Source organism: Paenibacillus sp. 01T424 (assembly GCF_056398745.1).
On record NZ_JBFTPZ010000027.1, the window covers coordinates 115,344 to 173,014 of the forward strand.

Sequence of the window (57,671 nt, forward strand, 5' to 3'; positions counted from 1 at the left end):
CCGTTTGCCCGGAGGCGCTGTTGCGCCGCCAATGAAGCCGACAACTGGTTTTTTCATGTTTGCTTTAATCCACTCAGCAGCTTCTTCCTCTGCTGTACCGCCGATTTCACCAATCATGATAACCGCGTAGGTATCTGGATCTTCATTGAAAAGATTCAAGATATCGATAAACTCAGAGCCCTTAACCGGGTCGCCGCCGATTCCTACTGCAGAAGATTGTCCAATTCCACGAGTCGTCAATTGATGAACCGCTTCATAAGTCAATGTTCCTGAGCGAGAAATTACGCCAACATGTCCAGCTGTATGAATGTAACCAGGCATAATGCCGATTTTGCATTCATCCGGCGTAATTACGCCTGGGCAGTTAGGTCCGATAAGAACGGTTTTGCTGCCGTCCATGTAACGTTTAACTTTTACCATATCCAGCACGGGAATGCCTTCTGTAATACAGATAACAAGATCAAGCTCAGCGTCAACCGCTTCCATGATTGCATCTGCAGCAAATGCAGGTGGTACATAGATAACTGAAGCATTAGCGCCAGTAGCAGCTTTTGCTTGAGCAACCGTGTTGAAAACAGGCAATGATACGAGCGTGCCGTTATCAAGTGTAATATCAACGTTTGTGCCACCTTTACCAGGTGTTACGCCGCCGACCATTTGCGTACCGTATTCCAATCCGCCTTTGGTATGGAACAAGCCAGTTGCTCCTGTAATACCTTGGGTAATGACTTTTGTATCTTTATTAACCAAAATGCTCACTCTTAACTCACATCCCCTGAATGAATTCGTATGCGGCCTATGCCACACAGCAAGTTATCTTATTTCACGAGAGCGACAATCTTCTGCGCGCCGTCCGCCATGGAATCCGCAGCCACGATGTTCAATCCCGATTCTTTCAAAATAGTTTTGCCGAGGTCTACGTTAGTACCTTCTAGACGAACAACGAGCGGACGGTCAAGACCGACTTGCTTCGCTGCTTCGACAACGCCATTTGCAATTACGTCACAACGCATAATGCCGCCGAAAATGTTAACGAAAATACCTTTAACTTTTTCATCAGACAAAATGATTTTGAACGCTTCTGTTACCTTCTCAGCTGTAGCACCGCCCCCTACGTCTAGGAAGTTGGCAGGGTCGCCGCCGTAATATTTGATAATATCCATTGTTGCCATCGCTAGGCCTGCACCGTTGACCAAGCAACCGATGTTGCCGTCAAGAGCGATGTAGCTAAGGTCGTATTTGGACGCTTCAATTTCTTTTGCGTCTTCTTCTTCCAAATCGCGAAGCTCAACGATATCTTTGTGACGATAAAGAGCGTTTGAGTCGAAGTTCAATTTAGCATCAAGAGCAATAACTTGTCCGTCGCCAGTTACAACAAGCGGATTGATTTCTGCAATGGATGCATCTTTCTCAACAAAAGCAGTGTAAAGAGAAATCATGAACTTAACTGCTTTGTTAACAAGCTCATTAGGAATGTTGATTGCATAAGCTAGTTTGCGCGCTTGGAACGCTTGCAAGCCAACAGCAGGATCAACGATCTCCTTAATGATTTTCTCCGGGGAGTGTTCAGCAACTTCTTCAATCTCAGTGCCGCCCTCTTCCGAAGCCATCATAACGACACGACCTGTACCACGGTCTAATACTACGCCGATATAATATTCTTTCTTAATGTCGCAGCCTTCTTCGATCAGAAGACGTTTGACTTCCTTACCTTCTGGACCTGTTTGATGCGTAACAAGCACCTTACCTAGAATCTCACTAGCATAAGCGCGCACTTCATCAAGATTTTTTGCTACTTTAACTCCGCCCGCTTTACCACGGCCGCCAGCGTGAATTTGTGCTTTCACGACAACAACCTTTGTTCCGAGCGATTTAGCCGCTTCAACAGCTTCGTCTACAGTGAAGGCTACTTTACCTTCAGGTACGACGACACCATACTGTTTAAGGACCGCTTTCCCTTGATATTCATGGATATTCATTGTTGAAATCCTCCATTTCACAGACTGAAATCAGTCATATGTACACAAACCTCTATTATTGTAGCACCTTTCCCCGCCAGTTACCTTACTTTCACACATAATTAATACGGCTTTTTTGATATGGGTTTCATCTCAAAATGAGATTAAAGCGATAAAACCAGCTGAAATGCTCGTTTTATAAGGGAAAATACCACGCCATTTAGTATGACCCAATCCTAAAAATCATACCCGAAACATTTTAAATATTGACAATGCGAAGATAACTAAATTATGATATTGGCAAATTCATAACGATGGAACGGAATCGTAAGGAAGCACCTTCATTCATACATATGGGGGTGCTTTTTGTCGTGTTTAGTTTAATTCAGAGCGCAAGCGTTTATGGAGTAGATGGTAAAAGCATCTCGGTTGAGGTTGATATTTCCAGTGGCCTACCCCAAATCAACGTAGTAGGTTTGCCTGATCCTGCTGTTCGCGAATCTGTTGAACGTGTTCGAGCCGCTCTAAAAAATAGTGGTTTTACTTTTCCTATGGACAGAATTACGGTTAATCTAGCTCCTGCCGACTTGCGCAAGGAAGGCACATCCTTTGATTTAGCCATTGCGGCGGGCATCTTAACTGCAAGCGGACAAATTAGCGTTGCCCCTTTTGAGAATACGCTTCTTCTTGGAGAGCTCTCACTTAACGGCAATGTCCGTCCGGTAGCCGGTGTACTTGCCATGATTGAACAAGCGAAACGACTTGGCTTTACGCGTGTCTTACTGCCTGTAGCGAACGTCAAGGAAGCCATCTGGATTTCTGATATGGAATTGTTTGCGTTAAGCCACCTGAAAGAGCTTGATTTAATCAAAAAGAAACAATCCGACTGGAACGATATTCGTGTCGATCATAGAAACGATTCCAGCTTTAGCCAAATTGAAAACAAAGCATATCTAGATAAGCAAGATGAAATTGGTGATTATGGAGATGTTATCGGTCAGCATCAAGCCAAACGAGCTATGCTTATAGCCGCGGCTGGCAAACACAATATTTTGCTCAGCGGACCTCCAGGCACGGGTAAAACGATGATGATTCGGCGTCTACCGGGGATATTGCCCTTATTGACTGAACAAGAAGCGCTGGAGGTTACGAAAATATATAGTGTAGCTGGCAAGCTGCTGGATAGCTCCCACGGCCTTATTACTCATCCACCATTTCGCGCTCCGCATCATACCATATCGTCCGGCGGACTGATCGGCGGCGGCTCTATCCCTAAGCCGGGAGAAGTTACACTCGCTCATCGCGGCGTGTTGTTTCTTGATGAATTGCCAGAATTTCCGAGACAGGTGCTTGAGGTTTTGAGACAGCCGCTGGAGGATCGTATAGTCACCATTTCCCGCTCCAAAGCCGTGTTCCAGTTTCCAGCAAGCATTATGCTGGCTGCCTCCTTTAATCCATGTCCATGCGGCTATTATGGGCATGAGTATGGCGACAAACGCTGCACTTGCAGCGCTACACTCATTAGCCGTTATCGATCTAAGATATCAGGGCCATTGCTTGATCGAATAGATTTACAGCTAGAAGTGCCAAGACCTATTTCTCTAGAGCATGCTTCAACTGGCCCATCACTTAATACTGCCCAAATGAAGCAGCTAGTGCTGGGTGCATATGCCTTTAAACAAGATCGCACAGCAGGCATCAGTCTCAATCCTATTGGATCATTAAACGGCGCTGCCCTTCGAAGGTCTGTAAATATAAAGCCAGAAGCCGCAAGCCTGCTGGAAAGTGCTTTTGAAGCGCTTGGAATCAGTATGCGGGCATACGATAGAATGCTGAAGCTGGCACGCACCATAGCCGATCTTGAAGCAAGCGACGCAGTCGATACAATGCATATCGCGGAAGCTATTCAATATCGCGGGCTTGATAAGCCGTTTTCATAATAAAAAAACTTTCTCTGTAGGTTAGCTCCCGTCAGAGAAAGTCCAATTTGTTACTTTTTTAGAACGCTGCCTCAAAATGCTTTAAAGAAGTGACGATCTCATCTGCACGGCTCAACGTTATCGCAACAACATCAAAGCGAATGGATGCATCTGAGCGCCCGACACTGCGTAAATAAACTTGAGCCGCGTCCCTAACCTTCTGTTGCTTGCGATAATCCACCGACTCCGCGGCTGTGCCGTATTTGCCGCCTTCTTTTCTCGTACGCACCTCTACAAATACAAATCTATCAGAATGTTCAGCAATAATATCAATTTCTCCTATTCTACATCGCCAATTCCGCGTGAGAATATTATAATTCGCTTCTATTAAATACAAACAAGCTGCTTCCTCGCCAAGCTGACCCGTAGCTTTCCTATTATCTAGTTTCCGCGTCCCATTCGCTCTTCCCTCATCATCACCCATCTATCATTTCCCTCGCTTTTCGGTCAGAACGATAAACAAAGCTTAAAATTTCTGCGACGAGCGTATACAGCTCACCCGGGATTTCTTGATCGATATCAAGCTTAGAGAGCACTTCTACTAATGAGGAATCCTCTTGAACAGGAATGCCATTTTCCTTCGCTTTCTCAAGGATGAGATCCGCTAAATGCCCTTTCCCTTTAGCAACCATAACCGGAGCAGTGCGCTCGCCTGGCTCGTATTTTAAAGCGACTGCTTTCCTGACTTTCGTTTGTGGCTGATTTTCACTCTGATCGCTGCTCATATACGATAATCGACTCCTTTGTAACGATTGGCTGCAAAGGCGCTCATATCCGTCATTTGCTGGTTCTTAACTGCTGCTGATGCTGCTTCCACCTTTGATTCCCCCGCTTTGGGAAGCGGCGTTGTTCGCAGTGAAAGCAGCTGATAGCCTGCTTGCTGAAGGCTGGCAGCAATTTCATTTCGAGATTCTTCAGCAAGCGATGAGATTGCAGGATGATCATTCCACAAGTTTAAACTCACAATTTTGTCCATCACATTTACGTCAACCATCGTATCGCCCAGCGTGTTCATCGACAAATTAAAGAGCAATCTGCAATTCGAAGCGTCAAGCTCTCCTTTTCGCCCTCTTCTTGTCTGAATGTGAACCGATGCGGTTTGTTTGCCGTCTGCGTTATTGATTGGAATAAACATCGTCACATGTGTGAGAACCGAGCTGTTCCGCTCAGGAGTAAGCAAAAGCTGCTGGCCTGTTATTTGCTGTACAAGCTGCTGCGCTGTCTCTTTGAGAGCAGGAGGTGTATGATCCGATGAAACAAGAGCTAGCAAGGCACTTTTCAATGATTCCTGCTGAGCAGGCGGAGAAGAATCTGTCATTGGAATGCTGTCTGCAACGGTCGAAAGAACCGCTAAGGCTGCTCGTTCAACCATATGCTTTTGATCCGGCAGCCTTGCTTGCTGAGAATCAGCGGTTTCAAACTCTGCTGGTTTTGCCAGCATAACGGTTGGAGCAGCTTCTTTGCTGTTAGCCTCGACGATAGGATTCTGCAGCGGTGGTGCTGAAGCATACGTTACAGTCGCCGGCTTCGCAGCAGTTTCCGTTGTTGCTGGCTGACTCAATTGAGTATCCGCTGTAAAAACTTTGGCAAGCTGAAGCTCATGATCGACGCCCATCCATTTCATCATCTGTCCCAGCCAGTTGGGCTGACTTGACTGACTGGCTAATGCTCTAGCCGCTTGAGGATTAGCTTGTTGATCCGGAGCTTCGTCCTCAGACATAGCGACAGGTGCTGCTGTTGCCTGCGGCAAGTCCGTTTTGACGATTTGCGCGTTTAATTGCTTTGCAGTCGGTATGTCCTTTGTAACGGCTTCTCCTGATCTTGCTGCACCAGACTCAGCCGTCACTCCACGAAGCAGCTCGAGCCCTTCCGTCAGAAGCGCTTGCACACGTGCAGCTGCTTGAGTTGCGGCTTTTGTTTCAGCTGTCCCTTCATCCGAAACGCTCGTGAATGAAGTAATTTGCTGCTGCAACGTCTCGAGCAGCTCATGCGTGCTGCGCCCGAACATAACCTGCTGCATCGCACCTACAGTAGCACCCGTCATAGGCAGCCCTCTTTTAAAGGTTGCGGCAGCGGACTGCATCCATTGCTCCGCATCTCCACCAGCCGGCATCGCGGATGCAGCCTGTTGAAAGGCTTGCGCAACGTCGCGGTTTAGAATAACGCCTTCCTTCCGCAAATCCTTTACAATCTGCGCTGCCCATTTCTGCTCTGGCAACGCCAGCTGTTTAGCCCATTCCTTGAACGTATCATCAGGCAATCCCACTTGACCAGGTTCAACCTGTTTAAGCATTACAAGCGCTCCGCTTGATTGAGGCTGCACTTGGAGCATTGCTGATTGTCCCACTTGAAGCGGCAGCTCTAGCTTCGCACGCACTTGTACACCGTTAATTTGTACGAGCGCTTCGTTATTTTCCATCACCTGCAAGATGACGCCTCTTACCACTTGTCCAACTTTAAGCTCCACAGCTCGTGTATCCGCACTAGAAGCCTCTCCTAAGAAGCTTCGCATCATTTGACTTATATTCATTTGTTCATTCGCCTCCGTTGCTCCAGCGCCATTCTATGCGTTTGCTCTTTGCACTTAAGCGAGCTCTTTACATAAGCATGTACGACTTCATTAAACCTATAAGCCTTATATCGGTCAAAATGAGCAAAGCTTGTAGCCGTTCACCCCAAAAAACAGCACAAAAACAAAATAACGCCCGATAATTACACTAGGCATCTTTTGCCTCGCACAATCAATCGAGCGTCATATAATATGTGCTGCGAGATGCAGCTAGAAGAGAAGCAGCTGCTCCTCTGTAAATAAATTGCCGAGAAACGATCTGCGATGCAGAGGACTTGGTCCATTAGCTAGCAATCGCTCCCGATGAAGCTTCGTTGCATATCCCTTGTGTATAGCAATGCCATAAGCTGGATATTCCTGCTCCCATTCGGTCACACAAAGCCTATCGCGCGTAACCTTGGCAACGATAGAGGCTGCAGCGATCGATTGGCTTGTAGCATCCCCTTTAATGATCGAGAGCTGCGGCAGACTAACATCGACCTTCTCCGCATCAACAAGCAAATAGTCAGAAGGAACCTGTAACGATTCCACTGCAATTTTCATTGCAAGCCTAGCTGCCTGCTTAATATTGATTCGATCAACCGTTTCAGCATCAACACGAGCAGCCGACCACGCTACACATTCCTGCAAAATAATATCATACAGCTGGTCACGCTTTTTCTCGGAAAGCTTCTTGGAGTCGTTAACCCCTTCAATCACAAGCCCTGGCGGTAAAATAACGGCAGCTGCCACGACGTCTCCGAACAAGCAGCCTCGGCCAACCTCATCTACACCAGCAATCGCTTTAAATCCTTCTTCCCATAACGACTGTTCATATTGCAGCACGTTACGTTCCCCCGTTTCACATCAATAAGGTGGCGCTTCGAGCGTAATTCTTCCTAGCTTGCCTGAGCGCAAATCACGCAAAATGATTCCGGATGTTTTCTCCAAATTGACATGTCCACCGCTAACAAGGCAGCCTCTCCGACGTCCGATATCTTCCATCACACGCACGATTTCATCTGAATCCTTAGCATCCTTAGGTGGCGTTTCAAGCTCATACCGCTCTTTCATGTTAGGCCAGTAACGATCTACCAGCTCACGCATCGCAAAAAACGCGATATCGTCAACATTCAAAATTTGCTCTCTAATTGCACCTGTCATAGCAAGCCTGTATCCGACGAGCTCGTCTTCAAACTTTGGCCACAATATGCCCGGTGTATCGAGTAATTCCATTTCAGTTCCAATCTTAATCCATTGTTGTCCCTTCGTAACGCCAGGACGGTCGCCGGTTAAAGCAATAGCGCGTCCAGCGAGCTTGTTGATCAACGTGGATTTCCCGACATTCGGTATACCTACAATAAGTCCGCGAATTGCACGAGGATTTATGCCTTTTGCAATTTGACGTGCAATTTTCTCATGCAAAATTTGCTTTGCCTTGAGCGGAACCTCATTTACCTTCGTGCCTGTTGAGGAATCAATTGCGATCGATTCATGGCCTTCATTACGGAAATAAGCCATCCATTGCTCTGTCGTTTTTGGATCAGCCAAGTCGGATTTGTTTAATACGATCAATCTTGGCTTGCCGTTCAAAATTTCCTCAATCATCGGATTACGGCTAGATAGCGGAACCCGTGCATCCAATAGTTCGATGGCAAGATCGATTAGTTTGAGCTTGTCTTGTATTTGCCGTTTCGCCCGCGTCATATGACCCGGAAACCATTGAATGGTCATTTACTCACCTCATTTAGTCCAGTGCTTTATAAACTCTAGTTTGTTCAGCGGCCAAAAAATAATATCGGCACGTCCAACAACCTCTTTATCCGATACAAATCCGATAACCCTGCTATCTGTACTATCGCTGCGATTGTCGCCAAGTGCAAAAATCGTGTCCTCAGGAACAGTGATTTCAGATACATCGGAATTTATTCCTTTTTCGTTGTACAGCTTGCCTTCGGCATGTGCTGCCGCAACAGCTTCTTTTAAATAAGGCTCGTCTATTTTTTTATCATTAATATAAAGGTCATCGCCTTCGAGTCGAATTTTATCACCCGGTACGCCAATCACTCGTTTTATAAATTTTCGGCCTTGCTCTGGAACATCAAACACTACGACCTCACCAAATTTCGGCTCGCGTATCGTATACAAAATTTTATTTACTATTAACCGTTCGCCGGTCTCGAAATTAGGCTTCATGGAAGGTCCGTCGACGATGAATGGTGAAAACAAAAATTGACGAATGAGAAATACGAGAACGACCGCAATGACTAAAGCCTTGATCCATTCTACGACTTCTTTATAAGCTCCGCCCTGTTTTCCTGAGCCGGATGCATGGGCTGCTGCACGGTTTGGTAAATTCTGCTCAATGTCCGCATGTTCCTGCGTATTTTTCATTTCATGATCATTGCCATTGTCCAGCCCGTCATTTCGCTGCTGTGAGTCCATTCAGTCCGCCTTCTTCCCATATGCTGTAATATGTAAATGACCTTTGAGAAAAAACGAAAAGGAGCTTGTTTGCGCAAGCCCCTCTTGTCGTTTGTTCTTAACGAATTTCTTTAATACGAGCAGCTTTTCCGCGAAGACTACGTAGGTAGTACAATTTCGCGCGACGTACTTTACCACGGCGAGCCACTTCGATTTTTTCGATTTTAGGCGAGTTAAGCGGGAAAGTTCTTTCCACACCAACACCGTAGGAAATTTTACGCACTGTAAAAGTTTCGCTGATTCCACCGCCGCGACGTTTGATTACAACGCCTTCGAACAATTGGATACGCTCACGAGTTCCCTCGATAACTTTTACATGAACTTTTAGCGTGTCACCTGGACGAAAGTTCGGTAGACCTTGGCGCAGATTTTCTTGCGCGATTGTTTGCAAAAGATTCATTTGATTCACTCCTTCCACCATAGACGTTCTTATAAGCTCACCGGATTCCTCTGAATCGGTTCATCGCTGATAGCGGACCGTCCGACTTTACGAACAACATTAGAAATTTTACCATAGCTAGCCCAATAATACAACACGATTTTTTTATTCATAAATCATGTATACTAAATGATGACAAACACCGACATGAAGAGGTGACAAAATTGCACCATATTAAACAATCTTTTTGTAACAAAACAAAAGGGGGAATCGCATCTGTACTATTAATATTAACCATTTCTGCACCATTGCAAACCTCTGCTGAATCCTTGGCTTTTAAAGATACGAATGGACACTGGGCTGGCTCCTATATCTCTTGGGCTGTTGATCAGAAATTAGCTCAAGGTTATGGGGATAATTCCTTCAAGCCAAACAAGGGTGTTAATGAAGCTGAGTTTCTTGCTATGCTATTGAGAGCCTATGGATTAGTCACAACATCTTCTTCCAGCGCCAGCAATTGGACCAAGCCTTATTACGATTATGCGAATAATTTGGGCTGGCCTATCAATAACGCTTCACAAAATGTCGAATTCCGACGTGGACAAGCTGCGTTGCTTCTAGCTTCCGCGGCAAATGGAAAGGAATTTACAGAGCAAAGCGCAATTCAGTGGCTGCTTGATGAGAAAATATCGAACGGACGCACCTCTGCCACCGTTAGCGGCTTCATACCAGATGGAAAGCTTACACGCGCTGAGGCGCTTACCTTCTTCTATAACCTCAAACTTCACTCAAAAGCGTTGTCCGATGCTAAAATTATTAACACCGTTGATCGCCTTCATGAAATAACGTTAAACGATTCGCTGCAAAAGCTTCAACAAACGCTCGGAAAACCGTCAAGAATTGATCCAAGCGAATATGGTTTCTCCTGGTACGTTTATAATAGCAGCTATACCAACTACATGATGTTCGGCATCCAAAATGATCGGGTAATCGCACTTTTCTCCAACGGCAAAGATAGCTGGGCGATGAAGTCGGGCATCCAGATCGGTCAAACGATTGGTAATGCCAAAAAGCTGGTTGGCGAAGCAACCAATGTCGAGACAAATAACGATTATTATGCTTACACTACAAAAAACGTACATACCGTTCTCTTCATTGACCGACGTGATGGAAACAAAATAGCTGGTGTCATGCAAATGGATCAATCCGTTTTCAAATCCACAGCGTTAAAATCAGCCAATACATCCAAGCTGGCAGACGCATATGAACAACAGCTCTTTGATCTTACTAACGCTGAGCGCGCTGTTCGCAAAATACCTCTGCTGCAATGGGACAAGCTCGCTGCTGCCTCTGCGCATGGTCACAGCAACGATATGAGTACACGTAAATTTTTTGACCATACAAATCCAGATGGCTCGTCTCCCTTTGACCGAATGAAAGCAAAAGGCGTTAAGTATCACTCAGCTGCCGAAAACATAGCTGCCGGATACAAAAATAGCATATTTGCTCACTATGGCTGGGTCAATTCAACAGAAGGCCATCGTGAAGCACTATTAAACAGCAAGCTTGAGCGACTAGGTACAGGTGTTGCATTAGGCGGAACCTATAACGTCTACTATACCCAAAATTTTTACACGCCATAATCATCGAATACTTCTAAATAAACAAAGCCGCAACGAAATTCGTTGCGGCTTTGTTTATTAGCTAGGGTTGTACTATTTGCCTGTCTTATTAGGCTCCTGCTTTAACTGTGAAGCCACCCATTTGCGTTCCTTGTCCGTAAGCGGGGCGCTCTTCAGAAGGTCAGGACGGCGCTGCAGCGTCCGCAGCAGCGACTGCTCACGACGCCACACCTCAATATTCGCATGATGACCAGATATAAGAACATCCGGGACATCCCAGCCGCGGAACGACGCAGGCCGAGTGTAATGGGGATGCTCAAGCAAACCTGTGCTATATGAATCTGTAACGGCAGAAGTTTCATTGCCAAGCACTCCTGGCAGTAATCTAACAACGCTATCGATGAGCACCATTGCAGGTATTTCTCCACCCGTAAGCACGTAATCACCAATCGACAGCTCGTCTGTTACAAGATGCTCGCGTATACGCTCATCATAACCTTCATAGTGACCGCAAATAAGAACCAAATGCTGTTCCTTTGCAAGCTCTTCAGCCTTCTTCTGCGTAAACTGTGCTCCTTGCGGGCATAGAAGAATAACACGCGGCTTTATATTGTCATCCAGCTTTAGATCCTCTACTGCAGCAAAGACCGGATCTGGCTTCAAGACCATGCCGCCACCGCCGCCGTATGGATAATCATCAACCGTGTTATGCTTATTGCCTGAATAAGCACGGAAGTTGATTGCTTGAGGGGATACGATCCCCTTCTCTTTCGCTTTTCCTAAAATGCTCGAATTGAACACGCCGTCGAACATTTCGGGAAACAGCGTCAGCACATCTATTTTCATCGGTTAAATCAATCCTTCCATCAAATGGACCGTCACGATTTTCTCTTTTGTGTCGACATTGACTAAGACATCATCAATAACAGGCAAAAGCAATTGCTTCCCCGAGCCTTTCGGACGATCCACCACCCATACGTCATTTGCTCCTGGGCTTAGAATTTCCGAAATCGTGCCCAGCTCCTCGCCTTCCTCGGTAACGACGCGGCAGCCTATAATTTCGTGATAATAATATTCACCTTCTTCAAGCTCAAGCTGCTGGTCGGCTGAAATTTTCAATACCCAGCCTTTATATTTCTCAACCGCATTAATATCAGTGAAGCCTTCCAGCTTCAATATGTATACGTTTTTGTTCGCGCGTGAGCTGATTACTTTAACTTCCAGTGAAGCTCCGCTTTCCTCGTTCACCATAAGAAGCTTGTTTCCAGAAGCAAATCTATCCTCTGCAAAATCCGTTTGCGAAAGAATTTTCAACTCTCCGCGGATACCGTGCGTATTTACGACTTTCCCGACTGTAAACCATTTTTCGTTCATTAGAACCAGCCCTTCATATGTGTATAGCCTTATTATACATGCAAAAACGGCTTCGTTCCATGTTGAAGAACGAAGCCGTAATGATTAACGACATCCATGGATAAGTGTACATATTGAAAAGAAGGTTAGGACATTCATCCCAACCTTCTCTTCATACGTACATCATGACATAATGTCGACGATGACACGCTTTTGCGATTTCACGGAAGCAGAAGTCACTACCGTGCGAATCGCTTTCGCTATGCGTCCCTGTTTACCGATGATTTTACCGATATCCTCGGGGTGAACCGAAAGCTCGTATATCGTGCCACGGTCATCATCCTTCACATTGATTTGCACCTGTTCAGGATGATCAACCAATGCCTTCGCTATGACAAGAATCAATTCTTTCATCTCAAGGCCCTCCGCTATTCAACAGTTATTTCTGTTGCTTAAGCTCATGGAACTTTTTAAGAACACCAGCTTTGGAAAGCAAGTCACGAACGGTATCAGAAGCTTGCGCTCCAGTTTGCAACCATTTTAGCGCTTTCTCTTCATCAATCTTAACTTGAGCCGGTTGTGCAACCGGGTTATAAGTACCGATTTCTTCGATAAAACGACCATCACGCGGCGAACGGGAATCCGAAACTACTACGCGGTAGAAAGGAGCTTTGTGAGCACCAATTCTTTTCAAACGAATACGTACTGCCATTAAAAATTCACCTCCTTCAAAGAGTAAACAACCATTAAAACGGGAACTTCATATTTTTGCCGAGCATACCTTTCAGGCCCTTCTTGCCGCCCTTAGGTCCTTTCGGTCCCATCATCGATGAGAATTGCTTCATCATTTTTTTCATATCGTCAAACTGCTTAATGAGGCGGTTTACCTCAACGATCGTTGTTCCGCTACCTGCAGCAACACGCTTGCGGCGACTGTGATTAAGCAGCTCTGGCTTTTGCTTCTCCTCTTTCGTCATGGAGCGGACAATCGCCTCGACGCGGCCGATTTGTTTCTCATCGACCTTCATATCCTTCATGCCCTTCATCTTGTTCATGCCGGGCAGCATATCCATAATTTGATCAAGCGGCCCCAAATTGCGAACCTGCTCCATCTGCTCAAGAAAATCGTCGAACGTAAACTCTGCTGTACGCATTTTACGTTCCATTTCCTTCGCTTTATCTGCATCAATGTTCGACTGCGCCTTCTCAATAAGAGATAGCATATCGCCCATGCCGAGAATACGTGAAGCCATACGCTCTGGATGGAACGGCTCCAAGGAGTCGATCTTCTCACCCATTGCTGCGAATTTAATCGGACAGCCTGTAACTGCTTTTACCGATAGCGCCGCGCCACCGCGAGTATCGCCATCGAGCTTCGTTAGTACAACGCCTGTTAAAGCGAGCTGTTCATGAAAGCTTTGTGCAACGTTTACAGCATCTTGTCCTGTCATTGCATCAACAACGAGGAGAACCTCATCCGGCTTTGTAACCTGATGAATTTGCTTAAGCTCTTCCATCAGCTCTTCGTCGATATGTAAACGACCGGCGGTATCAATAATGACATAGTCATTGCCGTTGTCTTTGGCATGCTGTAGTCCAGCACGCGCAATCTCTACAGGTGATGTCTGATCACCCAAGGAGAAGACCGGCGCATTGATTTGTTCACCAAGCACTTGAAGCTGCTTAATGGCAGCAGGACGATAAATATCACAAGCGATAAGAAGCGGCTTATTGTTGCTCTTCTGAAGCAATTTTGCCAGCTTGCCTGAAGTTGTTGTCTTACCCGCACCTTGCAAACCCGCCATCATAATGACTGTCGGAGGCTTATTAGCCTTAACCAGCTTGCTCTGCGTGCCGCCCATCAGCTCGGTCAGCTCTTTATTTACGATATCGATGACGACCATGCCGGGCGTGAAGCTCTTGGATACATCGAGGCCAATAGCCCGTTCCTTCACCTTCGCAATAAAGTCCTTCACGACTTTAAAGTTAACGTCTGCCTCTAGAAGCGCCAAACGCACTTCACGCATTGCTTCACTAACATCATCCTCGGAAACCTTGCCTTTGCCCCTCAGCTTGCTGAACACATTTTGAAGCCGACTCGATAAGCTCTCAAATGCTGCCATGTACCGTCACCTCCATTCTTCATGTTTTATTCGGCTAATTTAAATTGTGCAATGACACTCATAAGCGCCTGCTTGTCCTGCTCTGCAATGGAAAGCTCGTTAACGCTGTTTACAAGCTGCACAGTTAATTGTTGAAAGGATTCATGTCTTACAAGCAAGCCTAGCTTGCCTTCATAACTTTCTAGCACTTGTTCTGCACGCTTGATGTGCTCATATACCGCTTGTCTGCTAATTCCAAACTCGCCAGCAATTTCCCCAAGTGTGAAGTCGTCGTGAAAATAATATTTGAGAAACGTCCGCTGCTTCTCTGTCAAGAGCGGCTCGTAAAAGTCGAACAACAAGTTTATTCGGGTTGTCTTGGACAAGGCATCTGGTTCATTTGCTTTCATCCCCTCAGCCCCTCCTGTTATTTGCTTGTTCTGCCGACAAGGTAAATACCTTTACACCAGCAACGTCTTTTATAATACATGACACTATAGGCTGCTGTCAAGTATTTTCCCTTGTCACCTTTACGAGCTGTTTTAACTGCTCCAAACCATCGTTAATCGCCGCTTACTCCGACGTTTTTTCAGCTTCAGAATCATCTTCACGCTGGATTAATCCAGCAAACAATGCATGAATAAATTGCTCTGAATCGAATTGCTGCAAATCACCCATTTTTTCGCCAAGACCTACAAGCTTAACCGGGAGGCTTAGCTCATTACGAATAGCAATTACGATTCCGCCTTTAGCTGTGCCATCAAGCTTTGTCAGCACGAGACCGGTTACGCCGCTTTTCTCGCCAAATAATTTTGCTTGGCTAAGTGCGTTTTGGCCAGTCGTTGCATCAAGCACAAGAAGAACCTCATGAGGAGCGTCAGGAAGCTCGCGCTGAATCACGCGGAAAATCTTGTTCAGCTCTTCCATCAAATTTGTTTTGTTTTGCAGCCTGCCAGCCGTATCGCATAACAGAACGTCTACGCCGCGCTGCTTTGCAGCTTGCACCGCATCGAACATCACTGCTGCAGGGTCAGCTCCTGATTGCTGCTTAATGACATCGACACCAACACGCTGTCCCCATACCTCCAGCTGCTCAATAGCTCCTGCGCGGAACGTATCGCCAGCTGCCATAAGCACACTCTTGCCTTCGCTCTTAAATTTATGAGCAAGCTTGCCAATGGTCGTCGTCTTGCCAACGCCATTTACGCCAACGAACAAAATAACAGTGATGCCGCTTGGCGCCATCCGCAAGCCGGAATGATCGTCACCCTTCATGAGCTGAATCAGCTTCTCAGATAGGATTGGCTGCAAATCCGAAGCATCCTCGATCTTCCGTTTTTTCACTTCAACCCGCAGATCGTCAATAAGCTGCATAACGGTATTCACACCAACATCGGCGCCAATTAATATTTCCTCTAGTTCTTCATAAAACTGCTCATCGATTTTTTTGCGGCGTGTGATAAGCTCTTCTACCTTCTCAACAAAAGCCGTACGCGTCTTCGATAAGCCTTCTTTGAAAATATTTGTCACCGCTTCTGTCTTTGTAGCGATACTTTCCTTCAGCTTCTTAAAAAAACTCATCGTTCCAACTCCCCATCCTCACGTTGCCGTTTTTTCTATAAGTTATGCGGATACCGGCTCTTCATCCTCTAAGCGTACAGAAACGAGCTTCGATACGCCGCCTTCCTCCATCGTAACACCATATAGCACATCCGCTTCCTCCATCGTGCCTTTACGATGAGTAACGACGATAAACTGCGTAAGCTCTGAAAACTCACGCAAATATTGAGCAAAGCGTGATACGTTTGCCTCATCAAGCGCAGCTTCAACCTCATCAAGCACGCAGAACGGAACGGGTTTCACCTGTAAAATCGCAAATAACAAAGCGATTGCGGTCAAAGCTCTTTCTCCACCAGAGAGCAGCTGTAGATTTTGAAGTTTTTTGCCTGGCGGCTGAGCGACAATGTCGATTCCTGTATCAAGAACACGATCTGGCTCAACGAGCACAAGATCAGCTCGGCCACCACCGAACAGCTTCGCGAATACGATAACAAAATGACTGCGAATCGCTTCAAACGTCGCTTTGAATCGTTTGGACATCTCATCGTCCATCTCGCGAATGACCTGGTACAACGTCGTTTTTGCGTCGATCAAATCATCCTTCTGCTCGGACAAAAACTCAAAACGTTCGCTGACACGCTCATACTCCTCGATCGCACCTAAGTTCACTTCGCCTAGAGCGGTTATCTGACGTTTAACGTCTCTAACCTCATTTTGTGTACCGAGAACATCCTCAGGTATAGGGTACTGCTCCTTAGCGAGCTCATAGCTAAGCTCATATTCCTCACTGAGCTTCCGAAGCAAGTTATCAAGCTCAACGTCTAGACGGTTAGCCGCAATTTCGGTCTGCCTCATCTGCTCTTCAACCGTCCGAAGTTGTCCGCGCTGCTCCTTCGTTTCACTTTCGCCCAAATCGAGCTCAGCAATACGCTTAGCGCGTGCTGATCGTTTGAAATCCGTTTGCTCTGCACATTCCTGCTTCTTCAAACGCAGGTGATTGAGCTGTTCAATCTGCTGTACCGTTTCATCGGCATGCCTTGCGATTTCTTCCTCTTGCTGAACGGACAAGGAGCGCAAGCTTCCAAGCTCTTGCTTCGCTCGACCAATTTCCGCTCGTACTCTCGCTGATTGATCTTCGAACGATAATTTTTCTTGATCAGTCTTCGCGGCAGCGATCTTAATATCGGTAAGCTGGCCTTGCAGCTCTTCCTTCGCAAATTCGCTAGCTTTACGCCGCTCTTCTGCCATACGAATCGCTTCCTGCAGCCTCGCTTCATCTACAACCAGCTGTTCTAAACGGAGCTCTGCAGCTTTGGCTGCTGCCTGAACATCTTTCTGCTCGGACAAATGAGTGTTCCGATCTGCTGAATACAGCTGACGCTGCTCGTCGAGATGCTTCGCCTCATTGTGAAGCTGCTGAAGCTCAGCTCTTATTTGCTGCTCTTCAATGCGGCTTTTCTCGCCTTCTGCACGCAGCTCCTCAATATTGTGGGTGCGAATAGAATGTTCTTTGCGCAAATCGCTTAGCTTATTACGAAGCTGCTCTACCATCTTGCGAGCATCTGCAATCTCTTGATCAAGCGAGTCGATTTGTCGTTGACGACCAAGCAGGCTAGCGCCTTTCTTCTGCAAGCTGCCCCCCGTCATTGAACCGCCAGCATTAACAATATCACCTTCAAGCGTGACGACGCGGTATCGATATTGACATTTCGATGCAATCCGGTTGGCTTGCTCCAGCGTTTCGGCTAGCAAAACATTGCCAAGCAAACTGTTCACAATCGCTGAATAGCGGTCATCCGAGCTTACCAAATCAGCAGCAACGCCTACGAAGCCCTCAATGGATTCGGCTATACGTTTGTCATGCTCAGGAACTTGTCTGCCACGTATGACATCGAGCGGCAGGAAGGTAGCTCGTCCTAGCTGACGCTGCTTCAAGAATGCGATAGCTGCGCGAGCCGTTTTCTCATCCTCCATGACCACATGCTGCAAGGCCCCGCCCAGTGCAGTCTCAACGGCAGTCTCAATGCGTTCAGGAACACGAACAAGCTCCGCAACCGCGCCATGAACACCGCTGATTCCACTATTGCCGCGTCTGGAAGCTTTGAGAACTTCCTTTACGCCCTGCATAAAGCCATCAAGCGCATCCTGCATTTCTTTCATGGTATCGCGCCTAGAAACATGGCTGTCGAGCTTCTGCTCCCACTTTCGCATAGCTAAAGTGATCTCTTCCAAACTTTGAGAAATCTTTCTCGTTTGTTCAGATTCCGTAAGCGTTTTGTTTCTTGCCTGTTCTAGTCGCGCCAGTGTTGATTCAAGCGCAGCCGCAAGTGCAGAGCGTCTCTCGTCCAATTTTTCCTGCTGCTCCAACCATTTGCTCTCATCCTCGCTAATTCGCTCCATCCGCCGCTGCAATGCTTCTTGCTGCTGCGAAGCATAACGAATTTCGTTGCGGTGCTGCGCCATCGAGCTGAGCACTTCCAATAGCTCGCTTTTGAGTGTTTCTTCCGCATCAACGACTGCTCCGCCTGCAACGCCTACGAGACGCGCTTCTTCATCGGCTATTTTTGAGCGCAGATCTGCTAGCTGCAGCTGCAACGCAGCTGCGCGGCTGCGAAATTCCGCTTCTTCCTGCGTCATTGTGACAATGCGAGCGTCCTGTGCAGCGATTGACTCTTCAAGCTGACGTTTATTTTGCTCCAAGTTGCGCTTGCGTTCCTTCAGTACCTCGCCGTATCCTTCACATTTCTCGAAATCCTCACTAATTTGCAGCATCGCTTCATGAAGCTGATCAAGCTCAAGCTCAAGCTCCCGTAGCTGCTGACGATCCTTCTCCAAATGTGCATCATGTTTGCTGACAACCGTAGATAGCTGAAGCTGCTCCTGCTGCAAACGCTCAAGCTTGCCGTTTGCCTCCGTCCATGAACCATGAATCTGTTCGATGTTATGTACGTACATAGAGATTTCCTTCGTTTTCAGCTGTTCCTTGAGCGCTTTGAAGTGAATGGCTTTCTCCGATTGCTTGCGAAGCGGGCCAACCTGATCTTCAAGCTCTGTCACCAGATCATGAATGCGAAGCAGATTTTGCTCGGTTTCATCAAGCTTTCTCTGCGCTTCGCGCTTACGCGACTTGTATTTGACGATGCCGGAGGCTTCTTCAAATATTCCGCGACGATCCTCCGAGCGCGTGCTTAAAATTTCTTCAATTCGGCCTTGTCCAATGATGGAATAAGCTTCTTTACCGATACCGGTATCCATGAATAGCTCGGTAATATCTTTTAGCCTGCATGGCTGCTTGTTTATTAAATATTCGCTATCTCCGCTGCGATGTACACGCCGTGTCACTGTTACCTCGTTATACTCGAGCGGCAATGCCCCATCCGAGTTATCAAGAGTAAGGGATACCTCGCTGTAGTTGACAGCTTTCCTAGCATCGCTTCCGGCAAAAATAATATCTTCCATCTTGCCGCCGCGGAGGCTCTTTGCGCTTTGCTCACCGAGCACCCAGCGTATGCCGTCCGAGATGTTGCTTTTTCCGCTGCCGTTCGGCCCTACAACCGCAGTAATACCGGTTACAAACTCCATTTCGGTCCGATCAGCGAAAGACTTAAAGCCTGATAATTCAATCCGTTTCAGAAACATGTCTTGGTTTTCACCTCACCCCTCATTGTACCACATCTTATGGGCCTTGATAACCATTTAAGCTACTAAAAGCAACCAAATGCTGCGTTTATCACCTTATTTCAGCTGGTTAAACCGCTCTTCCTTTTTATCAGGGCTACATAATAAACGTTCATAAAAAAAGAGAGCGCCCGGCAGGTCAGAAGACCTTCCGGAAACTCTCTATGCTGATTAGCCTTGTTCCTGCGATAGCGTGCGCCATGCTTCAGCTGCAGCACGCTGCTCCGCTTCCTTCTTCGTCCTCCCGCTGCCGACGCCAAAACGCTCTTCACCGAGATATACTTCAACGACAAATTCACGGTCATGCGCAGGTCCACGTTCTTCAATGATTCGGTATTCCACTGCACCAAGCCCATGATGCTGCGATCGTTCCTGCAGCTTCGACTTGGAGTCTTTAACAAGAAGACCATAGTCGTTTGACTCAACAAAAGGAAACATATGCTCATTAAGAAAAGCTCTCGTTTCCTCAATTCCTGCGTCAAGGAAAATGGCACCGACAAACGACTCGAACAAATCAGCTAGCAAAGCTTGCCTTTGCCGACCGCCTAGCTGCTCTTCACCGCGTCCGAGAAGCACATGCGAACCGAGCTCCAAGCGTTCAGCAAATTGGGCTAAAGATGGCTCGCAGACGATTGATGCACGCATTCTCGTGAGCTCGCCCTCAGGCCGCTGCGGATACGTTGCGAACAAATACTCAGAAACGAGTAATTGAAGCACCGCATCTCCCAAAAATTCCAAACGCTCATTATCCTGAGCTGACCCGCGCTTGTGTTCATTTACATAAGAAGTATGAGTGAAAGCTTGCCTCAGCAGCTTTGTCCGCTTAAAACTGAGCTGCAGCCGCTGCTGCAGCTCATAGAAGGAATCACGCTTCATAAACTTTCATCACGATCGATGCGTTGTGACCGCCGAAGCCAAATGAGTTGGACAATGCTATCCTTACATTCGCTTCACGCGGTTTATTAGGTACATAATCAAGATCGCACTCCGGGTCTTGATTGTCTAAATTAATAGTCGGAGCGATGATGCCGCTTTTGATAGTCAAGCCGAGAATTACGGCTTCAACGCCGCCAGCAGCACCTAGTAAATGACCTGTCATCGATTTCGTTGAGCTGACCGCTACTTTATAAGCATGGTCGCCGAGCGCTTTTTTGATCGCTTTTGTCTCTGAGCGATCACCGACAGGTGTCGAAGTGCCGTGCGCATTGATATAGTCGATCTCAGAAGGATCAATTCCAGCATCCTTGAATGCTTTCACCATGCAGCGAGCTGCACCATCTGGATCTGGCTCAGTCATGTGATGAGCGTCACCGCTCATACCGTAGCCAATAACCTCAGCATAAATTTTTGCACCGCGTGCCTGCGCATGCTCAAGGGATTCAAGCACGAGTACACCAGCGCCTTCGCCCATTACGAAACCATCACGGTCAACATCGAACGGACGACTTGCTTTTTCAGGCTCTTCATTGCGAACGGACATCGCACGCATCGAGCAGAAGCCTGCCATGCCAGTCGGTCTGATCGTCGCTTCTGCTCCGCCAGCAATCATCACGTCAGCGTCGCCGCGTTGAATCAATTTGAAAGAATCGCCGATGGAATGAGTGCCCGTAGCACAAGCGGTTACTGCCGTACTATTTGGACCTTTCGCACCAGTAAGCATGGATACTTGTCCAGAAGCCATGTTCGCGATCATCATCGGAATAAAGAAAGGGCTGACGCGCTTAGGGCCTTTCTCCAGCAAAATATTGTGCTGGTCTTCCCAAGTGCCTAGTCCACCGATACCGGAACCGACCATAACGCCAACACGCTCAGGGTCTGCATTCGTACCAATTTGCAAATCAGCATCTTTAACTGCCAATTGACTAGCTACAGCAGCAAATTGTACGAAACGATCCATTCTGCGTGCTTCTTTTTTATCTAAACCGTAATCTTCGGGATTGAAATTTTTAACTTCTGCGGCAATGCGCGTCGGATACTCAGAGAAATCGAAAGCTTCAACAACCGATACACCTGATTTTCCATCCAGCAAGTTACCCCAGAACTCTTCCAAATCGGAACCGAGTGAGGTAATAACCCCCATACCCGTAACAACAACTCTTTGTTTCATTCGATTCACCTCTATGTCCAGCAAATTTGATGCGCAAGCTGCGTCACCTTTGTTAATCGGTCAATGTTGCTATATTGCGTATACCCTGCTTATATTTCTCCGTAAATACAAGCCTAGCCGTACCAAACGGCGAAACCTTTACGCTTGAAATATAAGGAGGTATAAATGAGATGCACATAAAGCCATTCACGCTTCTTTATATAAAAGCTGCCTTGCTTGCTTAAGTGTAATGCATGAAACTGCCTAGATGGAGAGAAGTCCCGTTTATTAAAAACGGGACTTGTCCTTCTTACGTATGAGATTGTATGTATTTAACTACTTCTCCCACAGTGGTGATAGTCTCAGCATCTTCATCAGAAATTTCCATATCAAACTCGTCTTCTAGCTCCATGACCAATTCAACGACATCAAGAGAGTCAGCGCCGAGGTCATCTTTAAATGAAGCTTCAAGTGTAACTTCCGCTTCGTCTACGCCTAGTCGGTCGATGACGATACGTTTTACGCGATCTACTACTTCGGACATCCGGTTCACCTCCTCCATGGTATTATACGAGAATTAAAGATAAAATGCCATACGTAACCGTTTTAATTCATTATTGCTGAATTATCTGGTGTTACATATACATGCCGCCGTCCACATGAATCGTCTGTCCAGTCATATAGGCTGAAGCATCCGAAGCAAGAAAACGGACTGCGTTTGCGATGTCGCTCGGATCTCCGAGACGGGCAAGCGGAATTTGGCCAGATAAAGATTGGCGCATTTCTTCCGGCAGCTTGTCCGTCATTTCGGTTTGAATAAATCCTGGGGCTACACAGTTAACTGTAATGCCGCGTGACGCAAGCTCGCGGGCACTAGCCTTAGTAAGACCAATGACACCAGCTTTGGCTGCGACATAGTTAGCCTGCCCAGGGTTTCCGAGCACACCAACAACAGAAGAAATGTTGATGATTCGGCCGGAGCGTTGTTTCATCATAGAGCGAGTGACCGCTTTAATGCCATTGAAAACCCCTTTTAAGTTGGTTTCAATGACTTGGTCAAACTCGTCTTCCTTCATACGCATGATTAAATTATCTCTTGTAATGCCCGCATTATTCACTAATATGTCAACCGCTCCGAATTGCTCGATGACTTCCTTGACCATCGCTTCAAATTCATCTACTTTGCCAACATTAGCTTTTATTACAATAGCGCGTCTACCGAGTGCTTCTACAGCTTGCGCCGTTTCAGCTGCTGCCGCTTCGCTGCCTGAGTAGTTAATGGCAACATCCGCGCCTGCCTCGGCGAGGGCAATAGCAATCGATCTGCCAATGCCCCGCGATGCGCCTGTTACGAGTGCTTTTTTTCCTTCCAAGCTAGCAAACATCGAATCCCCTCCATCCTATTGTTCATTCACCTGCAGCGCTTCAAGCGCACTGATGCTGTTAATCGAGATGACGCGTAGATTTTTGTCGACTTTTTTGATGAGGCCGGCAAGCACCGTTCCCGACCCGATTTCCACAAATGTATCAACGCCTTGCTCGACTAAATAACGTACGCTATCTTCCCAAAGGACAGGTGAGCACACCTGTTCTACGAGCAGACCACGTATCTCATCCGCCGATGTTACCGCATTGGCAGTGACATTCGCCACAACAGGAACTTTAGCATCCTTCATCGCTATATCAGCTAATGTCGCTTGAAGATTTACAGCTGCAGGCTTCATTAGGGATGAATGGAATGGACCGCTTACTTCAAGAGGAATAACCCGTTTTGCTCCAGCCTCTTCTTTGCCGCGCTGGACAACAGCATCAACACCTGCTGCAGTACCTGACACCACAATTTGACCCGGACAATTCACATTTGCAAGCTCAACAGCCGAGCCTTCAGCTGTAATTGCCGCACAAAGCGCTGCGAGCGTATCGCGTTCAGCGCCGAGCACTGCTGCCATTGCGCCTTGGCCGCTAGGAACAGCTTGCTCCATAAATTGACCGCGAGCACGGACAGTACGAACAGCATCATCAAAGGATAGGACTCCAGCAGCGACAAGCGCGCTATACTCCCCAAGACTGTGCCCAGCAACATAATCCGGCTTCAGCCCCCGGCCTTCCAACGCTTCCAATAGCGCAACGCTAACGGTAAGCAGTGCTGGCTGTGTATTCGCTGTTTGTTTAAGCGTATCTTCTGGTCCTTCAAAAATAATCTGGCTTAATGAGAAGCCCAATGCCTCATCCGCTTGTTCAAAAATCGCACGGGAACGATCAAACGCATCATAGGCGTCCTTGCCCATTCCGACAGCTTGTGCGCCTTGCCCCGGAAAAACAAATGCTATTTTACTCATAACGTTTCCCCCTTACACACGTATACGGCTCGAACTGCATCAAACAGTATAGCTCGTTTCGCGGTGATATGTAAGCTCGTCATAAGAGGAAAACTTATAACGTCTTATTTTTTCAAAAAGCTGCAACGCTCATACTACCATACCAGAACGGAAGCTCCCCATGTCAAGCCGCCGCCGAAACCTACAAGTACAAGGCGGTCTCCTTCACTGACACGACCCTGCTCAACGGCTTCAGCCAGTGCAACTGGAATGGATGCCGATGACATATTACCGTATTTGTCCAAATTGACCATCGCTTTATCTTCCGACAAGCTTAGTCTGTTTAAAGCGGACTGGATAATCCGAATATTCGCTTGATGAGGAATAAGAAGATCAATATCTTCTTTGTTTAGGCCAGCTTTCTGCAAAGCCTCTTCAGCCACGCTGCCCATAATTCTAACCGCAAACTTGAATACATCATTGCCAGCCATATGAATGAAATGCTGCTTCGACTGGATACTTTCTTCCGATGCTGGAACGCGTGATCCGCCTCCATGAACCTTCAGCAAGTCTCCACCGCTTCCGTCTGCGCCAAGCACAAACGATTGGAAGCCGCGGCCTTCTTCAACCGGTCCAAGTACAACTGCTCCTGCACCGTCACCGAACAAAATGCATGTGTTGCGATCCGTGTAATCAGTAATTCGCGATAGCGTCTCAGCGCCTACAACAAGCACATGCTTGTACATGCCGCTGGCGATCATACTCGTTCCTGTCGCTAGTCCATATATAAACCCGGAGCAAGCAGCCGACAAGTCGAACGCAGCCGCTTGCTTTGCTCCCAGCTTATCTTGAAGCAAGCAGGCAGTCGAAGGAAAAAACATATCAGGCGTAATTGTAGCAACTATAATGAGATCGATATCTTCTGCCGTAAGTCCAGCAGCAGCAATCGCTTCACGCGATGCATGCAGTGCAAGATCGGATGTTGCTTCTTCTGCTGATGCTAGGCGGCGTTCTTTAATGCCTGTGCGAGTAACAATCCATTCATCATTTGTTTCAACCATTGCTTCTAGCTCTTTGTTCGATAAAATACGTTCTGGCACGTATTTACCAGTACCAATTATTCCGACAGGATGTAAACCCATTTCGCACACTCACTTCCCGTTGATTTCTGATGCGATTGTTTCAATTAATTGTCCTTGAATGGCGCTGCGAGCCTGTCTTACGGCATTTTTCACAGCGAGGGCATCCGAGGAGCCGTGGCATTTTACTACAAGGCCATTCAGTCCAAGCAAAGGTGCACCGCCATGCTCCTTATAGTCCATTCTCTTCTTAAGCACACGCAGCTTAGGAAGCATGATTGCCGCAGCAAGCTTCGTTAACAGCGTTTGACCGAAAGCGTCCTTAAGCGAATCAAAAATCGTACCCGCGGCGCCTTCCATGGCTTTCAGCATAATATTGCCGGCAAAACCGTCGCAAACAAGGACATCGCAATTTCGATTTAGAACATCCCTTGCTTCAACGTTGCCGATAAAATTCACTGGAGCTTGCTCAAGCAAAGCGTAAGCCGCTTTAGCCATTTCATTTCCCTTCATCGCTTCAGTTCCCACGTTCAGAAGCCCAACTCTCGGCTTCTCCAGTCCGTGAACCTTTGCACGATAAATGCTTCCCATAATTGCATATTGCAGCAGATGCTCCGGCTTTGCATCCATATTCGCTCCCAAATCAAGCGTAAGAATGCCGACATCATCCATCGTAGGCATCATAGGAGCGAGCGCGGGCCGTTCGATTCCATCCATTCGACCGACGACAAGAAGTCCAGTCGCCATCAAAGCACCAGTATTGCCTGCTGACAGCATAGCATCTGCCTGCTTTTCACGAACGAGCTGTCCAGCAACGACCATGGATGCTCCTTTTTTGCGGCGTACCGCTTTAACAGGCTCATCATCTGGACCAATGACCTCATCAGCATGGCAAATGGTTATATTAGCGGGCTTCTGCCCTTTCATGAGCGGTTCAATAACAGACGTTTCACCAACGAGCAGCAGCTCTGTATCGGGCCACTGCGCCGCCGCGTCAAGCGCTCCTTGCACAATTAAGCCAGGGGCGTTGTCTCCCCCCATAGCATCAATAGCGATCCGCACGTACGTCTCCTCCTTCAGCATCTGTGTCTCCCGCGGACCGATAAATAACAAAGTTACCCTGGAACACCATTTCGTCTCCGACATATGTGAACAGCTCTACCTTCGCCTTGCTTCGCTCGCCCGAAATGGAACGAACATAAGCCTTGGCAATACATTTCTCCCCAAGCTTAACAGGTCGAATGAATCTAATGTCCGCTGTTACGGTAAGTGCAATTTCATCATCTATAATAGCAACGGCAAGTGAATTTGCTTGTGCAAATACGTGATGACCGCGTGCAATGCCCGTTCTGGAGAATACATGTTCTTCACGAATCTCGAATACCGAGATGCCGTTCTTGTCCAATTCCAAATCGACAATATCACCAATCACCTCGTGCAATGCGAGCGAGCGAACGGAGTCGTATGAACGTTCTGCCATCAGCTTCAGACGTTCTCTAAGCTCTGGTATACCAAGCTCCATCCGGTCAAGGCGTATCGTCTGGATGCTTACTTTGAGCAACCTAGTCAGTTCCCGATCCGTTATAAAAGGATTTTCATCAATGTGTCGGGCAAGCTGCTGATGCCGCTGCCGTTTGGGCATTCGTTCGATGTTCGGCACCACCTTTTACCAAATAGTGAATGATAGACAATCTTATATCTGTTCCGCGGCCTTGTGAGGCATCAGTACGATTAGTATATGTATGTTGCTTGATATTATCACCTGGTACTAATTAAGTATATAAAAAAATACGCTCGAGCGCAATGTTGCATAAAAATATAACTGCTTTTTCATCCATTCCCTAGCGTTACACGAATCGATATGAGCAAAAAAATAGCACTTCATCACATGGATGAAGTGCTATCCCAGACATCATTTCTTATTGAGAAATGATCTCTTTTGTTTTGTAATATCCACAAACTTTGCATACGTGGTGAGCCAATTTCAGCTCGCCGCATTGCTCACACTTCACCATGCCCGGTACTGCAAGTTTGAAATGCGTACGACGTTTATCACGGCGAGTCTTGGATGTTCTACGCTGAGGTACTGCCATATTTAACACCTCCTTCAAAAATTCAATCAGCACTACTCTTATTCCTTAAATAGATCCTTTAGCGCTGCAAAACGGATATCAACCTTCTCCGTGGAGCAGCTGCATTTGTGCTCATTTAAGTTCTGTCCGCAAGTCTGACAGAGACCTTTACAATCATTGCTGCAAAGCGGTGCAAAAGGCATGAACAGTTGAAGTGCTTCTTCCACATAAGGCTTCAAGTTCAGTCTGTCCGCATTTACTTCAATGAAATCACTCTCTTCCTCTTCCATATCCTCATCACGGTCTTCGTCAGACGTAGCCCGCTTAAATACTTCAGAGAATCGAATAACCGTATGATCCTTTACCGGTTCAAGGCAGCGTGAGCAGGCAAGCTCGAGATCGATGGCAAGCTTGCCATCCACTTCGATAAACTCTTCGTGCCCAGTTACCTGAAGCGATACATGGAGAGGTCCCGTACGATAAACATCTTGGCGTCCTTTAAAAAGGTCACTAACATCGAGCTGTTCGTCGATTGTAGTTTTCAACCCTTTGGACATTGTTTCTTGAATATGAAACTGCATCAGATCACCCCAAACAAACAAAGATTATTATATCTATCAGACTACTGTTTTGTCAACATTTTCACACGGTTTTTCAATAACACTTGATGCAGACCGTGATTGTGCTCCCTCTCTATGCTATAGTGAAACAACCAACATTTAACAGAGAGAGGATCAAGCGAATGCGCACCGTCGGGCTCATTGTCGAGTATAATCCATTTCACAACGGACATTTGTATCATTTGCAACAATCGCGCAAAATAACGCAATCTGACGCCGTCGTTGCCGTCATGAGCGGCCATTTTCTGCAACGCGGCGAGCCTGCCCTGCTGGATAAATGGGCTAGAACACGTATGGCGCTTGAAGGCGGCTGCGATCTTGTCATTGAATTGCCGGTTGCTTACGCAACACAAGCCGCAGAGTGGTTCGCCTATGGCGCTGTGTCCTTATTAGAGGCGACAGGCGTCGTTGACAGCTTCTGCTTTGGAACGGAAAACGGTGAGCTTGAGCCGCTGCTACAGGCAGCAGAGCTCATTACAAACGAGCCGCCAGCCTTTAAAGCCTTATTGAAGCAGCTGCTTCAAACGGGAATTAGTTATCCGAACGCGTACAGCAGCGCCATCACCACCTACTTATCGGATCAGGGCTATTCCTCTGCCGCTAATTTTCCATTCGCGCTTCCTAATCATACATTAGCGCTCCATTATTTGCTTGCGCTGAAACGGCTAGGCGGCAAAATGGAGCCGCACACTATCACTCGTGAGAAAGCGCAGTACAATCAAGAAACCGCAACCGACAGCCAAATCGCAAGCGCGACCGCAATCCGCAAGCTGCTGCTCGAGAAACGATCTCTTGAGGAAGCGCGCGCTTATGTACCGGAATCCACAACGCGAATCTTGCAGCAGGAATGGGCTAGCGGACGTTGCCCGATCAGCTGGGAGCCTTTTACGAATGCGCTGCTTCACGCGATTGTAACTCGCTCGTCATATGAACTTTCGAACCTGCATGAGATGACAGAAGGATTGGAGCATCGCATTTTGAATGCCCTTCCCAAGCTGCCCTCCCGCCAGTTCGATGACCTGCTAGAAGCTTTAAAAACGAAGCGCTATACGAGAACGAAGCTGCAGCGTTCACTTCTTGCTATTCTGCTTGGACATCAGAAATCTGATTTCACACCGGATAAGCTTGCTTCGGGTGTTGAATATATAAGAGTGCTTGGTTTTACGGAAAAAGGCAAGCTTTTATTACGACGCATGCGAAATTGTGCCAAATTGCCTGTGCTGCAAAGCGCAGCAAGAGCACCAAAGCCCTTCCGTTATTTGGAGCTTGATACACAAGCGAGCAGTGTCTATTCACTAGGCGTACCGGGCATTCATGCCCCGCAATCGTTATTCCGTGATTTTACGGAAAGACCCGTAACCATCGATTCCTAATCGAAATAAATAAAAGTTACCTTTCGTTCCCAGCGAGATAAACTTTTACTTGCTCCACAGCTTCCTTCAGCGTACTTACGCTGACCACTTTCATCGAGGCGTTAAGCGCTTTTGCTTTCGCCTCGGCATCCTTATAGTTATCAGAAGGAACAAGAAACAGCTCCGCGCCTTCCTCGCTTGCAATGACAACTTTTTGCTTTATTCCACCGATAGCTCCGACCTCTCCGAGTGGAGTAATCGTGCCTGTCGCCGCAATGCGATGACCTCCCGACAAATCACCGTTCGTTAGCAGATCAAGGGATTGCAAAGCAAAAACGAGACCGGCCGATGGCCCCCCAATATCGCCTACTTTTATACTGATGCGGTTATTGTGATCCGATGGGTCCAAGCCGCGTTGTTCCGTCAAGTTTACGATGCCCAGAACACTCAAGAGCTGCTCGTTAGTCGAGACAGATTTTAATGTATCCGATGAGTAAGAGACCTGTAGTTGCTGCCCTTTGCGCTCCACATCAAATAAAACGTTTTGCTGCTTATCATACCCTCTCAGCGTCTCAAACAAATCTGCCAAGCTGTTCGGCGGTTTTTCGCCATGAATGCCTAAAAGCTTATCTCCTGCTTTGAATGAACTTTTCAAAGGGTGATCGATAGGATTTACTTCCGTAATAACAACGCTGTTCAGCTTGCTTGCATAGGGTAATTCTGCATAATGATATGCAGCTTCAATCGCATTGTTTTGCGAGCCCTGCATGATGATGCTTAGCCTTTGTGCATACTCTTCTTTTGTGTATCCTTGCAGCACATCTCGTTTGAGATGAACATCCATATTCGAATTCCACATCGATTGAATAGTCCGCAAGAAATTAGGCTCCGTCATTTTCACTGCTGTCAGCAAAAAGTCGCCTTTTCCTAAAGCATCTCCCTTTTCAATCGTTACCATCGGTTTAACAGGTACAGCTATCCCCGGCTCATAAACAACATAGGGCGTTGGAGCATATAACAATACCCACATCAAAGCCGCTGTCGATACAGCGATCGATGCTATTCTGCGAAAATCTGATCGTTGTTTTTGCAATCGCACACCCCGTTCAAACTTCCAATTTGCCAGTCAAATATAGCATTAACTATTCTGAGGCAGACAAGCTACTCCAAATGGTCTATCCATGACTTTATACGCGTACTATTTAACGTATATGATTGTCCATCTCATGATGCCCTAGCCCTGCCTTTCGGCGTGTCGCATCATTTCTATTTTTGCAGAAAATTAAAGGAGTGGAGTAGCATTGGCTAAAACAGTTATGTTAGCGTTCCTGTCCATATTGCTCGTTGTTGCCATCATCATTCAGCCAGATGCTGCGTTTCAAGCTTCGCTTCAAGGACTCACCGTCTGGTGGAATATTGTATTCCCTGGTTTATTGCCGTTTCTCGTATTGTCTGAGCTTATTGCAGCCTTTGGGCTCACACATGCGCTAGGCTCTCTGCTCCAGCCGCTGATGAGCAGACTGTTTAAACTGCCAGGTGAAGCCGCGCTTACGATAGTTCTTGGTTGGATGGGTGGTTATCCCGCGGGAGCAGAAGCGACAGCTTCCTTACGCAAAAGAAACGTCGTGACAAAACAACAGGGCCAGCGGCTGCTAGCCCTCGCTCATATGCCAAACCCATTATTTATGCTTGTCGTTATTGGCGCAGGCTTTCTGCACAAGCCCATTGTAGGTGCCATTATTGCTGCAGCCGTATGGATATCCGCGCTATGGGTCATGTTTATAATGACGCTGTTCAGCCGTAAAGAGAAGCCAGGTCAGGAGCGGTCAGGTCAGGAGCGGTCAGATCAGGAACAGCCTGGTCATCAACTAGGTCAGAAACTATCAGCCACAGCCAATGACGTGGAGCATCGCAGCACTATCCTTCATCGTGCAGCAGAGGCATTTCGCCTCGGAAGAGAGCAGGATGGCCGCAGCTTCGGCAAAGCGCTTGGCGATTCTGTTGCAGCAAGCGTTCAGAAGCTTATGATGATCGGCGGATTTATGATTTTTGCAGCTGTGCTTGCAAAATTATCAGAGCCGCTGCTCTCTCCTTGGCTGGATAAGGCTGGGCTAAACTTTATTAGCCAGGCTTTTTTTGAAGGTCATATGGGTGCTTATGCGGCTGCGATCTGGGATGCTCCCGGAGCCGGTATGCTCGGAAATGCTGCCGCTATCGCAACTGTGCTTGCATGGAGCGGACTAAGCGGCATTTTACAAGCTGGATACTCCATTACGGGGACGGACCTTAAGCTGCTCCCATTCGCATTATGGAGAATCATTCATGCTCTCCATGCCTGTGTATTTATGATCATTCTGTGGAAGCCGCTCACTTCAATGCTTCGTCCGATACTCGCACCTGGAGCAACGCCAACGTTGGCGCCATCTGATCCTTACTCTATGCAACACACTGTCGCTGCAATCATAAACGCAAATGATTTACCATTTTTATGGCAGTTCTCCATATCAGCCTGCATCCTACTTACTTTTTTGGGACTGCTTGTATCCCTCATACTTCTGCCATTCCGGAGAACAGGTAAATCGATATAATCCAAAATAAGATAAACAATGGCTTTTTCAAACATTTATTTAAATTTTCGAGTTATATTTCTCTCTTAGCTGCTTCTCCACAATTGGCGGTACCAGCTCATGCACTGCGCCGTGAAATTGTGCGATCTCTTTGACGATGCTCGAGCTTAAGTAGGAATACTTCGGATTCGTCATCATAAACATCGTATCTATTTCATCATCAAGCAAATGATTAGTTGAAGCGAGCTGCAGCTCGTATTCAAAATCAGTTACCGATCGAATGCCTCTAATAATGACATTTGCTTGCCGTGTTTTCATAAATCGAACGAGCAAATCCCGGAAACTGTCAATTTCCACATTTGGAATATCGCGCGTCACTTCTGTAAGCAGCGCCTTGCGCTCCTCCACGCTGAACAAAGGATTTTTACTCGAATTGTTCAATACAGCAACGATTAACCGATCAAATTGCTTGGCAGACCTTCGAATAATATCCAAATGGCCATAAGTTACAGGGTCAAACGTGCCTGGATATACAGCAACGCGCTCTTGTTTATTCATTAACATCGGATTCACTCCCGTCTTGATGACTGTCATCGCTGTAATATTGATATATAGAAACGGCAATATCCCCGTATTTCGCATGCTTCAGTTGGTCAAAATATTTCAGCTTCTCCGGGTAACGGTGAGCTGCATCATGCTCGACTACGATAATCGCATCAGGCTCAAGCATCTGATTTTGGGCAAGCTGCGTCATAAGACTATCCATCGTAATCATTTTGTATGGCGGATCAAGAAAAACAAGCCGGAACTTTTGCTCCCGCTTCGCTAGCGCTTTCAATGCGCGCTCCGCATCATTTTTATAAATTTCAGCAGCGCTTCCCATCTTCGCCGTTTCAACATTTTGACGAATCGTATCAATGCTTATTCTTTCCCGATCAACAAAAACAGTATGTTCTATGCCTCTGCTCCAAGCCTCGATACCTAATCCACCTGTACCTGCGAACAGATCCAGCGCTATTCCTCCGTCAAAGTAAGGTCCGATCATGCTAAAAATAGCTTCCTTAACCTTATCCGTTGTCGGTCTCGTATTCATACCAGGCACAGCCTTAAGCGTGCGGCCCTTGGCCTCGCCCGCAATGACTCTCACTTGCAATTGCCCCCTTCTATCTCATTCCCGCCTATCGTACCATAGAATCCCGTTCATAATAAAGCAGTTGCATCTCGAAAATTGTGGACGCCGCTGACCTATATCTGTACGCCGATATTTTTTTCATTTTGAACAAGTATATTTACAAGTAATAAGGACAAAATAAATTTATCGGCGTCGCAAGATGTCGTAGACAACCGCGGAGAAGACTTACGTTTCCCCATAAGCTCTTCGTCCGGTTTCTCCTCTCCCATGAAAAGGGCGCTCCGAAAGGGGCGCCCGATTTTTTTGTTTAAATCCTTGTTATATCAAGGTTTATTTGAGTTAAATTGAATGCAATCTATATTCCTGTCCACCAATTGTCCACCAAAATTATTGTTGAGATACATTTCACTACTATCTAACAAAATAAGTCGCTTTCTGTCTGGAATACTCCATTTTTTATAACCTTACTTACTATACGTTTTCGAATCCCTTCCGGGACACCATTAAGAACTACCTCGATCATTTTAATGATTTACATAAACCCGTTAAAGTCTTGAATAACAAGGATACACTTTTTTACACCCTTGTTTATTGTACATAAAGATAAGAAAAAGCCCTTATTATTTATAAGGGCTTTTCGGCTTCTTCTATATAATTAACTGCCTGCCGACTATAACTTCATTATATCCATCTACGGAACTTTAATCACATTCCCATGATTTACTACATAAGCCGACTTTGTTCGCGAGTCCATCTTTGTTATTTTTCCAATCACAGGTCGATCCCAGTTCCAAACGATTAGCTTTATCTGCAATTCTTCTTGTTAAGCTTCGATCACAAGCTCACCCTCACTCCAATGAGAACACCTCTCCACCCCATTTTATTTATTGATGTTGCTTCAAATTTCTTACAATGTATCACGAAAATAGGACTTTCGATGTAAAATTTCGAACTCTTCTAATCAGTTTTTCTGCTTCCAACGCCATAAGTATTTACATTAATTTGCTGTAGATACAGTTTCGATTCCAGTAAGATAAACTGTAACAGCTTCTAACTCATCTATGCACTCAACCTTACCAGAAAGAAGTATAATGTTGTTAATGGTTTACCCATGTCGTTCATCTTTGTTCATCTCTCATGATTTTCAATATTCAAATCGGAACTAATAATAAATCATTTCGTATTTGTCATTAAGGGAGTTGGTATAATGTTCATATTAATTCTTGGTATTGCTATTTTAACACTCGGGATATATTCGATAAAAAAACCTAATTCTTGGTTATTTAGGCGGATTGGTGACGATTCTGAAACGAGTGACAGCCAACAGACTTTTAACCGAGACCGCGGTTTAGTAATTTTGATTATGGGAGTTATATTTCTCGTAGGTGGCCTTCTTAACGTAATTAATTATCCCGTATAACCTCAACAAGTTATTCTGTTTTCATGCGGTACTATTTAAAGTTGGTACTCACTCCTTACTAAAAATTTCTGTATCATGGGATCAAAAGGAGTGATCCATGATGCAGAAAGTAATGAAAGTAATAATAATCATATTAGGAGTATTTATCGTTCTTTTTTACGCATACTTATTTGGATTATGGTATATCATTCGTAACGTTTCATTTGCTCCTTAAAAGTTTTTATGTGAAACCTCTTCATGATCCTCGATATTCAAACGGTTAATTGAAACCAAATTAAAATCCGTGTTACACTAAACGTAATATAATCCATGAAATGAAGGGATAACGCCATGTTATTTTACAAATTACAGCCAGCATTTAAATTAATCGCTTTAGGACTTACTGCCTTCGGATGTTACATTATTTATAATTTGTTATTCTAATGGTTTTCAATGTTCATTCTTGATTATTAAAATCTTCCTCGTCATCTTTAATCATGATAGGATTCTACTCCGATCCGTAAGCCGCACAAACCAAATCATCACCTACTCGTTAAAACGATATCCCAAATCGTAATATCTTTTTGCTGGATGCATGCAATACCTCCTCATGACCCTCGCCTTTTTAAACACTTCATACACATAGCCTACCTTTATCATTCACATTAAAGCGTTATTCACCATTTTATTAAGATCCATTGTCATTTAAATACACTCTCCTCATTTTTGGTTTAAAACAGATCATTATTGTGCCACCCACCTATGGCATGCGCCGAGGTGAGATAGCTGGCTTAGGATGGTCTAAAATCAACCTTGAGCTAGCCCATATTTATATTACGCTAACCATACCACAAATAAAAAACAGCTCACCAGTCTGAACTGTGACCCATAAGAGGGCACTTTTTTCAAAGTGTCCTTCTTATGGGTCACAGTTCAACTTGGTTGCTGGGCTATTTTCTATTTAGATGCTCTTAGCGCTACGGCCAGCTTGCGCCAGCCTTCTGCTTTGAAATTAAGAAAATTTTTTATACTACCATGGCATTACGAATAAATAGAACAAATGAGAAAAACCTTGCCTTATTTCGTACCATTTCGGACATGTGAAAGGTCTGAATAATCTTATTTTATATTCTTTATAGGCTACTCGCTATCTAACCGAAAGGGGAAGATCTCCTCTTCCATGAAAAGGGGGCCCTATTTTTTGTATAAAGCCCCATGATCCCAATTCCAAATAATTAATATCAGTTCTAACTCATCCTGTTGAGATTCAACTTTCCTCTTTCATTTTTAACCCATCTCTCGTTGGCCGTTGTGATCCTTTTGCCAACCTCTTCTCTTCCAGTTAAATGGTAACTAGTCAATATTAATGATATAACCATGCCTAGCAATGCTTTGATTTTAAAATAATAAAGAAGAATCTTAAATAAGAGAGAGAAATAAATAAATTAGGTGTACAATACTAATAGACTCCTGTTAAGGAGTAAAATTAGATATGAGGTGTTCCCTTGATTCCAGAAGGTATTAATTGTTCCGTGTTTTTTGATGAAATTAAACAAAAACCAAAAAGTAACTCCACATTATTAATAAAAGGGATTGTCAGTTCGGGGTTTAAAATTAAAATGAACTTGGAGTACTCAGGGGTAGAGCTTATCGATAACAGTAACGCCATGATGCCGGATGAAATTTTGAATTTATTGAATGAAGATTTAAATGAAATTTTCGGAAATGGACCATTTGATAAGAAAGTATTAAAACAAGAAATTAAAAACCTGAATATGCTGTATTATGTAAGATATAATGGTAAAGCATATCGAAGCGATGAATGGGATGCTATGCAGCCAGAAGACTTTGCACAAATGTAATAAACGCCATCATTTATAACGATATCGAAAATCCAAAGCACATGCAAAAACAGGAAAAAAGCCTCCCTACTATTATGGAGACTTCTCCCTGTTTGTGAGACAAGAATCGCAACCAGTTGTCGAAATCCTGTCGGTTTTAGCTCTCTGCCTATGGCTTTTCATTGACTACAAATTAGGGTCTCGACCAACTGTGTATTATCAATTCCGTTTAGTTATATCTGCAGATCCTTCAGCACCATCCCCCTTGTCATATCGATACGCCTCTCAAAATAAGAAAACCCAATTAAAAAAAAGATACAAGGATTTTTAAAATAATGAAATATCCAGGAAATGCTTTTTTTCTTATTTAGGGTAAGGCTCACCATAATGGGTCTAACGGCGAATAATTCGCGCGATTCCCCTTAAGCAGTACTCGAATTGTTCAATGAACTTTTAACATTTTATAATTTTTAAAGTATTCAAGAAAGACCAGTAGAATATAAGCAAGAAACTTTTATAAAGGCTGCTGAGTCCTTTAGTTAATTAGATCCAAGCAATGAAATAAATCCTCCTCTGAATAGCTTTCGAGGGGGATTTTCTAAATCTCATTATTTATTTTAAAGATGTAAAAAGAGGAACCAATTGTTAGGCACGCCAAATGTGTTTGAAATCAATCCAGCCGAGCGAATTGATCCGAACTCCTTTTAAAGAAGGATGGTAGTCGGTATAAAATTTACTATGAAGCAAGAATAAGACCTGGTACTCCTCTCGAATTCTCTCTTCAATTTCTGTGTAAATAGCCATTCGGTCTGGCGAATTCCTGCAAGCAAGCGCTTCATCAAATCGATCAAGTGTCCAAACCGACAGCTCTGGCGCCATCAGTCTCTTCAAGAAGCTGTCTTCCTGTTCACAGCTCTCGATCAAACTAACCTCATCCTCAGGAAATACGAGCGAATACAGCGTCATATCAACCTCGTCCAGCACATTCTCCGGTGACTCAACACGAACTTGCATCTTAATGCCATAGTCGGTACACTGCTTCTGAATCCATCGGGCATCAGCCTCATTACTCGTATGCGAACATAACGTAATCGGCGATTGATCGAATCCGTATCGGATAATCTGCTTGCGCAGCTCCTCATCACAACCTGTTTCCCTTATTCCTTCAAAAGGTTCTGATTTAGGGAAAAAACCTTTGGCCGGCATATACCGGTAGCCTCCAAGTTCGCGAATCATTCGATTCCGGTCAAGCAGCTGATCTAAAATAGTGCGGAACATCTGCGACTGCTGAAGCCCTGCTCTCTGCATGTTAAAGCTCAGCATACTCGTACAGACATTCTTGGATTCAAGCTTGATCCAGCCGTCCTCTTCCATCACAGCCTGCTGCTTCGGATCACAGATCAGCTGCTTCCAACTTGCCACATTGGCCTTAAGAGCTTCATGCTGCGGTACATGTACGATTTCGACCTGGTCCAAATGAGGACGTGATTGAAAATATTGTACATTTGCTTCAAGCAGCAGCCTTCCACTGTTCCACTCTTCAATCTGGAAAGGGCCTGTGCCAATGGGACGCTTCCAGAACATCTCTTCGCTTTGCCCCAGCAGCCCTGAAGGCAATATTGACATTACAACGGAGCAGGCATATTTGAGAAATAACCAGTTGGGTTTATGCAATTGAATGCGTACAATCCGTTCTGATATGGCTTCGACTCTGTCCAGCGACCGCATAATCCAGCTATTCAGTTTTCCGCTTCTCAGACGTTCTATCGTAAAAACAACATCAGCTGCAGTAAGTTCAGTTCCGTCATGGAATAATACGCTTTTCCTCAGATGAAAAGTCCATACTGTAGCATCCTCATTGCATTCCCACTCATGGGCGATACCGGGCAATATCCGGCCCGTATTCTCCTCCAGCACAACAAGTCTGTCACAAATCTGCTGAATGATATGCGCATCAAATGAAAAGATACATTCTGCCGGATCCAAAGTCATGATCGTCCTTGTAATAGGAAGGCGCAGCACATCGGCCAGTTTCCCCTGCTGTTTGTGGAAGCCAAAGCTGCCTCTCATCCACTCCATAAATTTCTCATTGGCCGCCGTTCCTTCCCCAAAGTTCTGGAGAAGATGAAAAGCCTTATTATAATCACCGTCTTCGGCATATTGTCGTGACAGATCCAGAAGCAGCTTCTCCCGGTCTTTCCGGAAAGTAATCTGTGATCGGTTGCCCCTGCCTCTTCCTGCCTTCCACTCGATGAAGCCTTCCTCTGACAGTTTGCGGAGGACAAGCTTGGCATTTCGTTCCGTACAATACAGCGCCTCAGCTATTTTCTCAAGTGATGCCTCCGCCGCTGCCCCAGCTCCAAGCTCACTCGCAAACCGCCCGTACAGCGTTAAATAACGTTCAATCGTTAACATCGTAATTCCTCACCTCACTTAAAAGAGGAAATCTATTGAGCATATTCTACACTCTTTACACCTTTCTTTCACCTGTATAATGAAATTAACAAGCGAGGTACCCTAAACAAATTTCGATTTTACGTTTTGCTATGTCGAACAAATAAAAGGCAATATTTAATTAATGATATAGTACTATCTCCCTTGAACGAAATATATTATGTAATCGTTTTAAAAGCTTACCATAACCAACTAAACTTAATTTACTTAAGAATTTGACGTTTTTAATACCTGTTTACAGTGACTGATTCGCAAATTCGCAGGAAAACATCCTGACGGCTCTTTTTTCTGATTTACTTTTAATTTTATACTACTTATCAATCTATCATTTCAATGTATCTCAAAAAAAGGCATCATTTAAGTCACAATCTATCATCCTCCAGCATTTGATATAGAGTCTAGTGAAAGCGAGGTGATAGATATGTCTTCTGTAGGTATTCCTTTAGAACCTGATTTAGTATTAGTATCCTGGACAAGAAACCCGCTTATCCCCGGTTCTGCTCGCAAAATTACTGCTTCCCGTGTCATCGGCAGTGCTAAACCTTGTGAAAGCAAACTAACTTCAGGCTCGCTCCTTATCCCTGCAATAAAATGCTTGAAGAAGAACGGCTTTATTGTAGTTGTTAGCAAGAGAACAACAGCTGTATCCGGCTATTTACTGTTACAACGCGGATAGCATGATTTTTATTTATGATTTGATTTATGAATTGGCTCTTCATCAGGGCCCTTTTTTTAGTTTTTGCTCATTCCGGTTCTAACGATGTAACACTTTAGATGAAGTCTCAATTTCTGACTCTACATCAATCCAATAATATCAGCTTATTTTTTGCTCAAATTGTGTATTCATACTTTGTTTGGTATGTTAAAATTTAGTGGAATTATCAAAGAATTTGTCGAGAGAAGGCATTGTTATGAGTAGAAATAGAAATAGAAGTAGAAATTCCTACATATGTCCCCTACCACACGAATCACACGAATCTTGATCACGAACACATGAAAGAGCCTACAGATTTATCCGAAGGCTTTTCATCTTCACTTATTTCATTGCCATTGCGTTTCAACACTTTAGCTCTTAGGTGTCTTGAAGTGGATTGTTTTGAGAAGCCATAGCAGCAGCTTGTGCTTGTTGTAGTAATTGTTGTGCTGCTTGAATATCTTGTTGTTCTTGTTTCACTTGTTGTTGAGCCTGCAAAACATGTTGAATTTCCGTTTGCAGGAGCTGTTCCGCTTCTAGTAATTCTTGACTCTCTACTTGCATCAATTGATGCGCCACCTGAACCTCTTGCTGTGCTTGCTGCAATTGTTGATTTTCTAGAAAATCAGCAGCATCCTTTTTCACGCTCATTGAATAAACCTCCAATAATTATTGTTATAGTCCTTTATTGCCCAATAATTATAGTGCTCATATTTACATTTTTTATGCTGAAAATGATTTCGGTTTAGGTAATACCTGTCTTTAATAAGGACCAGTACATTGATTTATAAAATTAATCTAAGGATGTGATCACTCATGGACTCAGGTCTCTTGATCATATTCAGAGTTACTGTTGTTACTCTTAATTGGAACTGTAATTACTAAAATGATATTAAACAAACAATTACCTAGCAATAACTACACGCCTTTTAATTACATAATGGCTCAATCACCTGTGGAGTTTTAATAAGAAAAGCAAGAAAAAATAGTGAACGATACTTATGGTGATGATTAAGGTTAGTTCTTCAATACCCGATAATGTAGTAACCGTCAGCAAAAAATCTTCGTTACGCAACCAAAACAAAGAGGGCTTGCTCAGAAGTAGATCTATCTACGTTTGGAACAGCCCTTACTTTGTTTGGTTGATTTGTTTGGTTGATAAGGCTTTTCTTTGATTTCACTGCTTCCAACAATGCTCTCTCCTACTAGACCTATAGCTAACGAACCTAGCAGCTCTTATTTAACCCATTTATAAGGGATTAAAATTTTAACGAACTCCCGAGACGTTATTTCGAGAAAAATAACGCTTAACACCCTCTTTAGCAAGCTATAACGTCTGTACAGTTCGTTAAAACTTCAGAAAGGCAGTTTTATGCTTAATAAGCAGTATACAGTTCGTTAGAGATAGATGTGAGCTTAGGAAGTTATGCGATTTCGGTGAGATCAGTGAGACGAATGAGCGAAATGAATCCGAACGTGATTGCCGTCAGGTTTGGATAAAAGGGTTAGATAAAGAATAACCAACGGTGCAGGCAGAGTTCAGTTCCTGCTTCGCAGTTTGCAAAAGTAAATCTAAGACTGATGCGGCCTTCGCTTGCACATATTCCACTTATACAAGCAGCTATATACCACAATAGGAAATAGCGGTGCAGGCATAACCGCCAGCACCGCTATTTTTTAATGTTATCCAGCTTTTTTGTTCAAATCAAGCTATGGCAACAGCGAACATAACTACTTATGAAACGTCCTCTTTTCATTTATTGTTGAACATTAAACAACTGTTCAACTTTTTTAATTGCTTTATTCAGCAAAATAGAAATTAAATTGGAGGAGTAGCCAAATAAAAATAACATCACGTTTGTACTGCTCAAATCCAAGTTTTGAGTCTCGCCTGGCGTAAATAGTACTCCTAAAAACAACACAGGTATAAACATCGCTACGAGTATTCTAGTCATGCTTTTACTGTAAACGACCATGGAATCCGTTATGAAGTATAATAGCGCACCCATAACGCTAACGAGAAAATATTTTAAATAATTTGTTACATAAACATTTATATTTTGCATAGGATCAGCACTATTATAGGAATCGATAAATACAAAAAGACCCGAGTATATTAGTATACAGAAAACTAATAATATGTAGGTTACATTTAAGTTTAAACGTGTAGATAAGCTGCCGTATGCTAGGTTTTTCCCACTTTTGTGATCTGCTAAAATAATGTCCATTTTATCAAGATTGAATTTAAACAAGGTTAGTTTTCGTTCTAGCTTTGCAGAATCCGTTTCTTTAATCTTATCAAACTCCTCGTACAGCGATTGGCATTTACTTATGATCAAGATGCCAATATTATCGTACTCTTTTGCTCTCTCCGATATTAAATTAATTCTTTCCGCAAGTGATTCCTTTGTAATTCTCAATCTTTATCCCCCTGTATCTACTGTAGATCTCATCGGTTTTTAAAAATAGTATGTTATACCCAATTTATTACTTATATGCATGTCAAACGAATCGAATAATGATACAGGGCTTTAGCCCACTCCATGCACTAAGCATCTGCATATGATGGGTTAGAACCTATATTTAAGGAGTGGATAATTTGTATCAACCAAGCAACGTCAGTCCAGTTCAGAGTAATCCTGTTCAAATCCAAACCGTATCGGCCATTGATCCTTATGTAGTAGAAGCCCTCATGCGCTTAACTGGTCGCTGCGTATTACTCGAAACAACGAGGGGAGCAATCGAAGGATCTATCATTGACGTAAAACCAGACCATGTGCTCCTGCAATTACACAGCCGTCAGGCTTGCGTTCGAATCGCTGAAATTGTATGGACAATGCCATTATAAATCGAACAAAAGGGGTGCTCCCCTAGTAGGCAAACCTACTTGGCGAGCACCCCTTTTTCTTATGAATGCTGTTACTTTATTTTGTTAGACTGTGCATCGAGCATTCTCAAAAAAACCTATAATCATCCACTATTCAAATGGTATAATCCCAATAATTAGGTAAAGAAGGTGATGCTCCTGTTTTTCTCCAGCGAATTCAATCCATGGACGGCTTTGCTTCATTTATTCATTTCGTTGTTTGATACTACGCTAGCAAAATATCTTTTCTTCGGGCTCATGCTCCTTGTATTTGTATTACTCTCCTTAAAGAAACGATCCTATGGAGAAGAATCTCCCAAGATGAAAGAAGCAGAACAGGTCGCAGAGAAAATTACAAAATATACAGGTCGACTATTAATGTTTGGCGCAGCAGCATTTGTTGTATTTCAATTAACAAGGATATACATTATTGATTAGCTCGTGCAACAGCTTTAGCTGCTCCAAACTGCAGGCGATATATAACGATTGCAACAACAATTACAATACTTAGTACAACAAAAATATTACTGTACACATACGCTGTTGGATTCGTCACAACCGGATTTAAGTGAAAGGAAGATGAACCTTTATCAAGCAATTTGCCAATTAAGCTCATCGCAATGGCACCAGAGATAAAGTTGATCATCGACAACAATCCCATGCCTACACCCGTCTCTTCTTTCGGTAACGTCCGAGATATCGTATTCGACATCGCAATTTGCATGAAGGTTTGTCCAACATTGCCCGCTATGAGAATGAGCGCTATCACGTACGGAGACACTCCAATAAATGTAGATAAAAGCACGAAGCATGAGAAAATTAACAAAGCTGCGATAGAAACGAGTGTAAAGTTGCCGCGTTCGTCAGCCAATTTGCCGCCCCTGCGTCCCATGATTGCGGAAGCAATCGCTGCTGGAAACAGGACAAAACCAATGCTGCTAGGCGATAAATGATTTAATGCTGTTAAAAATTGCGGTGACATAAATGTTAAACTAAAGCTCATCGCTGTCGTTATGAAAGCTATAAACAACCCTATAGAGTAATTTTTGTTGCGGAATAGCCTTGGCTGAATAAAGGGATTATCCGTAGTTCTTATTCGGATAATAAAGAAAACGAGCAGTACAATCCCTGCTGCGAAGAGTAAGCCGCTGCTCTGCGTAATCGCAAGCAAGAAGAGCGCAACCGCCGCAGCAAGCAAGCCACCGCCAATAAAATCTATTTTCCCCGCAGTGCCTTTCGAATGATCCAAATATTTACGAAAGAAAGGAAGTGTGAGTAACGGAAGCAGCGATATGACAAACAAGAGCCTCCAGTTTCCTACACTTGTAATTAATCCTGCTACTACTGGCCCCATAGCACTTCCTAATGCAAGCCCAATTGCTGAGGTTCCTAGTGCCCTCCCCCTGTTTTCAGGCGAGAAATATCGAATGGGTATAATCATAGCCGTAGCTGGAAGCACCGAGGCGCCAGCTGCTTGCAGAATGCGACCGGCAATAATCATCCAATACTCGGTAGCAAGCAAGCCGATGAGCGAGCCGAGAGCAAACACGATTAGTCCATACGTCAGCAAATCCTTTAAACGATATTTGTCCGCTAGTTTTCCAAACACGATTGATCCAATCGCATATAACACCATATACGACGTCATAATCCAGCTCACTTGTGAAGGAATCAGATTAAACTCCTCACCGATTGCCGGAAGAGCCACATTAAACATCGTGCCGTTCATTACTGAGAATATTAAAGTAACAACGAGTACTCGCAGCAGCTTGTCCCCATTTTTAAATTCCGAACCAACCATACCATTCCCTCCAATAATTATCATTTTGATCCTATTAAAAATTGCCCTTCATTTTAGTGAGTATCCTCACTATAATATATTACTGAGGATACACACTAATATGAGAGGTGTCAAGATATGAAATACTGATATAGCTGGTATTAGCTAATAACGTATGCGAAGTTTTGCAACTTGAAAACAATCAGCTAAAATAGAAAATAAACAGCTCGGCGATACCGATTATACGTCGAACAAGGAGGCACTTATGTTTACGCACTCGGACAATCCCGTACCTATAGACATCATTCATGTATTAATGAGGACAACACACTATATTCAAAGAGAATTTGAAACACAATTATCCGCGCTTAACATGCCTTATCAAATTACCGGCCCAAGGCTGCGCCTTCTATCTGTCGTCTACAAAGCCGGGAAAATTCGCATGAATGAACTAGCCTCTGAACTAGGCATTAAAGCGCGTACCGTTACTGATTTTGTTGATGCTCTGGAACGGGATAAACTTCTTATCCGAATCCCCGATCCGACTGATCGTCGAGCTACGCTGTTGGAGCTCACAGAACTCGCGCAAGCCAATATAAGTCAAGTTCTAGCATTTCAATCGGAAATTGCAGAGCAATTATTAAGCAACTTCTCCACTGAGCAGCGTCAACAATTTTTTGACCTTTTATTGCAGCTCATTGAAAATAAGGATATCTCTAATCCTTCTGCACACGTTTTAAAATAAAGCGTATCCCATATGCTGAATTCCTAATAAATCACCAAATTCTCCATCACAAAAGGCTCTCATAGGCTAGTGACATATATATAATGTCTCTATGACAAACACCCAATCAAAAAGAAAAAGTGGAGCATAACCTATAGAATCTTCAATTCAAAGGAGGTGCTATGAAAAATGTCCGGTCACGTTGGCGGTGCTTTCACTAACACTGGTACGATTCTGGTCCTTTTCATCTTGTTGGTTATTATCGCTTGCACTTGTGGTGCATTCGGCGGTTACGGCAGATAACCCTCTAAACACTGAGCTTCTATATTATCCTCATACACTTCCTCCGAAGACCTACTCGATAGGTCTTCTTTTTTTCTCCGTTACATTCATTTTATATTCGAAATTATCCGTTTTTGCACAGTATTGTAAACCTCATCCTATCCGCGACTGCAAGCTGTATTGTATGATGGTTTCAAATGACTAGAAATGGAGACACATCATGAGATCATTGTTAGCCGCATTACTCACCCTTACGCTTATCCTCACAGGATGCGGACAATTCATTATCAGTTCTGATTCAAACCCGGCTTCCACTGCTTCAGAGTATGGAATGACGATCCATTTGCCTACTGATCGTTATCCAGAGACGATGGCGCATATTGCAGCAGCCATTCGTGCAGGTGCTTCAGCGGTTTGTACGATCGATCGAGATGGCGCTAACGCTAATCGTGAAGCCTCGTTACGGGGGATTCCAACCAAAAAGGGCTATGATCGAGATGAATGGCCGATGGCCATGTGCAAAGAAGGCGGTGCTGGTGCGGATATCGCTTATGTTTCTCCTAAGGATAATCGCGGCGCTGGTTCGTGGATTGGAAATCTTTTGACTGATTTAGAGGACGGAACGCGTGTATTATTCGTTATGGATGAAGCGATGGAGCAGCCGAAGCCAACAGAAGAAACCGTTTATTATGCCAATTGTGCAGCTGCTAAAGCAGCTGGGGCCGCGCCTTTACATAAAGGAGACCCCGGATACTCCTTGAAATTGGATCGTGATAAAGATGGGATAGCATGCAGCTAACCCATCCTCGAAATGCTTCGTGCAGCTGATCATATATAATCCTTCTCACGAAGCCGATTTCTGCTTGCTTGGCTTAATCGTCAGCAAGGCTAGTATGGAGCAAAGCAATGCAAATCCCGCAAACAAATAAAATAGCAATGCTTCGTTTTTCAGCAATACTGATGCAATCAATGGACCTACGGCTACGCCTATAAAACGCGTGCTGCTATACAGCGAGGTAATGGTGCCTCGCTGTTTTTTCTCTATCCCTTCCGTTATTAAAGCGTCCAAGCTCGGCAAGGCTAATCCAATACCAGCTCCGCTTATAAACATAAAGGTAATTAGAAAAAATATCCCTTTTGTATTGATGATTCCACAAACCAGCATCATCCCCGCAAGTACAGCAGTGCCGATGACAATAAACCACTTCATTTTCGCTTTGTTTTCCCCTACAATTTTTCCAGTGATGAACGAAGCAAGGCATATGGCGCTTAAAGGAATGGCTAGCAGCAATCCTTTCCAAATGCCTTCGATTTTGTAATGGTCCTCTAAGACCGATGACAAGTAATATAGAAATCCGAACATAATGAACATTGCAAGACCACCGATGGCAAAGGTTGCATAAAGCCAGTGCCCCTTCTCAGCGAGTATCGATTTAATGGATTGAAAAAACTTTTTTAAACTGCTCTCTTCTTTTTTCTTTTGCTTTGATTTAGGCTCCTTTACGAGGAAAATAACCCCAATGATTGAAATTAATGATATGAACGGAATAACAGCAAGAGGCAAGTACCATATAACTAGGGCAAGCGCCGAACCTAATACCGGACTGAGCACTTTTCCAAATGTATTGGAGGTCTCAATCATCCCAAGCCCACTGCTAACTTCCTCCTCACTCTCGAACATGTCACCTACTAACGGAAGGACAATTGGAAAAGCACCTGCAGCCCCAATCCCTTGTATAAATCTTCCTGCCAAAATGACCGCATAAACGTGGGAATGCATCAACCAAGCAGCTAAGCCTGATATCAGTCCTCCAATCGCTGCAATGGACAAGCCTATAATAATGACTATTTTCCGTCCGTAACGATCTGACAGATACCCAGCGATTGGAATACAAATAATCGAGACTGCAGCATAAACCGTTATGATTAAGCTCGACTGCACAGATGAGATATTCAGTTTTTTCTTCATTAAGGGCAATACGGGAATCAACATTGAGTTAGCGAGCGTCATAATTAATGGAATGGATGCTAAAGCTGCTAAGTCCCACTTTTTTTTCACAGATGTACTCCTTTCTTATTTGGAATGGTTTGACGTATCAGGGTTCATTTTTAATGCCGAAGATGCAAGGTTTTTAAAGGCTCTTCTGCAGGCCCCTCCATCACATCGCCATTAATCGCAAATCTAGAGCCATGACAAGGACAATCCCATGTGCGATCCCCATTATTCCATTCCACTTCACAGCCCATATGTGTGCAGGTTGTGTCTACGAGAAATAATTTTCCATCCTCTGATTTGTAAGCTCCTGCTCTTTTTCCATGCAAAAGCACGACACTGCCTTCATCCAGTGCCAAATCCTCCGGACGCTTATGAGCCATTTCGAGCTTGCCCGCGATAAGATGCTTCGCCACATCGGCGTTATCTACAATAAGATTCGCGATCGTTCCGAGCGACATCGAGCGTGAAGGCGCATAAAGCTCCTCATATGCATTATCCTTCTTCATAATTAAATCTCTAATAAGCAAAGCGGCGGCTGTGCCATTCGTCATGCCCCATTTACGATAGCCTGTCGCAACAAAAACATTAGTGGAAGATTCCGTTATTCGGCCAATATACGGGATCTTATCACCAGTAACAAGATCCTGGGCCGACCAACGATACGCAATTTCTTTTACCCGAAAATGCTGCTCCGCGTATCTTTTCAGCTCCTCATAATAATTAATTGTACAAATCCCTTGACCTGTTTTATGGCTTTGACCTCCAATGAGAAGCAGCCTTGTGTTTTTCGACGTTTCCACATAGCGAATCGAGCGCTTCGGGTCCTCAGCGCTTATGTACATGCCGCCTTTAATGTCATCCTCGACATGAATGCCGAGTACATAGGAACGATCTGCATGCATTCTTGAGAAATAAAACCCATGCCCATCAAAGAATGGAAAATGAGTACAAGAAACGACATGCTTACATTTAATTCGGTATCCTTTGCTTGTAATCACTTCCGGCAATGGGCCTGTTTCTACATCAATAGCTGTCGTATTCTCATAAATAAATCCACCTGCTTCTACGAACTTCCGTACAAGCTCATACAAATATTGCAATGGATGAAACTGCGCTTGATCCTGCATGATGACAGCCGCTTTGACTGGGATCTGCAAAGGGATTTGATTCGTGAAAGAGCCAGGAATGCCGATCGACGAATAAGCAGACATCTCGTTCTCAAGCTTAGTTATGTATGCCTCTGAATCGGTATAAACATACGCATCCTGTACGGAATATCCGCATTCCATTTTATGCAGCTTGATCGTTTCCTTAATGAATTGAAGGGCATCATTGTTCGCTTTGTAATATAATGCTGCCTTTTCCGCTCCAGCTTTCTGCATAAGTTCATCATAAATAAGATCATGCTGCGCTGTTATCTTCGCAGTGGTATGCGCCGTTGTTCCATTAAGAAGCTGACCCGCTTCTATAAGGGCAACTTTAAACCCTTCCTGAGCTAATAAATAAGCAGCTGTTACACCCGAAATCCCGCCTCCAACGACGGCAATATCAACTTCTATATTCTCTTCAAGTATGGCGTATGAAGATTGCCGGCTCGACGTTTCTGACCAGTAAGACTCCGGAAATTTGGGTAAATCATACGTTTTCTCCATGACCATCACCTCCTAGAAATAATGCACCTTAATTTGTACCAATTGCTATTATTTCATTCTAAAAATAATGATCTGCTTAAGCCAAAAGCATAACCAATAGTCATTTGGACAGTTTATACAAGAGAATGATGAAAAAGGAGGCGTTTTACGTTGGAGAGCTCATTCGAGCATTCTTTTGTGCCGATAACGACTTCTGCTAGTGGAAATGGACTTGCTTATCGGCCTGATGTTTATTGTTACTCAATCCAATTCGTCAATATTTGTTTTATAGGTGATCCAAAGAAACCAGAAGCTGGCTGGGTCCTTATTGATGCAGGCATGCCAGGATCCGCCCATAAAATCATTAAAGAAGCAGAGGAACGCTTTGATTCCGCTCCTCAAGCGATTCTGCTTACTCATGGCCATTTCGATCATGTCGGTGCCATTATTGAATTGATTGAACACTGGAATGTGCCCGTGTACGCGCACAAGCTGGAGCTGCCCTATTTGAATGGAGAATCCGATTATCCGCCCGCGGACTCCTCTGTACATGGCGGTCTCTTGTCTGAGCTTTCTACCTTCTTCCCCCATAAAGGAATTCACCTCGACGACAAAGTTCATCCCTTTCCAACAGACGGCAGCTTGCCGGGAATGCCAGGCTGGAAGTATATTCATACGCCGGGGCATACACCAGGACATACTTCATTTTTCCGTCCTGAGGATGGCACTTTGATTGCAGGTGACGCATTTGCAACAGTTAAGCAGGAATCGCTATATAAGGTCATCACACAGGAGCAGGAAATTAGCGGTCCCCCTAAATACTTTACGACTAATTGGAAAGCCGCCGAGCAATCCGTTAGAAATCTCAAAGATCTGAATCCGAATTTGGCGATTACCGGTCACGGGGAACCGATGTTTGGCGCAACCTTGTCTGATAATCTCAAGCTTCTTACGAAAAAATTTAAAGAAATTGCGGTTCCGGAGCATGGACGTTTTGTTCCAGACCATAACCAGATACATTAGTCAGTTTACTTAAAAATAGGACGGAGCAGCTGCTTAATCTGCTCCGTCCTATTTCTGTTTCTACCTATAGTGCATCTTACAATCTTGTCACCTTTAATGTCACTCTAATCGATGGCTGCCTATCGTTTTTTTCTTTATGATAGGAAATAGATTATTGAACATCAGAGGAGGCAACCACTTATGAATCAATGGTTAAAAACGATCAGAACTGTCGCTGCTGTAATTATTGTTGTAATCTTCACAGGGAAAGATTCCTTTTAAAATAAAGTCCAAACCATTTTATATTCAAAGTAAAGATTAGGAGTGTATGCTGCTTGAACCCTATTTCTGAAAACAAACGAATTGAAACGCTTGATTATTTGCGAGGTTTTGCTTTAATTGGCATTCTGCTTGTCAATATTTTGCCCCTTCTTAACGTAGCGCCAGCTGAAGCGGGGACTGCTAATTGGTATATGTCTCGTATCCTAGATTTGACGGTAGAATCGCGTTTCTATGTCATATTCACCTTTTTATTCGGCGTAGGCTTTTATTTATTTCTATCTAGAGCGATCGAGAAAGGCAATAACGGCTACCTTTTATTTATTCGCCGGCTTATTTTTTTGCTAGCCATAGGATTTGTTCATCAGAAATTCCATCCTGGAGAAGCCTTGTTTCTTTACGCAATTGCCGGCTTCCTCCTTCTACCTTTCTACAAGCTTAAACCAAAAATCAATCTGATTATCGCTTTAGCGCTTATACTTCCTGCCGCCTTTCTAGGAGGCAAACTATTGCTTATTCTACCCTTGTTTCTGCTTGGGCTTGCAGCTGGACAATATAAGGTGTTTCAACGTCTTGCAGAGTCAAAATCTGCGATCCGCAAGCTGCATTGGATCTCTTTTGCAATGGCCGCTATTGGTATCTTTATCCAGTACCGTATACTACCCGAGCAAAATGTTATGGTCATTGAAGAAGGCAGCTCTTCATCTGAAATGATAGCCATGCAAATTTACCAAGGAGCAGTCGCATTTATAGGTCTTCTTGTCGCTTTATTTTATGTCACTACTCTTGTACGGGCTGTTCAGCATCCATTTATTCGTACGCTGCTCAAACCTTTAAGCGCCTATGGCCAAATGGCTTTAACCAACTATTTAGGGCAAACGATTATCGTGCTTATGGCGGCAGCATTTTTTAATTTAAACGGTATGCTTAGCCCTATTCAAACGACACTGCTTTGCATCGGCATTTATATTATCCAAATGATATTCAGTATGATCTGGCTCTCCTTTTTCAAAATGGGACCGATGGAATGGATCTGGAGAATGGCCACCTATTGGACGATTCCAGCCATTCGTAACGAACGCTATTGTAAACAAACCGACAAACAATTTTAATGCTGCGTTAAGGTTCGTTTTTTATACTTAGAGACATCAACCCCACTGTTGATATATAGATCTAGGACACCGGCCCGCAGCGATGCGGGTCATTTTTTTGTTTGTTTTGGGCCGTTTGATTTCATACAGCAGCCTCTTTGTCCCTTCAATTTTTGGAACCATATCACCCATAAAAACGTTATTACCGAATATACTCTCAAGAAGTGACTGCTTGCGAAGGAGGTTTTGCCTCGGCAAAACCTAAGCTTTAGGAGGCGATTAATGATGGAAACGTTCGGCAGAGGCTGTCTTTACATTATTCTCGGTGTCTTGATCGTGATGGTGCTCGCTGTTATTGTTGGCGGTACAATTACCATTCCGTGGTACATTTTTATCCCCCTTGTCGTACTCGCTTTTTGGGCTGCATCCAAAAAAGGCAAATAAACTGCTCATTCCATAGCATGATTTCTAAACGGCACTACAAAAAGAGAAGCCAACGGATGATCCGCTGGCTTCTTGCTTATTTTAGAGGATGGAAGGAGCTTAAATCGCTTAACTAACTGCCTGCTTTCACCTGCGACAGCAATATGACTCGCGCAGTCGGTTCCCAACTAGCGGTTAACCCAAGCTCCGCGGACAGATCTCTTATTTGTACATAACCTGTTGCTTCGGACAAAATCGAGTCGAGCTCTTTGCCGTTTACGGTAACCTTTTTCCCCGTCCAATCAATCTTCGCTCCGAGCGCTTCACCAAGCAGCCTTGCCGGTACCCAAGTTGTACCCTTGAGCAAGTAGCCATCTGAAATAACCTCTCCCTTGTACAAAACGACAACAAGCTCTGCATCCTTCAGCTTCTCTGGCTTAGGCAGCGGCGTGCTGCCTAAAACATCATATTTTTTCAACCCATACTGCGAAATAATGGCTTTTAATTTGGCTGGATAAGCCGGATCTGTCGCATAGCCGCATGCGTACAGCATGTCAGCTTGCTGTTCTGGCGTCACTGCCTTGCGAACACGCTCATAACGCGAAGTAGCCAGCAGCAAATCCAAATCCTTATAAAAATGATAGACGCTCTCATAGGCTCGGAAAGCAGCGCGAGTACTCTCGCTTCGGCCATCGACGACCTCCCATGTTCCTTTAACGACCGCTTCTCCGTGCCAATATGCATTCGTCTGTCCACTGCCCACCTTGATACCGCCTAAGTTGTACCACGGGTGAATAACACCGCCGGTTTCGAGTACATTTTGCGCTAAACGTACGGATGGAAACATCGTTGATCCTTCTCGCCTTATTCTTATAACCGTCGGAGCTAATTGTTCAATAAATTGTTGTTTCGTCAGCTGTGCCATCGTCTGTCTCCTTTCTACTGTCCACTTTGGCTTGCCATCTATTGCCTTGTCCTTATCTTTGTATGCTGTGAAAGCGCAAGTGGCAATGGACAAAGTGGTATGAAAGGTCGACTCTACCACTATGTTTTTTTGCATTTTAAATATAAAAGGGCCGCATCCTCAGATTGTTCATTCTGATGGAGCGGCCTTTTCTGTATGAATTGAATACTATAGGAGTCCATAAAAGCGGCGCGTATTGGCTAGCATTATTTCCGCAACCTGCACAGCTGGCAGCTGCTTTATATTCGCAATATGCTTTGCTGCATCTGCAGCCATTGCAGGCCGCGTCTGCTGACCCGCATAGATTTCCTCGAACGGCCATGGCCCATCCGTTTCCACCATCAGCAGCTCAATGGGATACTCCCTTACAAGCTGCTGTATTTCTGCCTCGTAAGCGACGTCTGGCGTTATCGACACCAAGTAGCCGCTTGCCACCATTCGGCGGATAACCTCAGCATCACCCTTGAACCAATGAAAATGCGCTCTGCGAACACCATGCCGCTCCAATATGTCGCAAGCTTTGCCGGCGTCCTCATATACTGCATGCAATACAATCGGACGATCAAGTTCGTTGGCCAGCGCAGCAAACCGATCCAGCAGCTGCAGGTATGGATTCTCATCAAAAACGATATTTCCCCCAGCTTGCTGCGCTTCTGTTCGCGTATAATACGGCAGCCCTACTTCGCCAATTGCAAACCGTTCCCCTGCTTCATGACGCAAACGAATCCAATCGAATAGCTCATCAAGCTCCTTATCGGCTGGTATGGGCTGTTCTGGGTGGAAACCATAAGCAGGGTGCACACGCCCTGCGTAACGCAGGGCAATGTCACGGTTCACAATAGACGATTCCAAATGCATAGATACGGCAATCACAGCTGCTACACCTTCTGCGAACGCACGCTCTAGAAGCTCATCACGCTGCTCTGCTTCATACAAATCAATATGAATATGCGCGTCTATGCATGTGCCTTCCTGCTGAGGAGATTCCGAGTACAATTGCCCTTCGCGCGGATCATTGCTTGTTTGTATCGCCATCTATACGTTTCCTTCCTTCGCACCCGTCTTAAGCAGATCATAAATGCGCTGCTTCATCGCATAAAACCGTGGGTCTGTCCATAAAGACTCATGACGCGGACGCTCGAATGGCACTTGAAATTCCTCCAGCACCACTGCCGGCGATGGTGACAGCACAATAATCCGATCCGATAGAAACAAAGCCTCTTCAATACTATGGGTAACGAGCAGCACCGATCTTCGATTCAGCTCCCAGATCGACATAAGCCACTGCTGCATTTGCTGCCGCGTCAAGGCGTCCAGTGCGCCAAACGGTTCATCCAGCAGCATGAGATTCTGCGGAGCAAGCAGTGCCCGGAGGAAAGAAACCCGCTGCTGCATTCCTCCAGAGAGCACATGCGGATAAGAATCCGCATATTCCTGCAGCCCGATTCGCTCGAGCCATTCCTTTGTCCTCGCCTTCGCGAGTTTTTTATCAACGCCAGAGATCGTAAGAGACAACTCTATATTGCCGGCAACGGTTTGCCATGGAAGCAGCGACGATTGCTGCGGCATATAGGAAATATGTCCGCGTTCGCCCGTCGTTTGCTTGCCATCGATCCAAATTTCGCCTTCCGTAGGACGTTCCAAACCGCCGATAATTTGAAACAAGGTTGTTTTACCGCTGCCGGACGGCCCTACAATCGATACGAACTCCCCATCTGCTATTGAAATGGATAACCCGCCAAGCACTTCTTTGCTCATCTGTCCTTTGCCAAACTTCATTCGAATATTTTGCGTTTGAAGCGTCACTGAATGATGCTCAGCACGATTGACCACTGTCAGCTCACCTCTTTCTCAGGGCGCCAACGTATGACAAGACGCTCCGCTAACGTTACTAAACCAAATAAAGTCAAGCTCAGCGCAACGATGATGGCAACTGCCGCAAATACACGATCTGGCATAAAACCTTTGGACGAAATAAGCATAAATGAGCCAAGACCCTTGTTTGTACCAAGCCATTCGGCAACAACCGCACTTAACACACTATATGAAGCCGCAATCTTCAAGCCGGAAAATAAATGAACAATCGCATGAGGAAGCTCTAGTTTCCAAAACAGCTGCCATTTGCGAATACCGATCATTTGCAAATAGTTGCGAAGCTGTGCATCGGTATTCATAAGCCCGCTCAGCATGGCAACCGTGATGGGGAAAAAACATACCATGATGACCAGCAGCGCCTTTGGCAGCATGCCATAGCCTAGCAGCATCGTCAAAATTGGAGCAATCGCTATGATGGGTACGTTTTGCGACAGCACGAGCAGTGGATATACCGCCGATCGAACGCCAGGAATTAAATGCAGCAAAGCGGCGAGCATTAAGCCCAACGCCGATCCTCCCACAAATCCGAGCAGCATGATTTTCACCGTCGCTCCCGTATGCATCATTAACCTTGGCCAAATTTGGATGGCCTCTTGTACAATTGAAATTGGTGATGGAAACTCCCATTGTTGAAATAATCCAAGCCATGCAGCTGCCTGCCAGCAGACGAGCAGCACGATCAGTAGGGCTGCTGGCTGCCATATTTTCGACCAAATCGATTTCTTATTGCCCATCTGGATATTTCTCCAGCAGCCTGCCCATGGAAGCGCCGTTTGCCGGATTGTAGTAAATTTTAATTTGTGAAATAACGGACGGGCAGCCCATCTCCGCCATCGCCTCGCTCATCGACTGCACGACGCTGAGCAGATGGCTCAGCTCACCCTCCATCGTCGTTTCAAGCGGTGCTACACGATAAGGAACACCTGCCGCTTTAATGATTTCAATTGCACGATCCACGTAAGGAATAACACTTTCGCCGCCTGGCGTTGTCGGTAATATTTGAATACTTACTAATGCGTTTGCCATTTGATTTCCTTCTTTCTCATCGTTGTAAGTGAGAGCGGGCTTTCCCGCCCTCCGTATGTTCGAATAGCTTATTGTGGTAAAAATTCGTTCGTAAATGCATTCTCCGCTTCAAGCTCCTTCTCCAGCAGCTTGTGCTCAAACATCCATGCCGCATAGTTTTCCCATACGCTTAGCTTCTGTTCGCCCCAGCGCGGTGCGTCATCCTGATATTTCGAGCTTAACCATTTTTGGCTGGCGCGCACAAGCTCCGCATTCAAATCCGGCTCTGCTTTTATTAAAATTTCTGCTGCATCCTCCGCATTGCTGATCGCGTATTGGTAGCCTTTAGATACGGCAGCTGTAAACGCTTTGACTGTTTCCGGTTTATTCATAATCAAATCTTCGTTCGTCACGATTACCGGCGTATAATAATCCAGTTTGTCGCTGTAGTCTGTTAAATAAACCATATTGATCTTCTCGCCGCGCAGCTCTGCTTCCACGCCAGTCCATGCATAGTAAATCCATGCAAAGTCAATATCGCGTTTCACCGCCGTAAAGAAGTCGCTGTCGCCGATGCTCATGATGTTTACTTTGCTCACATCTGCGCCCTTCTCCTGCATAATCGATTGAATGACCGCCTCCTCAACAGGAGCGCCCCAGCCGCCATACGTTTTGCCTTCAAATTTCTCAGGTGAATCGATTCCCTTTGCAAGCGGTGAAGCAAAACCTGAGGTATTGTGCTGAATGACAGCGGCGATCGATACGAGCGGCACGCCTGCAATTCTCGCCATCGTGACAGACTCCTGATAACTTACGCCAAACTGCACATTGCCCGAAGCGACCATTTGATCGGCACCGCTTTGTCCTGGTTGAATAATTTCAACGTCCAGTCCTTGCTCCTTAAAAAAACCTTTATCTCTAGCTACATAAAGTCCGGTATGATTCGTATTTGGTGTCCAGTCGAGTACAACCTGCACCTTCTCTAGCGGCTTGTCCGCTGTTCCCTCTTGCTCTTTCGGCTGTTCGCCCTTGTTCCCAGCGCCACCGCCGCAGCCTGCCAGCGCCAATACGAACACAAGCATCGCGGCCACGATTTTCCACGACAAATGCCCTGTTTTTTTCTGATTCATGATGTTGTTCCCCTCTCCATGCTTCGATTCTTATAGGCGACGACTCCTCGTAGTATCCGGTTCCATGGCTGCATCATTCTAATCGCAACAAAAAAAAGCGTCCCCCTAATCCGGAGGACGCCATATCATTGGCTGTGCAGCTGTTTATACAGCAAATGCTTGATCAATTTGATCTCGCCTGCTTGCTAAACAGAGCTTCTGTCCCTACGCTGGCATTATCCAGATCAGGTTTAACGGGTCGGAATTGTATAGATAATCCCCTCTCAGCCGGCCTAACCAGCTCCCCGGAACATATTCGGTTTCGTCAATACCATTCATTGTATAGCAAAACCCGCATTTAATGCTAGTTTTTTTTGAAAATGATTATCATCAAGCCACGATACTCATCCTCTTACTATATACGGCAGCCAGAACGTGCAGCTCCTGCACCAGCTGTCATTGCCCTAAATCAACATGCTCATCCAGCCATTCAACCTTTGCTTCTTCAGCGGCCTTCGAACTTTCTAAGTCTGCCTTTCCTTTGGTCTCTGCTGCTGGAGCAAGGCGTCCATATACGAGCAAATAAGCGGCTGTCAGCTCTTTTGACATCTCTTCAGACGTTAGCTGCTCTAACAGATGGATGTATTCTAGCTGCTCCTGCGGTTTATTATCCGCACGTGTAATCTTCACATAGGTAAAACCGGCCTGCAAATAAAGCTGGCTAACTTGTTCTGCTGAGTACTGTGATGCCGCTTGATGCTGTGCTTGTGCATTAGCAGGATCTAAATATTGCCGAATATTGTTGAAATAATAGCGATTGGCAAAGCACCCGACTAGCCAGCCGCCAGGCTTTAGAAGACGAACTAGATTTTTCATGGCTTGCGGTGTCCCGTATGCATGAGCATCTCCGATTACGATGCCGTCAAGACCTTCAGCAGGCAGCCTCCAATCCTTCGGATCGTTCGAGCGGAATACGGTAATTCCCGAAGCTTCTGCTACTCTAGCCGCCAGCTCATTACGCTCAACTCCGTACCATATTGCGGATGGGAATTGCTTCTTCATATGCAAAATCGTAGCTCCGCACCCGCAGCCTATTTCCATAATCGAGCAATTCTCGCGTCTGTACTCATGCGATTCCCGCTCAATTACGGTGCTAAAATCCATTCTAATATACGTTGCATCACCAGGGTCAAAGCCCCATTTGGACATAAAAACAATGGCATTTTTTCTGAAATTTTGTACATATTGTTCTGGCTCTGAGCTAAAGGAGATGCTCCCGTAATGATGAATAAACGTATCGCCGCACAGCATCAGCTTATATCCCGCCAGCCGGAGCCGCAGGCTATAATCATCATCTTCAAAGTTGC

Annotated in this window: 58 protein-coding genes, 1 pseudogene and 1 riboswitch (2 of these 60 cut by a window edge); of the genes and pseudogenes, 15 read left to right on the forward strand and 44 right to left on the reverse strand. The window is 45.0% G+C overall.

Annotated features, from left to right (window positions below; translation table 11 throughout):
• Together sucD and sucC are read right to left on the reverse strand one after the other, a co-directional pair.
• Positions 1-759: the 5' portion of a succinate--CoA ligase subunit alpha gene (sucD, locus tag AC1DPK_RS20170; protein WP_053375706.1), read on the reverse strand. It extends 174 nt beyond the left edge of the window; the window shows 759 of its 933 coding nt (coding positions 1-759); it begins with the start codon at positions 757-759; its stop codon lies off the left edge, out of view.
• A gap of 59 nt (positions 760-818) precedes the next feature.
• Complete coding sequence (gene sucC / locus AC1DPK_RS20175; protein ID WP_076268348.1) at positions 819-1,979, reverse strand: ADP-forming succinate--CoA ligase subunit beta; 1,161 nt, start codon at positions 1,977-1,979, stop codon at positions 819-821.
• A 350-nt stretch (positions 1,980-2,329) separates the two neighbouring features.
• On the opposite strand from sucC, the gene AC1DPK_RS20180 reads away from it, so the two are divergent.
• Complete coding sequence (locus tag AC1DPK_RS20180) at positions 2,330-3,898, forward strand: YifB family Mg chelatase-like AAA ATPase (protein WP_477511431.1); 1,569 nt, start codon at positions 2,330-2,332, stop codon at positions 3,896-3,898.
• A gap of 58 nt (positions 3,899-3,956) precedes the next feature.
• Here AC1DPK_RS20180 and AC1DPK_RS20185 read toward each other — a convergent pair whose 3' ends face one another.
• The 7 genes from AC1DPK_RS20185 to rplS form a co-directional block, all read right to left on the reverse strand.
• Positions 3,957-4,361, reverse strand: coding sequence for a YraN family protein (locus AC1DPK_RS20185; RefSeq protein ID WP_477511432.1), 405 nt, complete (start codon positions 4,359-4,361; stop codon positions 3,957-3,959).
• The gene (locus AC1DPK_RS20190) at positions 4,354-4,662 is read right to left on the reverse strand and encodes an EscU/YscU/HrcU family type III secretion system export apparatus switch protein (protein ID WP_076268346.1); all 309 of its coding nucleotides are present in this window, start codon (positions 4,660-4,662) and stop codon (positions 4,354-4,356) included. Before AC1DPK_RS20190 ends, AC1DPK_RS20185 begins: the two co-directional genes overlap by 8 nt.
• On the reverse strand, positions 4,659-6,467 hold the full coding sequence (locus tag AC1DPK_RS20195; protein ID WP_477511433.1) for a hypothetical protein: 1,809 nt from the start codon (positions 6,465-6,467) through the stop codon (positions 4,659-4,661). The genes AC1DPK_RS20190 and AC1DPK_RS20195 overlap by 4 nt, the downstream gene beginning before the upstream one ends.
• Positions 6,468-6,716: 249 nt before the next feature.
• Entirely contained in the window at positions 6,717-7,331 is a 615-nt protein-coding gene (locus tag AC1DPK_RS20200; RefSeq protein WP_076268344.1) for a ribonuclease HII, read from the reverse strand.
• 21 nt (positions 7,332-7,352) lie between these two features.
• The gene (ylqF, locus tag AC1DPK_RS20205; protein ID WP_477511434.1) at positions 7,353-8,219 is read right to left on the reverse strand and encodes a ribosome biogenesis GTPase YlqF; all 867 of its coding nucleotides are present in this window, start codon (positions 8,217-8,219) and stop codon (positions 7,353-7,355) included.
• Positions 8,220-8,228: 9 nt separating this feature from the next.
• Positions 8,229-8,930, reverse strand: a complete 702-nt coding sequence (gene lepB, locus AC1DPK_RS20210) for a signal peptidase I (RefSeq protein ID WP_256710900.1) — start codon at positions 8,928-8,930, stop codon at positions 8,229-8,231.
• Between the two features lie 97 nt (positions 8,931-9,027).
• A complete protein-coding gene (gene rplS / locus AC1DPK_RS20215; RefSeq protein ID WP_053375699.1) occupies positions 9,028-9,369 on the reverse strand; it encodes a 50S ribosomal protein L19 in 342 nt (113 codons plus the stop codon).
• A gap of 203 nt (positions 9,370-9,572) precedes the next feature.
• Here rplS and AC1DPK_RS20220 point away from each other — a divergent pair, with 203 nt between their 5' ends.
• Entirely contained in the window at positions 9,573-10,991 is a 1,419-nt protein-coding gene (locus AC1DPK_RS20220; protein WP_477511435.1) for a CAP-associated domain-containing protein, read from the forward strand.
• A gap of 72 nt (positions 10,992-11,063) precedes the next feature.
• Here the strand turns inward: AC1DPK_RS20220 and trmD are convergent, their stop codons facing one another.
• From trmD to AC1DPK_RS20310, 18 genes are all read right to left on the reverse strand, one after another.
• Positions 11,064-11,816, reverse strand: a complete 753-nt coding sequence (gene trmD / locus AC1DPK_RS20225; protein ID WP_339208901.1) for a tRNA (guanosine(37)-N1)-methyltransferase TrmD — start codon at positions 11,814-11,816, stop codon at positions 11,064-11,066.
• A 3-nt stretch (positions 11,817-11,819) separates the two neighbouring features.
• Positions 11,820-12,344, reverse strand: a complete 525-nt coding sequence (gene rimM / locus AC1DPK_RS20230) for a ribosome maturation factor RimM (protein ID WP_076268340.1) — start codon at positions 12,342-12,344, stop codon at positions 11,820-11,822.
• A gap of 162 nt (positions 12,345-12,506) precedes the next feature.
• A complete protein-coding gene (locus AC1DPK_RS20235; RefSeq protein ID WP_076268339.1) occupies positions 12,507-12,737 on the reverse strand; it encodes a KH domain-containing protein in 231 nt (76 codons plus the stop codon).
• Positions 12,738-12,762: 25 nt separating this feature from the next.
• The gene (rpsP, locus tag AC1DPK_RS20240; protein ID WP_053375694.1) at positions 12,763-13,035 is read right to left on the reverse strand and encodes a 30S ribosomal protein S16; all 273 of its coding nucleotides are present in this window, start codon (positions 13,033-13,035) and stop codon (positions 12,763-12,765) included.
• A 34-nt stretch (positions 13,036-13,069) separates the two neighbouring features.
• Positions 13,070-14,446 (reverse strand): signal recognition particle protein, encoded by a 1,377-nt coding sequence (gene ffh / locus AC1DPK_RS20245; protein ID WP_477511436.1) that lies wholly within the window; start codon positions 14,444-14,446, stop codon positions 13,070-13,072.
• A 26-nt stretch (positions 14,447-14,472) separates the two neighbouring features.
• Positions 14,473-14,835, reverse strand: a complete 363-nt coding sequence (gene ylxM, locus AC1DPK_RS20250; RefSeq protein ID WP_076268337.1) for a YlxM family DNA-binding protein — start codon at positions 14,833-14,835, stop codon at positions 14,473-14,475.
• A gap of 163 nt (positions 14,836-14,998) precedes the next feature.
• Positions 14,999-16,006 carry a signal recognition particle-docking protein FtsY gene (gene ftsY / locus AC1DPK_RS20255; protein ID WP_339208899.1) on the reverse strand — a complete coding sequence of 336 codons (1,008 nt, stop codon included), beginning with the start codon at positions 16,004-16,006 and terminating at the stop codon, positions 14,999-15,001.
• 42 nt (positions 16,007-16,048) lie between these two features.
• Complete coding sequence (gene smc, locus AC1DPK_RS20260) at positions 16,049-19,624, reverse strand: chromosome segregation protein SMC (protein ID WP_477511437.1); 3,576 nt, start codon at positions 19,622-19,624, stop codon at positions 16,049-16,051.
• A 210-nt stretch (positions 19,625-19,834) separates the two neighbouring features.
• Positions 19,835-20,539 (reverse strand): ribonuclease III, encoded by a 705-nt coding sequence (gene rnc, locus AC1DPK_RS20265; protein WP_076268334.1) that lies wholly within the window; start codon positions 20,537-20,539, stop codon positions 19,835-19,837.
• Positions 20,529-21,770: a beta-ketoacyl-ACP synthase II gene (gene fabF, locus AC1DPK_RS20270; RefSeq protein WP_054029014.1), complete on the reverse strand. Its 1,242-nt coding sequence runs from the start codon at positions 21,768-21,770 to the stop codon at positions 20,529-20,531. The genes rnc and fabF overlap by 11 nt, the downstream gene beginning before the upstream one ends.
• A gap of 289 nt (positions 21,771-22,059) precedes the next feature.
• A complete protein-coding gene (locus AC1DPK_RS20275) occupies positions 22,060-22,293 on the reverse strand; it encodes an acyl carrier protein (RefSeq protein WP_053375686.1) in 234 nt (77 codons plus the stop codon).
• Between the two features lie 91 nt (positions 22,294-22,384).
• Positions 22,385-23,134 carry a 3-oxoacyl-[acyl-carrier-protein] reductase gene (gene fabG / locus AC1DPK_RS20280; RefSeq protein ID WP_076268333.1) on the reverse strand — a complete coding sequence of 250 codons (750 nt, stop codon included), beginning with the start codon at positions 23,132-23,134 and terminating at the stop codon, positions 22,385-22,387.
• Positions 23,135-23,149: 15 nt separating this feature from the next.
• Positions 23,150-24,088, reverse strand: coding sequence for an ACP S-malonyltransferase (gene fabD / locus AC1DPK_RS20285; protein WP_441881323.1), 939 nt, complete (start codon positions 24,086-24,088; stop codon positions 23,150-23,152).
• 134 nt (positions 24,089-24,222) lie between these two features.
• Positions 24,223-25,209 (reverse strand): beta-ketoacyl-ACP synthase III, encoded by a 987-nt coding sequence (locus AC1DPK_RS20290; RefSeq protein WP_076268331.1) that lies wholly within the window; start codon positions 25,207-25,209, stop codon positions 24,223-24,225.
• A 9-nt stretch (positions 25,210-25,218) separates the two neighbouring features.
• The gene (gene plsX, locus AC1DPK_RS20295; RefSeq protein ID WP_430054995.1) at positions 25,219-26,208 is read right to left on the reverse strand and encodes a phosphate acyltransferase PlsX; all 990 of its coding nucleotides are present in this window, start codon (positions 26,206-26,208) and stop codon (positions 25,219-25,221) included.
• Entirely contained in the window at positions 26,192-26,788 is a 597-nt protein-coding gene (gene fapR, locus AC1DPK_RS20300) for a transcription factor FapR (protein ID WP_441881325.1), read from the reverse strand. The genes plsX and fapR overlap by 17 nt, the downstream gene beginning before the upstream one ends.
• Before the next feature lie 277 nt (positions 26,789-27,065).
• Positions 27,066-27,239: a 50S ribosomal protein L32 gene (rpmF, locus tag AC1DPK_RS20305; protein WP_006036546.1), complete on the reverse strand. Its 174-nt coding sequence runs from the start codon at positions 27,237-27,239 to the stop codon at positions 27,066-27,068.
• A 38-nt stretch (positions 27,240-27,277) separates the two neighbouring features.
• The gene (locus tag AC1DPK_RS20310; RefSeq protein WP_477511438.1) at positions 27,278-27,799 is read right to left on the reverse strand and encodes a YceD family protein; all 522 of its coding nucleotides are present in this window, start codon (positions 27,797-27,799) and stop codon (positions 27,278-27,280) included.
• Between the two features lie 161 nt (positions 27,800-27,960).
• Between AC1DPK_RS20310 and AC1DPK_RS20315 the strand changes: the two genes are divergently transcribed.
• Positions 27,961-29,211: a nucleotidyltransferase gene (locus tag AC1DPK_RS20315; RefSeq protein WP_441881330.1), complete on the forward strand. Its 1,251-nt coding sequence runs from the start codon at positions 27,961-27,963 to the stop codon at positions 29,209-29,211.
• Between the two features lie 16 nt (positions 29,212-29,227).
• Here AC1DPK_RS20315 and AC1DPK_RS20320 read toward each other — a convergent pair whose 3' ends face one another.
• A complete protein-coding gene (locus AC1DPK_RS20320; RefSeq protein ID WP_477511439.1) occupies positions 29,228-30,283 on the reverse strand; it encodes a YlbL family protein in 1,056 nt (351 codons plus the stop codon).
• Positions 30,284-30,491: 208 nt separating this feature from the next.
• Here AC1DPK_RS20320 and AC1DPK_RS20325 point away from each other — a divergent pair, with 208 nt between their 5' ends.
• On the forward strand, positions 30,492-31,778 hold the full coding sequence (locus AC1DPK_RS20325; protein WP_477511440.1) for a nucleoside recognition domain-containing protein: 1,287 nt from the start codon (positions 30,492-30,494) through the stop codon (positions 31,776-31,778).
• Positions 31,779-31,817: 39 nt separating this feature from the next.
• Here AC1DPK_RS20325 and coaD read toward each other — a convergent pair whose 3' ends face one another.
• Both coaD and rsmD read right to left on the reverse strand, forming a co-directional pair.
• A complete protein-coding gene (gene coaD / locus AC1DPK_RS20330) occupies positions 31,818-32,321 on the reverse strand; it encodes a pantetheine-phosphate adenylyltransferase (protein ID WP_477511441.1) in 504 nt (167 codons plus the stop codon).
• Positions 32,308-32,904 carry a 16S rRNA (guanine(966)-N(2))-methyltransferase RsmD gene (gene rsmD, locus AC1DPK_RS20335; RefSeq protein ID WP_477511442.1) on the reverse strand — a complete coding sequence of 199 codons (597 nt, stop codon included), beginning with the start codon at positions 32,902-32,904 and terminating at the stop codon, positions 32,308-32,310. Before rsmD ends, coaD begins: the two co-directional genes overlap by 14 nt.
• A gap of 2,889 nt (positions 32,905-35,793) precedes the next feature.
• On the opposite strand from rsmD, the gene AC1DPK_RS20340 reads away from it, so the two are divergent.
• Positions 35,794-36,150 carry a hypothetical protein gene (locus AC1DPK_RS20340; RefSeq protein WP_339208874.1) on the forward strand — a complete coding sequence of 119 codons (357 nt, stop codon included), beginning with the start codon at positions 35,794-35,796 and terminating at the stop codon, positions 36,148-36,150.
• A gap of 624 nt (positions 36,151-36,774) precedes the next feature.
• Here AC1DPK_RS20340 and AC1DPK_RS20345 read toward each other — a convergent pair.
• Positions 36,775-38,544 (reverse strand): ABC transporter substrate-binding protein, encoded by a 1,770-nt coding sequence (locus AC1DPK_RS20345; protein ID WP_477511443.1) that lies wholly within the window; start codon positions 38,542-38,544, stop codon positions 36,775-36,777.
• A gap of 460 nt (positions 38,545-39,004) precedes the next feature.
• Here AC1DPK_RS20345 and AC1DPK_RS20350 point away from each other — a divergent pair, with 460 nt between their 5' ends.
• Positions 39,005-39,259, forward strand: a complete 255-nt coding sequence (locus AC1DPK_RS20350) for a hypothetical protein (RefSeq protein ID WP_339208871.1) — start codon at positions 39,005-39,007, stop codon at positions 39,257-39,259.
• A 396-nt stretch (positions 39,260-39,655) separates the two neighbouring features.
• On the opposite strand, the gene AC1DPK_RS20355 is transcribed toward AC1DPK_RS20350, so the two are convergent.
• Complete coding sequence (locus AC1DPK_RS20355; RefSeq protein WP_477511444.1) at positions 39,656-39,928, reverse strand: hypothetical protein; 273 nt, start codon at positions 39,926-39,928, stop codon at positions 39,656-39,658.
• Positions 39,929-40,130: 202 nt separating this feature from the next.
• Here AC1DPK_RS20355 and AC1DPK_RS20360 point away from each other — a divergent pair, with 202 nt between their 5' ends.
• Positions 40,131-40,244, forward strand: a complete 114-nt coding sequence (locus AC1DPK_RS20360) for a hypothetical protein (protein ID WP_477511445.1) — start codon at positions 40,131-40,133, stop codon at positions 40,242-40,244.
• Positions 40,245-40,344: 100 nt separating this feature from the next.
• Here the strand turns inward: AC1DPK_RS20360 and AC1DPK_RS20365 are convergent, their stop codons facing one another.
• Both AC1DPK_RS20365 and AC1DPK_RS20370 read right to left on the reverse strand, forming a co-directional pair.
• The gene (locus tag AC1DPK_RS20365; RefSeq protein ID WP_477511446.1) at positions 40,345-40,467 is read right to left on the reverse strand and encodes a hypothetical protein; all 123 of its coding nucleotides are present in this window, start codon (positions 40,465-40,467) and stop codon (positions 40,345-40,347) included.
• A gap of 567 nt (positions 40,468-41,034) precedes the next feature.
• A complete protein-coding gene (locus AC1DPK_RS20370; RefSeq protein WP_477511447.1) occupies positions 41,035-41,697 on the reverse strand; it encodes a hypothetical protein in 663 nt (220 codons plus the stop codon).
• Between the two features lie 179 nt (positions 41,698-41,876).
• On the opposite strand from AC1DPK_RS20370, the gene AC1DPK_RS20375 reads away from it, so the two are divergent.
• Positions 41,877-42,125, forward strand: coding sequence for a DUF2642 domain-containing protein (locus AC1DPK_RS20375; RefSeq protein WP_339208868.1), 249 nt, complete (start codon positions 41,877-41,879; stop codon positions 42,123-42,125).
• Between the two features lie 445 nt (positions 42,126-42,570).
• On the opposite strand, the gene AC1DPK_RS20380 is transcribed toward AC1DPK_RS20375, so the two are convergent.
• On the reverse strand, positions 42,571-43,944 hold the full coding sequence (locus AC1DPK_RS20380; RefSeq protein WP_477511448.1) for an MFS transporter: 1,374 nt from the start codon (positions 43,942-43,944) through the stop codon (positions 42,571-42,573).
• A 244-nt stretch (positions 43,945-44,188) separates the two neighbouring features.
• Here AC1DPK_RS20380 and AC1DPK_RS20385 point away from each other — a divergent pair, with 244 nt between their 5' ends.
• The 4 genes and pseudogenes from AC1DPK_RS20385 (at position 44,189) to AC1DPK_RS20400 (ending at position 45,728) form a co-directional block, all read left to right on the forward strand.
• Complete coding sequence (locus tag AC1DPK_RS20385; protein WP_477511449.1) at positions 44,189-44,668, forward strand: MarR family winged helix-turn-helix transcriptional regulator; 480 nt, start codon at positions 44,189-44,191, stop codon at positions 44,666-44,668.
• A 168-nt stretch (positions 44,669-44,836) separates the two neighbouring features.
• Positions 44,837-44,950 carry a sporulation protein YjcZ gene (locus tag AC1DPK_RS20390; RefSeq protein WP_083681988.1) on the forward strand — a complete coding sequence of 38 codons (114 nt, stop codon included), beginning with the start codon at positions 44,837-44,839 and terminating at the stop codon, positions 44,948-44,950.
• 199 nt (positions 44,951-45,149) lie between these two features.
• Positions 45,150-45,572, forward strand: a pseudogene (locus tag AC1DPK_RS20395) (NucA/NucB deoxyribonuclease domain-containing protein); the annotation flags it as partial.
• 9 nt (positions 45,573-45,581) lie between these two features.
• The gene (locus AC1DPK_RS20400; protein WP_256710905.1) at positions 45,582-45,728 is read left to right on the forward strand and encodes an excalibur calcium-binding domain-containing protein; all 147 of its coding nucleotides are present in this window, start codon (positions 45,582-45,584) and stop codon (positions 45,726-45,728) included.
• A 45-nt stretch (positions 45,729-45,773) separates the two neighbouring features.
• On the opposite strand, the gene AC1DPK_RS20405 is transcribed toward AC1DPK_RS20400, so the two are convergent.
• Both AC1DPK_RS20405 and AC1DPK_RS20410 read right to left on the reverse strand, forming a co-directional pair.
• Entirely contained in the window at positions 45,774-46,988 is a 1,215-nt protein-coding gene (locus AC1DPK_RS20405) for an MFS transporter (RefSeq protein ID WP_076268313.1), read from the reverse strand.
• A 50-nt stretch (positions 46,989-47,038) separates the two neighbouring features.
• Positions 47,039-48,577: an FAD-dependent oxidoreductase gene (locus AC1DPK_RS20410; protein ID WP_477511450.1), complete on the reverse strand. Its 1,539-nt coding sequence runs from the start codon at positions 48,575-48,577 to the stop codon at positions 47,039-47,041.
• A gap of 150 nt (positions 48,578-48,727) precedes the next feature.
• Between AC1DPK_RS20410 and AC1DPK_RS20415 the strand changes: the two genes are divergently transcribed.
• The 3 genes from AC1DPK_RS20415 (at position 48,728) to AC1DPK_RS20425 (ending at position 51,372) form a co-directional block, all read left to right on the forward strand.
• Positions 48,728-49,579: an MBL fold metallo-hydrolase gene (locus AC1DPK_RS20415; protein ID WP_477511451.1), complete on the forward strand. Its 852-nt coding sequence runs from the start codon at positions 48,728-48,730 to the stop codon at positions 49,577-49,579.
• Positions 49,580-49,893: 314 nt separating this feature from the next.
• Complete coding sequence (locus AC1DPK_RS20420) at positions 49,894-50,949, forward strand: DUF418 domain-containing protein (protein ID WP_477511452.1); 1,056 nt, start codon at positions 49,894-49,896, stop codon at positions 50,947-50,949.
• A gap of 261 nt (positions 50,950-51,210) precedes the next feature.
• Positions 51,211-51,372, forward strand: a complete 162-nt coding sequence (locus tag AC1DPK_RS20425) for a hypothetical protein (RefSeq protein ID WP_179089800.1) — start codon at positions 51,211-51,213, stop codon at positions 51,370-51,372.
• Positions 51,373-51,484: 112 nt separating this feature from the next.
• On the opposite strand, the gene AC1DPK_RS20430 is transcribed toward AC1DPK_RS20425, so the two are convergent.
• The 7 genes from AC1DPK_RS20430 to AC1DPK_RS20460 form a co-directional block, all read right to left on the reverse strand.
• Positions 51,485-52,276, reverse strand: a complete 792-nt coding sequence (locus AC1DPK_RS20430) for a glucosaminidase domain-containing protein (protein WP_477511453.1) — start codon at positions 52,274-52,276, stop codon at positions 51,485-51,487.
• Positions 52,277-52,483: 207 nt separating this feature from the next.
• Positions 52,484-53,350: a TatD family hydrolase gene (locus AC1DPK_RS20435; protein ID WP_477511454.1), complete on the reverse strand. Its 867-nt coding sequence runs from the start codon at positions 53,348-53,350 to the stop codon at positions 52,484-52,486.
• Positions 53,351-54,148 carry an ABC transporter ATP-binding protein gene (locus tag AC1DPK_RS20440; protein ID WP_339208855.1) on the reverse strand — a complete coding sequence of 266 codons (798 nt, stop codon included), beginning with the start codon at positions 54,146-54,148 and terminating at the stop codon, positions 53,351-53,353. It abuts the gene before it with no gap.
• 2 nt (positions 54,149-54,150) lie between these two features.
• A complete protein-coding gene (locus AC1DPK_RS20445) occupies positions 54,151-54,924 on the reverse strand; it encodes an ABC transporter permease (RefSeq protein WP_477511455.1) in 774 nt (257 codons plus the stop codon).
• Positions 54,914-55,216, reverse strand: a complete 303-nt coding sequence (locus AC1DPK_RS20450) for a thiamine-binding protein (protein WP_054028091.1) — start codon at positions 55,214-55,216, stop codon at positions 54,914-54,916. Before AC1DPK_RS20450 ends, AC1DPK_RS20445 begins: the two co-directional genes overlap by 11 nt.
• A 68-nt stretch (positions 55,217-55,284) precedes the next feature.
• Complete coding sequence (locus AC1DPK_RS20455) at positions 55,285-56,325, reverse strand: ABC transporter substrate-binding protein (RefSeq protein ID WP_477511456.1); 1,041 nt, start codon at positions 56,323-56,325, stop codon at positions 55,285-55,287.
• A gap of 184 nt (positions 56,326-56,509) precedes the next feature.
• A riboswitch (TPP riboswitch) is annotated at positions 56,510-56,622 on the reverse strand.
• A 138-nt stretch (positions 56,623-56,760) separates the two neighbouring features.
• A protein-coding gene (locus tag AC1DPK_RS20460) for a glycosyltransferase (RefSeq protein ID WP_477511457.1) crosses the window boundary here: on the reverse strand, positions 56,761-57,671 show its 3' portion. It continues 562 nt past the right edge of the window; only the last 911 of its 1,473 coding nucleotides appear in the window; its start codon lies beyond the right edge, outside the window — the gene reads right to left on this strand; it ends in the stop codon at positions 56,761-56,763.

Bases quoted from the DNA above. Each gene is read 5' to 3' on its own strand.
- sucC (WP_076268348.1), bottom strand. From the start codon at position 1,979: ATGAATATCCATGAATATCAAGGGAAAGCGGTCCTTAAACAGTATGGT.
- AC1DPK_RS20185 (WP_477511432.1), bottom strand. From the start codon at position 4,361: ATGGGTGATGATGAGGGAAGAGCGAATGGGACGCGGAAACTAGATAAT.
- AC1DPK_RS20190 (WP_076268346.1), bottom strand. From the start codon at position 4,662: ATGAGCAGCGATCAGAGTGAAAATCAGCCACAAACGAAAGTCAGGAAA.
- AC1DPK_RS20195 (WP_477511433.1), bottom strand. From the start codon at position 6,467: ATGAATATAAGTCAAATGATGCGAAGCTTCTTAGGAGAGGCTTCTAGT.
- ylqF (WP_477511434.1), bottom strand. From the start codon at position 8,219: ATGACCATTCAATGGTTTCCGGGTCATATGACGCGGGCGAAACGGCAA.
- lepB (WP_256710900.1), bottom strand. From the start codon at position 8,930: ATGGACTCACAGCAGCGAAATGACGGGCTGGACAATGGCAATGATCAT.
- rplS (WP_053375699.1), bottom strand. From the start codon at position 9,369: ATGAATCTTTTGCAAACAATCGCGCAAGAAAATCTGCGCCAAGGTCTA.
- trmD (WP_339208901.1), bottom strand. From the start codon at position 11,816: ATGAAAATAGATGTGCTGACGCTGTTTCCCGAAATGTTCGACGGCGTG.
- rimM (WP_076268340.1), bottom strand. From the start codon at position 12,344: ATGAACGAAAAATGGTTTACAGTCGGGAAAGTCGTAAATACGCACGGT.
- AC1DPK_RS20235 (WP_076268339.1), bottom strand. From the start codon at position 12,737: ATGAAAGAATTGATTCTTGTCATAGCGAAGGCATTGGTTGATCATCCT.
- rpsP (WP_053375694.1), bottom strand. From the start codon at position 13,035: ATGGCAGTACGTATTCGTTTGAAAAGAATTGGTGCTCACAAAGCTCCT.
- ffh (WP_477511436.1), bottom strand. From the start codon at position 14,446: ATGGCAGCATTTGAGAGCTTATCGAGTCGGCTTCAAAATGTGTTCAGC.
- ylxM (WP_076268337.1), bottom strand. From the start codon at position 14,835: ATGAAAGCAAATGAACCAGATGCCTTGTCCAAGACAACCCGAATAAAC.
- ftsY (WP_339208899.1), bottom strand. From the start codon at position 16,006: ATGAGTTTTTTTAAGAAGCTGAAGGAAAGTATCGCTACAAAGACAGAA.
- smc (WP_477511437.1), bottom strand. From the start codon at position 19,624: ATGTTTCTGAAACGGATTGAATTATCAGGCTTTAAGTCTTTCGCTGAT.
- rnc (WP_076268334.1), bottom strand. From the start codon at position 20,539: ATGAAGCGTGATTCCTTCTATGAGCTGCAGCAGCGGCTGCAGCTCAGT.
- fabF (WP_054029014.1), bottom strand. From the start codon at position 21,770: ATGAAACAAAGAGTTGTTGTTACGGGTATGGGGGTTATTACCTCACTC.
- AC1DPK_RS20275 (WP_053375686.1), bottom strand. From the start codon at position 22,293: ATGTCCGAAGTAGTAGATCGCGTAAAACGTATCGTCATCGACCGACTA.
- fabG (WP_076268333.1), bottom strand. From the start codon at position 23,134: ATGTTTGCTAGCTTGGAAGGAAAAAAAGCACTCGTAACAGGCGCATCG.
- fabD (WP_441881323.1), bottom strand. From the start codon at position 24,088: ATGAGTAAAATAGCATTTGTTTTTCCGGGGCAAGGCGCACAAGCTGTC.
- AC1DPK_RS20290 (WP_076268331.1), bottom strand. From the start codon at position 25,209: ATGGGTTTACATCCTGTCGGAATAATTGGTACTGGTAAATACGTGCCA.
- fapR (WP_441881325.1), bottom strand. From the start codon at position 26,788: ATGCCCAAACGGCAGCGGCATCAGCAGCTTGCCCGACACATTGATGAA.
- rpmF (WP_006036546.1), bottom strand. From the start codon at position 27,239: ATGGCAGTACCTCAGCGTAGAACATCCAAGACTCGCCGTGATAAACGT.
- AC1DPK_RS20310 (WP_477511438.1), bottom strand. From the start codon at position 27,799: ATGCAGTTTCATATTCAAGAAACAATGTCCAAAGGGTTGAAAACTACA.
- AC1DPK_RS20315 (WP_441881330.1), top strand. From the start codon at position 27,961: ATGCGCACCGTCGGGCTCATTGTCGAGTATAATCCATTTCACAACGGA.
- coaD (WP_477511441.1), bottom strand. From the start codon at position 32,321: ATGTTAATGAATAAACAAGAGCGCGTTGCTGTATATCCAGGCACGTTT.
- AC1DPK_RS20345 (WP_477511443.1), bottom strand. From the start codon at position 38,544: ATGTTAACGATTGAACGTTATTTAACGCTGTACGGGCGGTTTGCGAGT.
- AC1DPK_RS20350 (WP_339208871.1), top strand. From the start codon at position 39,005: ATGTCTTCTGTAGGTATTCCTTTAGAACCTGATTTAGTATTAGTATCC.
- AC1DPK_RS20355 (WP_477511444.1), bottom strand. From the start codon at position 39,928: ATGAGCGTGAAAAAGGATGCTGCTGATTTTCTAGAAAATCAACAATTG.
- AC1DPK_RS20380 (WP_477511448.1), bottom strand. From the start codon at position 43,944: ATGGTTGGTTCGGAATTTAAAAATGGGGACAAGCTGCTGCGAGTACTC.
- AC1DPK_RS20385 (WP_477511449.1), top strand. From the start codon at position 44,189: ATGTTTACGCACTCGGACAATCCCGTACCTATAGACATCATTCATGTA.
- AC1DPK_RS20390 (WP_083681988.1), top strand. From the start codon at position 44,837: ATGTCCGGTCACGTTGGCGGTGCTTTCACTAACACTGGTACGATTCTG.
- AC1DPK_RS20400 (WP_256710905.1), top strand. From the start codon at position 45,582: ATGGAGCAGCCGAAGCCAACAGAAGAAACCGTTTATTATGCCAATTGT.
- AC1DPK_RS20410 (WP_477511450.1), bottom strand. From the start codon at position 48,577: ATGGAGAAAACGTATGATTTACCCAAATTTCCGGAGTCTTACTGGTCA.
- AC1DPK_RS20425 (WP_179089800.1), top strand. From the start codon at position 51,211: ATGATGGAAACGTTCGGCAGAGGCTGTCTTTACATTATTCTCGGTGTC.
- AC1DPK_RS20430 (WP_477511453.1), bottom strand. From the start codon at position 52,276: ATGGCACAGCTGACGAAACAACAATTTATTGAACAATTAGCTCCGACG.
- AC1DPK_RS20435 (WP_477511454.1), bottom strand. From the start codon at position 53,350: ATGGCGATACAAACAAGCAATGATCCGCGCGAAGGGCAATTGTACTCG.
- AC1DPK_RS20445 (WP_477511455.1), bottom strand. From the start codon at position 54,924: ATGGGCAATAAGAAATCGATTTGGTCGAAAATATGGCAGCCAGCAGCC.
- AC1DPK_RS20450 (WP_054028091.1), bottom strand. From the start codon at position 55,216: ATGGCAAACGCATTAGTAAGTATTCAAATATTACCGACAACGCCAGGC.
- AC1DPK_RS20455 (WP_477511456.1), bottom strand. From the start codon at position 56,325: ATGAATCAGAAAAAAACAGGGCATTTGTCGTGGAAAATCGTGGCCGCG.